Source organism: Pseudarthrobacter sulfonivorans (assembly GCF_001484605.1).
Classification (GTDB): domain Bacteria; phylum Actinomycetota; class Actinomycetes; order Actinomycetales; family Micrococcaceae; genus Arthrobacter; species Arthrobacter sulfonivorans_A.
This window is the reverse complement of record NZ_CP013747.1, coordinates 3492156-3549826: the sequence shown is the minus strand read 5'-3', so window position 1 is coordinate 3549826 and position 57671 is coordinate 3492156. Positions and strand designations below refer to the sequence as shown.

At 66.1% G+C, this 57671-nt stretch carries 48 protein-coding genes and 4 pseudogenes (2 of these 52 cut by a window edge); 19 read left to right on the top strand and 33 right to left on the bottom strand.

Annotated features, from left to right (window positions below):
- The 3 genes from AU252_RS16025 to AU252_RS16015 all read right to left on the bottom strand — a co-directional run.
- Positions 1-552: the 5' portion of a phosphoadenylyl-sulfate reductase gene (locus AU252_RS16025; protein ID WP_430929450.1), read on the bottom strand. Its footprint begins 222 nt before the window's first position; only the first 552 of its 774 coding nucleotides appear in the window; the start codon lies at positions 550-552; the stop codon falls past the left edge of the window.
- Entirely contained in the window at positions 549-2294 is a 1746-nt protein-coding gene (locus AU252_RS16020; RefSeq protein WP_058931585.1) for a nitrite/sulfite reductase, read from the bottom strand. The genes AU252_RS16025 and AU252_RS16020 overlap by 4 nt, the downstream gene beginning before the upstream one ends.
- A gap of 144 nt (positions 2295-2438) precedes the next feature.
- On the bottom strand, positions 2439-3173 hold the full coding sequence (locus AU252_RS16015; protein ID WP_058933000.1) for a sirohydrochlorin chelatase: 735 nt from the start codon (positions 3171-3173) through the stop codon (positions 2439-2441).
- Between the two features lie 61 nt (positions 3174-3234).
- Between AU252_RS16015 and AU252_RS16010 the strand changes: the two genes are divergently transcribed.
- Positions 3235-3900, top strand: a complete 666-nt coding sequence (locus AU252_RS16010) for a trimeric intracellular cation channel family protein (RefSeq protein ID WP_058931584.1) — start codon at positions 3235-3237, stop codon at positions 3898-3900.
- A 161-nt stretch (positions 3901-4061) separates the two neighbouring features.
- The gene (locus AU252_RS16005; protein ID WP_058931583.1) at positions 4062-4490 is read left to right on the top strand and encodes a hypothetical protein; all 429 of its coding nucleotides are present in this window, start codon (positions 4062-4064) and stop codon (positions 4488-4490) included.
- Positions 4491-4633: 143 nt separating this feature from the next.
- On the opposite strand, the gene AU252_RS24635 is transcribed toward AU252_RS16005, so the two are convergent.
- From AU252_RS24635 to AU252_RS15975, 7 genes and pseudogenes are all read right to left on the bottom strand, one after another.
- Positions 4634-5059: a DUF559 domain-containing protein gene (locus tag AU252_RS24635; RefSeq protein ID WP_240484206.1), complete on the bottom strand. Its 426-nt coding sequence runs from the start codon at positions 5057-5059 to the stop codon at positions 4634-4636.
- Between the two features lie 332 nt (positions 5060-5391).
- Positions 5392-5472: pseudogene (locus AU252_RS24630) on the bottom strand (hypothetical protein); the annotation flags it as partial.
- Positions 5473-5867: 395 nt separating this feature from the next.
- The gene (locus AU252_RS15995; protein WP_058931582.1) at positions 5868-6968 is read right to left on the bottom strand and encodes a polyprenyl synthetase family protein; all 1101 of its coding nucleotides are present in this window, start codon (positions 6966-6968) and stop codon (positions 5868-5870) included.
- Positions 6965-8296 carry a geranylgeranyl reductase family protein gene (locus tag AU252_RS15990; protein ID WP_058931581.1) on the bottom strand — a complete coding sequence of 444 codons (1332 nt, stop codon included), beginning with the start codon at positions 8294-8296 and terminating at the stop codon, positions 6965-6967. The genes AU252_RS15995 and AU252_RS15990 overlap by 4 nt, the downstream gene beginning before the upstream one ends.
- A 3-nt stretch (positions 8297-8299) precedes the next feature.
- On the bottom strand, positions 8300-9076 hold the full coding sequence (locus AU252_RS15985; protein ID WP_205630707.1) for a demethylmenaquinone methyltransferase: 777 nt from the start codon (positions 9074-9076) through the stop codon (positions 8300-8302).
- Between the two features lie 12 nt (positions 9077-9088).
- On the bottom strand, positions 9089-10105 hold the full coding sequence (locus tag AU252_RS15980) for an L-idonate 5-dehydrogenase (protein WP_058931580.1): 1017 nt from the start codon (positions 10103-10105) through the stop codon (positions 9089-9091).
- Positions 10102-11475, bottom strand: a complete 1374-nt coding sequence (locus AU252_RS15975) for an MFS transporter (RefSeq protein WP_058931579.1) — start codon at positions 11473-11475, stop codon at positions 10102-10104. Before AU252_RS15975 ends, AU252_RS15980 begins: the two co-directional genes overlap by 4 nt.
- A 199-nt stretch (positions 11476-11674) precedes the next feature.
- On the opposite strand from AU252_RS15975, the gene AU252_RS15970 reads away from it, so the two are divergent.
- The 5 genes from AU252_RS15970 to AU252_RS15950 all read left to right on the top strand — a co-directional run bounded on the left by AU252_RS15970 (position 11675) and on the right by AU252_RS15950 (position 16540).
- Positions 11675-12388: a GntR family transcriptional regulator gene (locus AU252_RS15970; protein ID WP_058931578.1), complete on the top strand. Its 714-nt coding sequence runs from the start codon at positions 11675-11677 to the stop codon at positions 12386-12388.
- 27 nt (positions 12389-12415) lie between these two features.
- Positions 12416-13759: an isochorismate synthase gene (locus tag AU252_RS15965; RefSeq protein WP_058931577.1), complete on the top strand. Its 1344-nt coding sequence runs from the start codon at positions 12416-12418 to the stop codon at positions 13757-13759.
- Positions 13760-14019: 260 nt separating this feature from the next.
- Positions 14020-14820, top strand: coding sequence for an ABC transporter substrate-binding protein (locus AU252_RS15960; RefSeq protein WP_058931576.1), 801 nt, complete (start codon positions 14020-14022; stop codon positions 14818-14820).
- 113 nt (positions 14821-14933) lie between these two features.
- Positions 14934-15725 carry an amino acid ABC transporter permease gene (locus tag AU252_RS15955; protein WP_058931575.1) on the top strand — a complete coding sequence of 264 codons (792 nt, stop codon included), beginning with the start codon at positions 14934-14936 and terminating at the stop codon, positions 15723-15725.
- Between the two features lie 11 nt (positions 15726-15736).
- Positions 15737-16540: an amino acid ABC transporter ATP-binding protein gene (locus AU252_RS15950; RefSeq protein ID WP_058931574.1), complete on the top strand. Its 804-nt coding sequence runs from the start codon at positions 15737-15739 to the stop codon at positions 16538-16540.
- Positions 16541-16663: 123 nt separating this feature from the next.
- On the opposite strand, the gene menD is transcribed toward AU252_RS15950, so the two are convergent.
- The 3 genes from menD to AU252_RS15935 form a co-directional block, all read right to left on the bottom strand.
- A complete protein-coding gene (gene menD, locus AU252_RS15945; RefSeq protein WP_058931573.1) occupies positions 16664-18358 on the bottom strand; it encodes a 2-succinyl-5-enolpyruvyl-6-hydroxy-3-cyclohexene-1-carboxylic-acid synthase in 1695 nt (564 codons plus the stop codon).
- Between the two features lie 227 nt (positions 18359-18585).
- Positions 18586-20658: a PhoX family protein gene (locus AU252_RS15940; protein ID WP_058931572.1), complete on the bottom strand. Its 2073-nt coding sequence runs from the start codon at positions 20656-20658 to the stop codon at positions 18586-18588.
- 184 nt (positions 20659-20842) lie between these two features.
- Positions 20843-21868 (bottom strand): o-succinylbenzoate synthase, encoded by a 1026-nt coding sequence (locus tag AU252_RS15935; RefSeq protein ID WP_058931571.1) that lies wholly within the window; start codon positions 21866-21868, stop codon positions 20843-20845.
- Positions 21869-22018: 150 nt separating this feature from the next.
- On the opposite strand from AU252_RS15935, the gene AU252_RS15930 reads away from it, so the two are divergent.
- Positions 22019-23728, top strand: a complete 1710-nt coding sequence (locus AU252_RS15930; RefSeq protein ID WP_058931570.1) for a multicopper oxidase family protein — start codon at positions 22019-22021, stop codon at positions 23726-23728.
- 1 nt (position 23729) lies between these two features.
- Entirely contained in the window at positions 23730-24503 is a 774-nt protein-coding gene (locus tag AU252_RS15925; protein WP_058931569.1) for a hypothetical protein, read from the top strand.
- 297 nt (positions 24504-24800) lie between these two features.
- Here the strand turns inward: AU252_RS15925 and AU252_RS15920 are convergent, their stop codons facing one another.
- Entirely contained in the window at positions 24801-30119 is a 5319-nt protein-coding gene (locus AU252_RS15920) for a peroxidase family protein (RefSeq protein WP_240484205.1), read from the bottom strand.
- Between the two features lie 214 nt (positions 30120-30333).
- On the opposite strand from AU252_RS15920, the gene AU252_RS15915 reads away from it, so the two are divergent.
- The gene (locus AU252_RS15915; RefSeq protein ID WP_167349840.1) at positions 30334-31560 is read left to right on the top strand and encodes a BTAD domain-containing putative transcriptional regulator; all 1227 of its coding nucleotides are present in this window, start codon (positions 30334-30336) and stop codon (positions 31558-31560) included.
- A 125-nt stretch (positions 31561-31685) separates the two neighbouring features.
- Here the strand turns inward: AU252_RS15915 and AU252_RS15910 are convergent, their stop codons facing one another.
- Positions 31686-32099: an Hpt domain-containing protein gene (locus tag AU252_RS15910; protein WP_058931566.1), complete on the bottom strand. Its 414-nt coding sequence runs from the start codon at positions 32097-32099 to the stop codon at positions 31686-31688.
- A 189-nt stretch (positions 32100-32288) separates the two neighbouring features.
- Between AU252_RS15910 and AU252_RS15905 the strand changes: the two genes are divergently transcribed.
- The 4 genes and pseudogenes from AU252_RS15905 to AU252_RS15890 all read left to right on the top strand — a co-directional run bounded on the left by AU252_RS15905 (position 32289) and on the right by AU252_RS15890 (position 35526).
- A complete protein-coding gene (locus tag AU252_RS15905) occupies positions 32289-32621 on the top strand; it encodes an ArsR/SmtB family transcription factor (protein ID WP_058931565.1) in 333 nt (110 codons plus the stop codon).
- 14 nt (positions 32622-32635) lie between these two features.
- A complete protein-coding gene (locus tag AU252_RS15900; protein WP_058931564.1) occupies positions 32636-33142 on the top strand; it encodes an SRPBCC family protein in 507 nt (168 codons plus the stop codon).
- Between the two features lie 73 nt (positions 33143-33215).
- Positions 33216-34398, top strand: a pseudogene (locus AU252_RS15895) (MFS transporter).
- A 36-nt stretch (positions 34399-34434) separates the two neighbouring features.
- A complete protein-coding gene (locus tag AU252_RS15890) occupies positions 34435-35526 on the top strand; it encodes a LacI family DNA-binding transcriptional regulator (protein ID WP_058931563.1) in 1092 nt (363 codons plus the stop codon).
- A gap of 289 nt (positions 35527-35815) precedes the next feature.
- On the opposite strand, the gene AU252_RS15885 is transcribed toward AU252_RS15890, so the two are convergent.
- The 7 genes from AU252_RS15885 to AU252_RS15855 form a co-directional block, all read right to left on the bottom strand.
- Positions 35816-36163 (bottom strand): DUF6510 family protein, encoded by a 348-nt coding sequence (locus tag AU252_RS15885; protein WP_240484204.1) that lies wholly within the window; start codon positions 36161-36163, stop codon positions 35816-35818.
- A complete protein-coding gene (locus tag AU252_RS15880; protein WP_058931562.1) occupies positions 36160-36897 on the bottom strand; it encodes an FAD-binding oxidoreductase in 738 nt (245 codons plus the stop codon). The genes AU252_RS15885 and AU252_RS15880 overlap by 4 nt, the downstream gene beginning before the upstream one ends.
- A gap of 10 nt (positions 36898-36907) precedes the next feature.
- The gene (locus AU252_RS15875) at positions 36908-37411 is read right to left on the bottom strand and encodes a molybdopterin-dependent oxidoreductase (RefSeq protein ID WP_430929449.1); all 504 of its coding nucleotides are present in this window, start codon (positions 37409-37411) and stop codon (positions 36908-36910) included.
- Positions 37412-37773: 362 nt separating this feature from the next.
- Positions 37774-39276, bottom strand: a complete 1503-nt coding sequence (locus tag AU252_RS15870) for a glycoside hydrolase family 32 protein (RefSeq protein WP_058931560.1) — start codon at positions 39274-39276, stop codon at positions 37774-37776.
- Between the two features lie 26 nt (positions 39277-39302).
- On the bottom strand, positions 39303-40184 hold the full coding sequence (locus AU252_RS15865) for a carbohydrate ABC transporter permease (RefSeq protein WP_058931559.1): 882 nt from the start codon (positions 40182-40184) through the stop codon (positions 39303-39305).
- A gap of 8 nt (positions 40185-40192) precedes the next feature.
- A complete protein-coding gene (locus AU252_RS15860) occupies positions 40193-41158 on the bottom strand; it encodes a carbohydrate ABC transporter permease (protein WP_058931558.1) in 966 nt (321 codons plus the stop codon).
- The gene (locus AU252_RS15855) at positions 41155-42576 is read right to left on the bottom strand and encodes an extracellular solute-binding protein (RefSeq protein WP_058931557.1); all 1422 of its coding nucleotides are present in this window, start codon (positions 42574-42576) and stop codon (positions 41155-41157) included. The genes AU252_RS15860 and AU252_RS15855 overlap by 4 nt, the downstream gene beginning before the upstream one ends.
- Before the next feature lie 191 nt (positions 42577-42767).
- On the opposite strand from AU252_RS15855, the gene AU252_RS15850 reads away from it, so the two are divergent.
- Positions 42768-43676: a phosphatase PAP2 family protein gene (locus AU252_RS15850; RefSeq protein ID WP_058931556.1), complete on the top strand. Its 909-nt coding sequence runs from the start codon at positions 42768-42770 to the stop codon at positions 43674-43676.
- A 51-nt stretch (positions 43677-43727) separates the two neighbouring features.
- On the opposite strand, the gene AU252_RS15845 is transcribed toward AU252_RS15850, so the two are convergent.
- From AU252_RS15845 to AU252_RS23920, 10 genes and pseudogenes are all read right to left on the bottom strand, one after another.
- Entirely contained in the window at positions 43728-44492 is a 765-nt protein-coding gene (locus AU252_RS15845; protein WP_058931555.1) for an ABC transporter permease, read from the bottom strand.
- Positions 44489-45283, bottom strand: a complete 795-nt coding sequence (locus AU252_RS15840; protein ID WP_058931554.1) for an ABC transporter ATP-binding protein — start codon at positions 45281-45283, stop codon at positions 44489-44491. The genes AU252_RS15845 and AU252_RS15840 overlap by 4 nt, the downstream gene beginning before the upstream one ends.
- Positions 45280-45645, bottom strand: a complete 366-nt coding sequence (locus tag AU252_RS15835; RefSeq protein WP_058931553.1) for a DUF1048 domain-containing protein — start codon at positions 45643-45645, stop codon at positions 45280-45282. Before AU252_RS15835 ends, AU252_RS15840 begins: the two co-directional genes overlap by 4 nt.
- A 1-nt stretch (position 45646) precedes the next feature.
- Positions 45647-45976 carry a PadR family transcriptional regulator gene (locus tag AU252_RS15830; protein WP_058931552.1) on the bottom strand — a complete coding sequence of 110 codons (330 nt, stop codon included), beginning with the start codon at positions 45974-45976 and terminating at the stop codon, positions 45647-45649.
- Between the two features lie 105 nt (positions 45977-46081).
- Positions 46082-46506 (bottom strand): annotated as a pseudogene (locus AU252_RS15825) (response regulator); the annotation flags it as partial.
- Positions 46507-46546: 40 nt separating this feature from the next.
- On the bottom strand, positions 46547-46969 hold the full coding sequence (locus AU252_RS15820; RefSeq protein WP_058931550.1) for an ATP-binding protein: 423 nt from the start codon (positions 46967-46969) through the stop codon (positions 46547-46549).
- Positions 46966-48918 (bottom strand): glycosyltransferase, encoded by a 1953-nt coding sequence (locus AU252_RS15815; protein WP_058931549.1) that lies wholly within the window; start codon positions 48916-48918, stop codon positions 46966-46968. The genes AU252_RS15820 and AU252_RS15815 overlap by 4 nt, the downstream gene beginning before the upstream one ends.
- A gap of 103 nt (positions 48919-49021) precedes the next feature.
- Positions 49022-50263, bottom strand: a complete 1242-nt coding sequence (locus tag AU252_RS15810; RefSeq protein ID WP_346425556.1) for a glycosyl hydrolase — start codon at positions 50261-50263, stop codon at positions 49022-49024.
- 622 nt (positions 50264-50885) lie between these two features.
- Positions 50886-51167, bottom strand: a complete 282-nt coding sequence (locus AU252_RS15805) for an STAS domain-containing protein (RefSeq protein ID WP_058931548.1) — start codon at positions 51165-51167, stop codon at positions 50886-50888.
- A 333-nt stretch (positions 51168-51500) separates the two neighbouring features.
- Positions 51501-51956 (bottom strand): hypothetical protein, encoded by a 456-nt coding sequence (locus AU252_RS23920; RefSeq protein WP_157769004.1) that lies wholly within the window; start codon positions 51954-51956, stop codon positions 51501-51503.
- A gap of 5 nt (positions 51957-51961) precedes the next feature.
- On the opposite strand from AU252_RS23920, the pseudogene AU252_RS24625 reads away from it, so the two are divergent.
- The 3 genes and pseudogenes from AU252_RS24625 to AU252_RS15785 all read left to right on the top strand — a co-directional run.
- Positions 51962-52265 (top strand): annotated as a pseudogene (locus AU252_RS24625) (hypothetical protein); the annotation flags it as partial.
- A 97-nt stretch (positions 52266-52362) separates the two neighbouring features.
- Positions 52363-54345, top strand: coding sequence for an APC family permease (locus AU252_RS15790; RefSeq protein WP_058931545.1), 1983 nt, complete (start codon positions 52363-52365; stop codon positions 54343-54345).
- A gap of 11 nt (positions 54346-54356) precedes the next feature.
- Positions 54357-55808 carry a TrkH family potassium uptake protein gene (locus AU252_RS15785; RefSeq protein WP_083510441.1) on the top strand — a complete coding sequence of 484 codons (1452 nt, stop codon included), beginning with the start codon at positions 54357-54359 and terminating at the stop codon, positions 55806-55808.
- Between the two features lie 3 nt (positions 55809-55811).
- Here AU252_RS15785 and AU252_RS15780 read toward each other — a convergent pair whose 3' ends face one another.
- Positions 55812-57284 carry an APC family permease gene (locus tag AU252_RS15780; protein WP_058931544.1) on the bottom strand — a complete coding sequence of 491 codons (1473 nt, stop codon included), beginning with the start codon at positions 57282-57284 and terminating at the stop codon, positions 55812-55814.
- A gap of 176 nt (positions 57285-57460) precedes the next feature.
- Here AU252_RS15780 and AU252_RS15775 point away from each other — a divergent pair, with 176 nt between their 5' ends.
- Positions 57461-57671, top strand: partial view of a carboxymuconolactone decarboxylase family protein gene (locus AU252_RS15775; RefSeq protein WP_058931543.1) — the start only. The gene runs 374 nt beyond the window's last position; 211 of the gene's 585 nt are visible here — the first part of the coding sequence; its start codon is at positions 57461-57463; its stop codon lies beyond the right edge, outside the window.

Genomic DNA, 57671 nt, shown 5'->3' with positions numbered 1-57671 from the left:
GTCCCAGGTCACCAGCGGGGTGTTGGTCCGGGTGGGGGCCTCGTCGCGGCGGACGCCGGTGAACCACAGTTCGTAGCCGGCCAGGGTGCGGCGCAGCGGGGCCACCTTGCGGAGGGCGCAGCACTGGGCGGCGTCGCGGGCAAAAAGATCCTTGCCCAGGAGCCGGTCCTGCTGTTCCACGGTGCTCTCGGGCAGCACGTCCACCACGTTGACGCGGAGGTTCGCGGCCACCTCGTCACGCGTGGCGTAGGTTTCCGGGAAGTGGTAGCCGGTCTCCAGGAACAGGACGTCGACGCCGGGCATCTGGTCCGCGACCAGGGCCGGCAGGACGGCGTCGGCCATGGAGCACGCGACGGCCACCGCGGACAGGTCGAAGTTGCGCTCCACCCAGGCGATGACGTCACGGGCGGGGGCGTCCCAGCCGAGCTCGGCCGCGCCGGATTCGGCGATGACCTTCAGTTCGTCGTGGGTGCGGAGGTTAGCGGCAGGCGATGCCGCCGGGGTTTCGACAGGCTCAACCACGGGGTCAACTCCCAGTGCGTGCTTGCTCACTGGAGGGCCTCCTCGTCTGCTGCGTGGGCCCACTCGGCGAAGGTCTGGCCTTCGGCGCGCTGGGCCACGAACGTCCGGACGACGCGTTCCACGTAGTCCGGCAGGTCCTCGACGTATACTTTCAGGCCGCGGACAGTGCGTCCCAAACCTGCCTCTTCGCGGCTGTTGGAAGCCAGCCCGCCGCCCAGGTGGACCTGGAAACCCGGGGAGGGGTCGCCGTCGGGCGTTGGCAGCATCATGCCCTTCAGGCCGATGTCCGCGGTCTGGATGCGGGCGCAGGAGTTGGGGCAGCCGTTGATGTGCAGGGACAGCGCGTGCGGCAGTTCGCCGGACTCCGCGAGGTCCGCCAGGCGGCGTTCCAGGTCAGCGACGGCGGTGGCGGCCGTGACCTTGGTTTCCACGATGGCCAGCTTGCAGTATTCGATGCCGGTGCAGGCGATGGTGCCGCGGCGGAACACGGACGGGCGTGCGGAGAGGCCCAGGGCGTCCAGCTCGGCAACCAGCGGTTCCACGTGGTCCTTGGCAACGTCCAGCACTACGAGTTTCTGGTGCGGGGTGGTGCGCAGGCGGTAGGAGCCGCGGGCCTCGAGGGTGTCCGCGAGCTTGATCAACTGAGCGCCGGACAGGCGGCCGGCCAGCGGGGTGGCGCCGATGAAGAACTTGCCGTCCTTCTGCTCGTGCACACCGATGTGGTCGCCCGGAGTGGTGGGCTTGGGCGCGGCGGGCCCGTCGGCCAGCTTGTAGCCGAGGTATTCGTCCTCAAGGATCTGGCGGAATTTCGCCGGTCCCCAATCAGCCATCAGGAACTTCAGGCGGGCCTTGGTGCGCATGCGCCGGTAGCCGTAGTCGCGGAAGATGCTGGTGACGCCGAGCCACACTTCGGCGGCTTCCTCGGGCTTCACGAAGGCGCCGAGCCGCTTGCCGAGCATCGGGTTGGTGGACAGCGCGCCCCCCGCCCAGAGGTCGTAGCCGACGCCGAGTTCGGGGTGGCGGACGCCCACCAGGGCGAAGTCGTTGATCTCGTGCACCACGTCCTGGCTGGGGTGGCCGGTGATGGCGGTCTTGTACTTGCGCGGCAGGTTGGACAGCAGCGGGTTGCCGATGAAACGCTCGCCCAGCTCCGCGATGAGCGGCGTGGGGTCGATGATCTCATCCTTGGCGATGCCGGCCACGGGCGAGCCCAGGATGACACGGGGCACGTCGCCGCAGGCCTCGGTGGTTGACAGGCCAACGCCCTCAAGCCGGTTCCAGATCTCGGGGATGTCCTCCACGCGGATCCAGTGCAGCTGGATGTTCTGGCGGTCCGTGAGGTCGGCGGAATCCCGGCCGAAATCAACGGAAATCTGGCCGATGACGCGCAGCTGCTCGGTGGTCAGCGCCCCGCCGTCGATCCTGACCCGGAGCATGAAGTACTTGTCTTCGAGCTCGTGCGGCTCGAGCGTGGCGGTCTTGCCGCCGTCGATCCCGGGCTTGCGCTGGGTGTACAGGCCCCACCAGCGGAAGCGGCCGTGGAGGTCCTGGCTGGGGATGGCGTCGAAGCCGTCCTTGGAGTAGATGGTCTCGATACGCTCGCGCACGTTGAGGCCGTCGTCTTCCTGTTTCCAGGTTTCGTTGGCGTTCAGCGGGGTTTTGCCGTCCACTTTCCACTGCCCGTGCGGCTTTGCAGCGGGGCGGGAGGCGCGCGCGGGGCGCTTGGCGGCGGCGGGGTCCACGGACGCTCCGGCTAGAGCTGTATCAGTCATGCATCGACTGTAGGTGCCCGCCGAAGCGCGTCACAAAGGTCCGGAAACGGGAGGTCACCTAGGGAAACAATTCGTCACGAACCGCCGAAGAGCCTTGAAGATGCCCGCCCGCTGTGCTTGGTTCCAGGTTCCCGGGCGGGGCGGCTATTGACCGCGTACGACGGCGGCGTCGAACCGTTCCAGCGCGATCTCGGCGAGCACCGGCGACGGCAGCAGTGGTTCCGTCACGAGATCGGCACCGGCTTTGGCCAGCTGGTCGTGGAAGAACCCCGGCGCGAGCAGGTAGGAGGCAATCACCACGCGGCCGCCGTCGTCCACGGCCCCCGCGGACTCCCCCGCCCCGGCGCCTCCGGCCAGTTCCAGCCGAAGGATGGCGACGGCGTCGGGCACGGACGGCTTCGCAGAGGCACCGTAGGCCGGCAGAATCCGGTTGCGCCGCAGCGCCCTGAGCTGGTCGGCAAGCTCTTCCACGCTGACGGCGGCGTTGGGATTGGAGGACCCGGCGGCGGCGAGGACAATCGCGTCGCGGTCCGTGACGCCGGCCTCCCGGAGGCGCTGGTCCAACAGGGCAGCGAGCCGCGGGTCCGGGCCGAGCGGCGCTGCGGCGAGGCTGCCCGGCCGGCTCTTCACAGCCCGGGCGATGTCCACTTTGACGTGATATCCGACGCTCAGCAGCAGAGGGACAACGACGGCCTTGTCCTCTTCGGGCAGGCCTTCCACCACGTCCACGAGGTCCGGCTGCTGGACGTCCACGTAGGCCTCGCGAACGACAAGGCCCGGGCGCAGGGCAGCGATGGCTGCTCGCAGGGCGTTGACCTCCGCGGCGCCTTGAGTGCTGGACGTCCCGTGGGCGCAGGCGATCATGATCGGGTTGTTCATAGGGGCTAGCGTAACGTTGGAGCCGCCCTGTCCGCCCACCATGAAACCGCCGGGACGCCACATGACTTTGCCGTTCGACACTTTGCCGTTCGACATCGACCTGGTGTGGCTGGACCTGGCCGGAGTCTTCTTCTTCGCCGTCTCCGGGTCCTTGTTGGCGGCACGGAAACAGTTCGACCTGGTGGGTTCCCTGCTGCTGGCATCCCTGGTCTCCCTCGGCGGCGGCGTCATCCGCGACATCATCCTCAACACCACACCGGCTGCGTTCTCCAACCCCGCCTACTTGGTTCCCCCGGTGCTGGCCACCGTCCTGGTGTATTTCCTGTACTCCAGCGTGCAGCGGTACACCTCGCTGCTGGTGCTGTTCGACGCCGGCGGGCTAGCCCTCTTCTGCATCACCGGAACGCTGAAGGCCCTGGCCCTGGGGATGAATCCGGTGGCCGCCATGCTGCTCGGCGTGACCACGGCGGTGGGCGGCGGCCTGCTGCGGGACATCACCGCCAACGAGGTGCCCCAACTGTTCAACCCCCGCGACCTTTACGCGCTGCCGGCCTTCAGCGGGGCAGCGTTGACAGCGCTGCTGTGGGTCACCGGGGCCTTCAACGTGCTGACGGCGTGCGCAGTGGCGGCCGTGGTGTTCGCTTTCCGCGTGGTTGCCTGGCGCCGGTCCTGGTATGTCCCTCTCGCCGTACATGGCTTGCACCGGCGGGGCTCTGGTGGGAGCTAAGGCGGGGGCTCCGGCGGCGGGCTCCGGCCGCGGCTCCGGCGGGAGCTCCGGCGGCGGGGACGGGGCTGGGGGCTTTGGCGGCCCGCGCGGCTTTGGGGGCGGTGGGGCTGATGGGGCTGGCAGCGGCTCGGGAGCACGCCGCAGTTAGCTAGGATATGAGCATGACTGACATGTTCCTCGAGAAGTTCCGCGCGCTTGTTCCGACCTATCTCGAGGACGAATGGCAGGAAGAGGATGGCCTGCCCACGGACGAACTGGACTCAGCTCTCGCCGAACACCAGTTCCAGGTTCCCCTGGTCCTCCGCGAGTTTTACCGGGCGGTGGGCGGCTGCGAGGACATCATGGAGGCGTACCACTACTTCTGGGATCCCGAAGAGCTGGAAGTGGATGACGAAGGCTTCCTGATGTTCCTCGAGGATGAGGAGGAACAGTTCACCTGGGGCTTCCGCGTAGGCGACCTCGGCATCCCGGACCCCATCGTGTACCGCCGCAACAACGCCCGCGGCCAGTGGAAGAGCGAAGAAGGGACCTTCTCCGAGTTCGTCTTCGACATGTTCGAGTGGGCCTTCAACGACGAAGAAGAAAACTAGGGTCCTCCTCCTGCCGGCTTGTCTTTCCACCGCCCGCCTTCTGTGGTTTGCTCAGCCAAAACGGGGCACTTCGACACGAACGCGCCGTGCACCGAGCATGTTTCGCCGGTCAGGTCCCCCAAAGTGGCCCACGACGGCGCGACTTAGCTCCCGCCGAAGGCTCCCTGTCGGCACAGCTCCAGTACCGCCAACACTTGGCTCACCATCCGCTCAGGGTGATGGACAACGTCGTCATAGCCGAATCTGAGGCCAAGCCGTCCGCCGATGACTGTGGCATTGTTGCGCTTTCGGTCCTTTTTTACTTGCCGTGGTTCCAAATGCGTAACGCCGTCGGTTTCCACCACGAGCCACTCCTCAATAAGGAAGTCCACTTCTCCCACTCCCGGAAGCTCTACATGCCTTCGGACATGGAGGCCCGCTCGCCGGAAATGGTAGTTGGCCAGCACCTCCAGGATGGAATCCGCCCTGGGGACCACGCTGTCGAGGACGGACCTGGCGCGGGCGTTCCGGTTTCCGCGGAGCTTCCGCCGCAGGAAGTCCATGCTGATGTCGCCCGCTGTGCTGCGCACTGAAGCATGACCAGCGATTCCACGTCGGGCAGGCACCGCAACGCATGAATCAGGACGTCGGCCAAGCCTGCCACTGGCAGCCACGGATGGTGCGGGTGGGGGCATCGGCCATGGGTCAGCGTCCCCGGCGGTGTCTTCTTGTGCCCTGGACTCAGGTGCACGGAACTTGGTTCATAAAGCGTCCACAGCCGGTACGTGGGGGCGGCCGACAAGCACGTCAGCAGCGCGTTGTGCTGAAGCGCCAGGGCTGACGCGCCTGCCTCACGCGGCATGCTGTAGATGCCTCGTCGAATCCGCACAATTCGCCCGGCCGCCAGTGCTTTGTCGAGGGAAGTTCGGGAGAATCCGGCCTCTCGGAGCGTCGAGGCCCGGGCTACGCCTGCCCGCGCGCCGAGAAAAGTCTCAATATCCATTACTCCACGGTGCACGTGGACCACAGCAAAGGGCAGACCCAAGATGCCGCATGTGGACAACCGGGCCGTCGTGGGGCACTGCGACTCGGACTCGCCGTCTCTGCAGCCCGGAAGGCCCCTCGGATGCCGCAATGTGCCCCACGAAGGAGATGGAGCAGGACGGGAGGCCTGTGACACGCGCAGTAACAGCAGGCTTGCGTCCTGTGACAAACCTGTCATAGACTGTTCACGGATCCGCTAAACGCCTCCGGCGGGTCTGATGCGAACGGAGATATAGCCCCGGTTCGACGCAACGTGTGACTCGTATCGTTGCTGAGAACCGGGGCTATTGCATTTAACGAGCGAGGGCCCCGGCCAGGTTCACCCCGCCAAGGCCCTGCTCCAAAAGAAGAGAATCAGCTGGCGCGGTCCACCACGGCCAGGGCGAAGTTGGACAGCGAGGACTTCACAACACCCTCAGGAAGCGGCGCCAGTGCGGCAATGGCTTCGTCGGCCCAGCGGCGGGCAACCACCCAGGACTCAGCGGTGACGGGGTGCTCGCGGAGCCCGGCCACGGCGGCAGCCAAGGCAGCGTCGGAGGTCAGGTCCCCATCAATGAGCTTCAAGAGTTCGACGGCGGACTGGTCACCGGCCGCAGCATCGCGCCGCAGGAACAGAACGGGCAGCGTGGGCACACCCTCGCGGAGATCCGTGCCCGGTGACTTGCCGGACTTCACCTTGACGCCGGTGACATCAATGACGTCGTCGGCGAGCTGGAAGGCCACGCCCACCTTCTCGCCGTACTCCACCAGGAGGTCCTCGTAGGCCTCGTCGGCGCCGGCGAAGATGGCACCGAGCTGGCCGGAGGCGGCTACCAGGGAACCGGTCTTGTCCGCGATGACGGACAGGTAGTGCTCCACCGGATCCTCGTCCGGACGCGGGCCTACAGTCTCGTGCAGCTGGCCCAGGCACAGCCGCTCGAACGTCCGGGCCTGGATGCCCAGCGCCCGGGAACCAAGCTCGGACACCAGGATGGACGCGCGGGCAAAGATGAGGTCGCCGGTGAGGACAGCCACGGAGTTTCCCCATACCTCGTGGGCCGTGGGGGCGCCGCGACGGAACGGCGCGGAATCCATGACGTCGTCGTGGTACAGCGTTGCCAGGTGGGTCAGCTCGACCACCACGGCCGCCTGCACCACGGCGGGAAGCGAGGCGTCGCCAAGGTGGGCGCACAGCAGCGTCAGCAGCGGCCGGATGCGCTTGCCGCCGGCTTCCACGAGGTGACGCGACGTTGCGTCAGCCAGGGGGTCCGAGTTGGCAATGGCTTCGCGCAGCTTCTTTTCCACCCGCGCCAGGTTGTTGGTGATGGCGGGGCCCAGTTCGGCGTCCTCCGCGATCGCCGCGAAGCCTGCGGGCAGCTGGAGTCCCGTGGCAATGGCGGTGGTGTTGAGGCTGGGTTCGGAGTCCGGCAGGCCGTGCCCGGCGTGCGTCCAGCTGTGGTCTGCGGAGTTAGTCACTGGTTAACCCTAACTTTTTGTTGCGGATACCGCTGGTTCGATGCCGGTGGGGTGTTGGAGGTGGCCGGAACCAGCGACTCCAGGACGCGGATGGCCCGGTCCTCGAAGCCTTTCGCGGCCGGGTCGGTCAGGTTTGCGAGCAGCCGCACCACAAAGCGCATCAGCACGGGAATGGGCATCCCGGTCCGCAGCGCGAGCTTCATGACGGCGGGTTTGCCGATCAGCGCGGCAAATGCCCGGCCCAGCGTGAAGTGCGATCCCCACTGGCCCCGCACATAGTCCGCGTACCCCGCGAGGTGCGCGTCGGCGTCGTGCGTTGCCCCCGCAGCAGAGGAACGGGCGGACGCGTCGATGATGAACTCCGCCGCGAACCGGGCCGATTCCATCGCGTAGGAGATGCCCTCGCCGTTGAACGGGGAGACCATGCCGCCAGCGTCGCCCAGGAGCAGGAGGCCGGGCGAGTAGTGCGGGGTGCGGTTGAAGCCCATGGGCAGCGCGGCGCCGCGGATTTCGCCCACCTGGTTGTCCGGGGTGAAACCCCACTCGGCGGGCATGGCGGCGGTCCATTCGCGCAGGACCTGCTTGTAATCGAGCTTGCCAAATTCCTTGGACGAGTTCAGGATGCCAAGGCCCACGTTGGACGTGCCGTCGCCGACGCCGAACACCCAGCCGTAGCCGGGGAGCAGTTTTCCGTCGCGGCCGGGGAGCTCCAGCCAGCCTTCCATCCAGTCGTCATCGTGCCGGGGGGACGTGAAGTAGGTGCGGACGGCGACGCCGAGGGGGCGGTCGTCGCGCTTGTGGATGCCCAGCGACACGGCGGTTCGCGTGGAATTGCCGTCTGCGGCGAGTACGACGTCGGCGCTGAAGTCGCGTGACTCCCCCGTCTTGCGTCCGGACTCGTCCAGGAGCGCTGCGCGGACACCGGTCACGCGGCCGTCTTCAGCCCGGAGAGCTTCGGTGACGCTGTGCCGCTCGAGGATTTCGGCGCCGGCAGCCTCGGCGTGGCGGGCCAGTTCCTCGTCGAAGCCCAGACGCGTACGGATGAGGCCGTACTGCGGAAAGTCGGACACCTCGGGCCAAGGCAGCTCAATGGTGCGGCCGCCCGCGATCAGGCGCAGGCCCTTGTTCCGGCGCCAGCCGTCGGTTTCAGAGTGCGGCAGGCCGAGCTTCTGGATTTCGCGGACGGCGCGCGGGGTGAGGCCGTCGCCGCAGACCTTCTCGCGCGGGAAGCTGGTTTTCTCCAGGACGGTCACACTGATGCCGGCCTTGGCAAGGTAGTACGCGGCGGTGGAGCCGGCTGGCCCCGCGCCGACAATCAGGACATTCACTGGTCAGCGCTGGATGTTCCGGCGGAGCTTGGCCACGGGGCCTTTGTGCGCGGCGATTGCCTCCGCTGCGCCCTCCGGCGTGTGTTCCAGCGGCTTGGTGGCACGGTGCACGGCCACGATCCCGCCGGTCAGGTTGCGGTACGTGACCTTTTCCCAGCCGGATTCCTGCAGCCAGGCGGCCAGGTGGTCCTGGTCCGGCCAGGCGCGGATGGACTCGGCGAGGTAGACGTAGGCGTCCGGGTTGGAGGCCACCTTCACGGCGATGGCCGGCAGCGCACGCATGAGATATTCCGTATACATGGTGCGCCACAGCGGCACCACGGGCTGGGAGAACTCGGCGATGACCAGCTTGCCGCCGGGCTTGGTGACGCGGAGCATCTCAGCCAGCGCCTTCTTGGGCTCGTTGACATTGCGCAGCCCGAACGAAATGGTGCTGGCGTCGAAGCTGTTGTCCGCGAACGGCAGGTTGGTGGCGTCGCCGGCAACAAAGTTGATGTCCGGGCGGCGGCGCTTGCCCACCTTGAGCATGCCGAGGGAGAAATCGCAGGCGATGACATCTATGCCTGCATCGGCATATGGCTCGCTGGAGGTGCCGGTTCCCGCGGCCAGGTCCAGCACCCGCTGGCCCCGTTTCATGTCCATGGCGTCCACCACGATCCTGCGCCAGCGGCGGGTTTGCCCCATGGAGAGGACATCGTTGACGACGTCGTACTTAGGTGCGACGTCGTCAAACATCGTGGCTACTTCGTCCGGACGCTTTTCCAAGGATGCTCGGTTCACCATGCAATTGTCTCAGACAAACTTGAGAAGGACTTTCGACGAGCCCGTCCGGCGGTCCGAAGCCACGGCAAACGCCTCGGCCACGTCACCGGCGTCGAACGTGTGCGTCAGCAGCGGCTCAACGTCCAGCCCGTCCGCCAGGTACGCGAGGGCGTCATCCAGCTCGTCCGCGAAACGGAAGGTCCCACGGTAATCAATCTCCCGGAAAACGAGTGCGGCGAGCTCGGCCGTCACGGGCCCGGCCGGCAGGTTGCCCACCTGGACCACGACGCCGCCGCGGCGCACGGCCGCGAGGACACCGCCCAGGGCGCGGGCAGCGCCGGAGGCCTCGAACGCAACATCCACGTCGGGAAGCTGCGCGCCGGAACCCACCAGCACAACGCCGTCGGCTCCCATCCGCTTGGCGATCGCCAGCGAAGTCTCCGAGAGGTCACTGGCGACGACGCTGGCCGCGCCGGCGCGCCGGGCGGCGGCCACCAGCAGCGCGCCGATGGGCCCGGCGCCGTTGACCAGAACGTCCTTGCCGGCGAGGCTGCCGGCCCGGCCGACGGCGTGGATCGCCACAGCGAGCGGCTCGGCGACGGCGGCCTGCCGGGTGGTGACGCCTGCGGGCAGGCGCCGGAGCTGGCCCGCCGGGACGGCCTTGCGGGAGGCGAAGGCGCCGTCCGTGTGCGGCCGGTGCGCGGCGCTGCCGTAGTAGGTGACCTGCGGGCAGAGGTTGGTGCGACCGGCGAGACAGTCGGTGCAGTCGCCGCAGTACACGGCCGGGTGGACGGTCACGGCGTCGCCCACCGCGAAGCCCTCCACGCCATCACCCAGAAGGGAGATCCGGCCGGCCACCTCATGGCCCAGGACCATAGGGTCGGCCAGGAGGCTCAACCCGGAGGCGCCGTGGGCGACGTAGTGCAGGTCCGAGCCGCAGATCCCGCCATATTCGACGTCGACGATCACCGAGCCGGCCGGGCAGTCCGGGTCCGGACGGTCCTCGAAACGCAGGTCTCCGGCGGAATGGACAACTACGGCTTTCAAACTGCATCCTCCACGAGGGTCAGGTCGCGTCCCTTGGTTTCAGGGGCGAAGAACGTGGCCACAAAAGCGATGGCGGAGTAAAGGACCATCATTCCGGCCACCGGCCACCAGGAATTGGTGAACAGGGCCAGCAGGCCGGCGGCGATGATGGGGGCCAGGCCGCCGGAGAGCACACCGCCGATTTCCTTGGCCATGGCCAGCTGGGTGTAGCGGTTGCGGGAGCCGAAGAGTTCGTTCACGTAGGCGGACTGGACCGAGAACATGCCCAGCACGGAGACGGACAGGCCGATGATCAGGACCAGCGAGACGAGGAACGGGTCGCGGGACTGCATCATCAGCAGGGCCGGGATGGCGAAGCACATCTGGAAGCCGGACAGGGCGCGGTACATGCTGCGGCGACCGAACTTGTCGGAGAGCCAGCCGGCCAGCGGAACGGTGGCAAAGCCGAGGAACGAGCCGATCAGCAGCGCGAAGGTGCCCACGCTCTTGTCCATGCTCAGGCCGGTGACGATGTAGCCGATGAGGAAGGTCTGGATCATGGCCGAGTTGCCGGATTCGCCGATCCGCAGGGCCATCGCCAGGAAGAAGGCCTTGCCCTTGCGCTTGGTTTTGGCGGCCGGGGCGGACTGCCCGACGGCGGTGCCGGACTCAGCGGTGAAGGCGGCGGCAGCAGCGGCGTCGGCGATTTCCTGCGCACGGGCGGCCTCGAAAACGGGGCTTTCCTTCAGGTTGCGGCGCATCCAGAGGGCGTAAAGCGTGATGCCGATGCTGGCGATGAACGGCAGGCGCCAGCCCCAGCTCATGAGTGCTTCTTCGGGCAGGAGCGTCAGCAGGACCCACAGGCCGGAGGCCAGCAGTGTGCCGGAGTTCGTGCCGAGGCAGACAAAGGAGGCGATCAGGCCGCGCTTCTTGGGCGGAGCGTATTCGGCCAGCATGACCGAAGCGCCGGAGAGCTCAGCACCGGCGCCGAAGCCCTGGGCGAGGCGGAGGAGCACGAGGATGATCGGCGCGGCAAGGCCAATCTGGGCGTAGCCCGGCAGGAAGCCGATGAGCATCGTGGACACGCCCATCATCATGATGGTGATAACCAGGACCTTCTTGCGGCCCACGCGGTCACCCATGCGGCCGAAGAACCAGGCGCCCACCGGGCGGGCCAGGAAGCCCACGCCGTAGGTCATGAAGGCGATCAGCAGGCCCACTACGGGGTCGAAGTTGGGGAAGAAGATTTTGGGGAAGATGATGGCGGCGGCCAGCGAATAGAGCTGGAAGTCCATGTATTCCATGGCAGTTCCGAGCCAGCCGGATACTGCAGTCCTGATCAGGTCCTTGGATGAGCGCTTGGTGGCGCCTACCTGGATTGTTGCCGTCATGAACCCCTCTGTTCTACGGGTCCGGCCGGATGCACAGCTTCAATGATGCGGCATGGCCAGACGTCTTGGTCTTGTCCCTTCATCGGGACAACGACTGCCATTCAAGCACTGCCATACCAGTGTGTCAATAGATGACGCAGCTCCGCACTTGCTCCCTGGGCACGGCGCCTTGGCAGGGTGGCGCGGCTACTGTGGAAGCATGGCCGCCCCCGACACCACCCCGCGCATCTCTGCCCGGATGATGGCGTATGCGCAGATCCGTGAGCGCATCATCTCCGGCGAGGACGCGCCCGGGACCCTCCTCTCCGAGAACGAGCTGGCGCACCACCTGGGCACCAGCCGCCAGCCCATCCGCGAGGCACTGATGCTCATCGCGCAGGAAGGGCTCGTGGAGATCCGCCCGCAGAGCGGCACCTACGTGACCTACCTCGACCCGGATATCGTGGCGCAGGCACAGTTCATCCGCGAGGCCATCGAGGTTGCGTCGCTGGCTGACTGCGCCCGCAACATCACCCCTGAAAACGCAGCCGCGCTCTACGAACTCCTGGACCGGCAGGACGCCTGCACCACCCGTGAGGAGTTCTACCCGCTGGACGAGGACTTCCACCGGACCCTGCTGGCCATCGCCGGCCACGAAACAGCCTGGGCCACCGTTTCCAACGCCAAAGGCCACCTGGACCGCGCCCGCTACCTGGGGCTCAGCGGCTACCGCGGCATCACGGAGTACGCCGCCGACCACCGCCACGTGCTGGACGCGATCCTCGCCGGTGACCTGTCGGCTGCGGAAGACGGGCTGCGCAGCCACCTGCGCTTCATCCTGGACGACGTCGCGAGCATGCGCGCCGCACGGCCGGACCTGTTCTCCGCCCCTGCCGGGCCGGAGCGACGCACAGGGCGGCCGGCCCGGGTCTGACACGCGCGGGAGTAGTGTTGTCTCATCATGACGAGCACGTTCCGCACCCTCACAGTCCCCCTGGATGGCAACGCATCTGCCGGCGGACTGCCGCAGTTCCTGGTCCGGGACGACGCCCTCTGCTGGACCCGCCGCGAAGCCGGCCTGGTGGGCTTCGGCGAGATCGCCCGCTTCACCGCCACCGGCCCTGAGCGTTTCCTTGAGGCCGACATCTGGTGGCGCCACCTGGTCCTCGAAGCGGACATCACCGACTCCGTGGAGCTGCCCGGCACCGGTCCCGTGGCTTTCGGCTCCTTCGCGTTTTCCAAGAAGTCCACCCACGTATCACGCCTGATTGTGCCGGAGATCGTGGTGGGCGTCCGCGACGGCCGGTACTGGCTCACCCAGTTGACGGTCGACGACGGCGAACTCACCGAAGCGGGCGCCCTCGCCGCCCTGGCCGGCTGGCTGAGCGATGGCAGCACCTCCGGTGACGTCCCCGCCGAACCGGCCGGCGCCGTCGTGCGTCCTTTGCCTTCCGCCGACGGGGCCACCCTGCACACCGGTTCGCTCAGCGAGGAGGACTGGATGGCCGCCGTCGCCGCCGGCGTGGCGGAGATCCGGACCGGTGCGCTGGAGAAACTGGTGCTGGCGCGGGACATTGTGGCCACGGTGCCGTCGGGCGTGAACGCCGCGCAGGTGTTGCGCGAGCTCGCCGTGCGGTATCGCGAATGCTGGACGTATGGCGTGGACGGGCTCGTGGGCGCCACCCCGGAGATGCTGATCCAGGTGGAAGGCCGCACCGCCCAGGCGCGCGTGCTGGCCGGGACGCTGGACCGCCGCGATGCGCACGGCGAGTCCGAGATTCCCATGGATTACGCCGAACGGGTGCTGGCCGGATCCGAGAAGCAGCGGCACGAGCACGAGATCGCGATCCAGTCACTCACGTCGCAGCTGGCACCGTTTTCCGAGGCCATGAACGCGCACGACGAGCCGTTCATCCTGGAGCTGCCGAACGTGTGGCACCTGGCGTCGGACGTCAAGGCGGAGCTCGCCGAGGTGGAGGGCCATGTGCCCACGTGCCTCGCGCTGATCAATGCGCTGCATCCCACGGCCGCGGTCTGCGGCACGCCCACACTGGTGGCCGGCGCCCTGATCCGCAAGCTTGAACACCTGGACCGCGGCCCATATGCGGGGCCGGTGGGCTGGCTCGACGCTGCCGGAAATGGCGAATGGGGCATCGCCCTGCGCGGCGCCGTGATCGAGGATCCGCATACTGTGCGGTTATATGCCGGTTGCGGCATAGTGGATGGCTCCCAGCCGGAGGCCGAGTTGGCGGAGACGTGGGCGAAGTTCCGGCCGATGCTGGAGTCGCTGGGGATTTCCAACTAGGGCCACCGTCCCACCCACCTGACTGGCACTTAAACGTCATGAAACCGTGTCGTGAAACGGCGTTTTCACGACGCTGTCTGCGAGCTAGATTTGTAGTGTGTCCGGAATTCCAGACACAGGCCGCCTCCCGGGTCTTGATTTAGCCTGTGATTTAGTTATCCAATAGTGAAACTAAGTTTCATGTGATGCAAATCTCTCGTTCGGCGATACACTATGAACCGATTTAGTACCGCACACCCCTGCAACAAAAGGTAAAGAACATGCAGCTCAAGTCCCTGGCCCAGGCCAAGATCGCCGCCAAGGCAGCCGCAATCCTGGCCGCCGGCGCGCTCACCCTTACCGCCTGTGGCGGCAGCACCACCCCGGCTGCGACCGAGGGCGGCATCCAGCTCATCAACGCCGGCAAGCTCACTGTCTGCTCCGATGTCCCCTACGAGCCCTTCGAATTCCAGAAGGACGGCCAGATCGTTGGCTTCGATATCGACATCGCCAATGAAGTAGCCAAGGACCTCGGCGCCGAACTGAGCATCGTGGACAGCTCCTTCGAGGCCATCGAGACCGGAACCGCCCTCACCGGCTGCGACGTCTCCATCTCCTCGATTTCCATCACGGATGTCCGCAAGGCCGTTATGGACTTCTCCAACCCGTACATGGACGATGACCTCACCCTCGTGGCCACTACGGCGTCCGGGATCACGGACATCAACAGCGCCAAGGGCAAGAAGGTGGGTGTCCAGCAGGCCACCACCGGCGCAAAGTACGCGGCGGAGAACGGCATCGACGCCCAGCAGTTCGAGGACAGCGGCCTCCTGGTCCAGGCTCTCCAGGCCGGCACCATCGACGCTGCCCTGGGCAACCAGTCAATCCTGGCCTACGCCATCAAGGATGACGCCAAGTTCGAGCGTGTGGATGACTACGCCACGGGCGAGAAGCTGGGCATCTCCATCAAGAAGGGCAACACCGCCATGGCCGAGAAGGTCAACGGAACCCTGAAGCGCCTGACCGACGATGGCAGCCTGAAGAAGTTCGAAACCACCTGGTTCGGCGAGACCGCCAAGTAGCCGGCACCCCGGACTGACCTTCACAGCCCTGAGAACCACGCCGCTGGGGCCCCGCACGGACTGCGCTGCAGCCCGTCCGGGGCCTCAGCCACGCAAATGAATGTGAGCACCCCATGGCAATGACCGCACGTCAACGGGCCAAAGTGAGCCTGTATGTCCAGATCGGCATCTTCGTCGTGGCAGTGGCCGCGCTGGTCCTGGCCACCGACTGGAAGACAATCGGCAACAGCGTCTTCAACTTCGCCAAGATCGGCCCGATGTTCCCGGACATCTTCCTGGTTGGCCTTAAGAACACCCTGGTTTATACGTTCCTCGGCTTCGTGGTGGGCCTTTCCGGCGGCCTCCTGCTGGCCCTGATGAAGCTCTCCACATTCCCGCTGTACCGCTGGATCGCCACCGGCTACATCGAGTTCTTCCGCGGAGTTCCGGCGCTGCTGGTGTTCATCGCGTTCGGCTACGGTGTCCCGCTCGCGTTTGGAGTTCAGTGGAACGTTACCCTTATCGTCATGATCTCGCTGGGTATGGTGGCCTCGGCATATATCGCCGAAACCCTGCGCGCCGGCCTGCAGGCTGTGCCCAAGGGACAGCTCGAAGCCGCACGGTCGCTGGGCATGCCGCAGTGGCGGGCCATGGTGTCCATCGTCATTCCGCAGGCGTTCAAGATTGTGCTCCCGCCGCTGACCAACGAGGTCATTCTGCTGACCAAGGACTCCTCGCTGATCTACGTCCTGGGCCTCACGGCGTCGCAGTACGAGCTCACCAAGTTCGGCCGCGACGGCATCTCCAGCCTGGGCGCAGGCCTGACACCGCTCCTCGTAGCCGGCGCCTTCTACCTGGTCATCACCATCCCGCTGAGCCTCCTGGCCCGGAAGTTCGAAAGCCGCTCCGCGCGGACCAAGCGATAGGCAGGGAAGCCATGAACGACGTCGTAAATTCCTCCGCCGGCAACACCGGCACCATCAACGCGGCCGGAGTGTCCATCAAGGATCTCCGCAAGTCCTACGGCAGCAACGAGGTCCTCAAGGGCATCAGCCTGGACGTTGCCCCCGGCGAAGTGGTGTGCCTGATCGGCCCGTCCGGCTCCGGCAAATCCACCCTCCTGCGCTGCGTCAACCTCCTCGAGCAGCCCAACAAGGGCGCCATCCATGTGGGCGGCTTCGAAGCTACAGACCCCGACGTGGACATCGACAAAATGCGCCGCAAGGTGGGCATGGTTTTCCAGCAGTTCAACCTGTTCCCGCACCTGGACGCCAAGCGGAACTGCACCATCGCGCAGACGAAGGTCCTGAAGCGGTCCCAGGAAGAGGCCGACAAGGTGGCCCAGCACAACCTGGACCGCGTGGGCCTGGGGCACCTGTCCGACCGTTTCCCGGACCAGCTTTCGGGCGGCCAGCAGCAGCGTGTTGCGATCGCCCGGGCGCTGAGCATGAACCCCGAACTGATGCTCTTTGACGAGCCCACCTCCGCGCTGGACCCCGAGACCGTGGGCGATGTCCTCTCGGTCATGCGGAACCTCGCCAAGGAGGGCATGACCATGCTGGTGGTGACCCACGAGATGGGCTTCGCCCGCGAGGTAGCCGACCGCGTGGTGTTTATGGACGGCGGCGTGGTGGTGGAGGAAGGCGTGGCCGAGCAGGTCATTTCCGCACCCACCCAGGCCCGCACCAAGGAGTTCCTGCGCCGGGTCCTGGACCCGACGCACATCGAGATCGAGGAGTAGCCGCTTTCGACGCGGTGCCTGCCTGCCGACGCGCATATGCCCTGTCGCTATCGGAATTCGGTAGCGGCAGGGCATATGCGCGTCATAGGGTCTTTCGCGCGTCAGGCAGCCGCGAGCGCGATCCTACGCTCCGACGGCGGACACTGCGGCGGCCACGGCGGCCTTGATGCGCGTGTGGAGGGCGCGGAGGCCAACACGGTCCGTGCGGACTTCGATGATGCTGCGCCCCGTCAGCGGTGCGGCGAGCGCTTCGGCGAGTCCCGCCGTCGTACTTACCGAGCAGTGCCCGACGCCGTACGCTGCGGCGAGTGCCGCGATGTCCACGCTGTGGGGGGTGCCGAAGAGCCGCTCGACGGCGTCCGTGTAGCGTCCGGATTCACGCACAGCCCCGTGCTCCAGCAGATCAAAGATGGCCCCGCCGGCGTCGTTCAGCACCACGATCCGCAGGTCCGGCGAAGGTTCGCCGGACCCCAGGAGCAGGCTGCCGGCGTCATGCAGGAAGGTGACGTCGCCCAGCAGCAGCGTGGTGTACTGGCGGCCGCCGATGGCAATCCCGGTGGCAGTGGAGATGGTGCCGTCGATCCCGGCGAGGCCGCGGTTGGCGTAGACAGTGGCGGCTGGCTCGGCGGCGGGCAGGCCAGCCAGGTCAACATCGCGGATGCCGTTGGAGGATCCCAGCATCAACTGGCCTCGGGCGTGCTGCCAGACCTGGGCGCCCACGGAGGGTCCTGAAGCGGCGGGCTCTGCGGCCAGGACGCCGTCGAGGGCGTGCTGTGCGGCGGCCCCGGCCAGCAGCCAGGTATCCAGCCAGTCGGACGGGCCTCGGCCGGCGAAATCGGCGAGATCGGCCAGGTTCTCCAGCGGAAGTTCCGTGCGCCGGCCCGGCTGGTACCAGGCCACGGGAACCGGCTGGTACAGCGCGGACGGCACTTCGGCACGCTCCAACAGCGCGGCAACCGGACGGGACAGCGTGGGCCGGCCGAACATCACCACCCGTTCGATAGGCAGCGCGGACGACGCTCCGAAGTGTTCCAGCAGAAGCCGGTACGGACCCACGGCGTTGGGGCCGAAGCGGGCGTTTGAGGATGGTTCCGCGAGCAGCGGCAGGCCGTGTGCGCGGGCGAACGCTTCGGCGACCGGCCCGGCGTCGTGCCCTGCCAGCACCACGGTGCGCCTTTCCTCCAGCGAGGCAGGGGCGGGCGGCAGGTTCATGGTGAGCGGGTCGGTGCCGATCCGGAACCTGGGATGCCCGGCCGCCGTCGGAAGCCCCTCCTCCGGCCCGGGAACCAGCGGGTCGCGGAACGCCAGGTTGAGCTGGACAGGCCCGGGTGCGAGGTCGGAAAACGCTCCGGTGGCCGCGGCCAGCGCCGTTTCCACCGCGCGCAGCGGGTTGCTGCCGGCCGGGACGTCGGCGGCGAAACGCACGTGCTCGCCGAACAGGTCCAGCTGGATGGTGGTCTGGTTGGCGCCGGTCCCCTGCAGTTCCTCGGGCCGGTCGGCGGACACCACCACCAGCGGAACGGCGGCGTGGTTGGCCTCCATCACGGCGGGCATAAGATTCCCGACGGCGGTGCCTGAGGTGGTGAGGACGGCCGCCGGGGAGCCGGTGGACAGGGCCAGGCCAAGGGCCGTGAAGCCGGCGGAGCGTTCGTCGATGCGGACCAGCAGGTCCACGCGGCCGGCCGCTTCGGCCTCGGCCAGGGCGTAGGCCATGGGGGCGGAACGCGATCCGGGCGAGACCACCACGTACTGGACGCCACCGTCGATCAGGGCATCGACGGCGATCCGCGCGGCGGCGAGGGAGTTCAGGGAAGTCACCGAACCAGTTTGCCATCCTGAGGACGCCTGCCTGTCCCGGGACTCCCGCGCAACTTCATCCAGGGCGAAGTGGAGGCGGTCATCAGGCCGCTCATCGCCGAAGAGGAGTTCGGCGCCGGCCTGATCGGCTAGGACGCTCTCTCCCCCCTGCGTTGCTCTATCACTTACAGTCCCTTCCGAAGCCGGATAGGGACTGCAAGTGATAGAGCAACGTGGTGGGAGGGGTGTTAGGCGTCCGTGCGGAACACCTGGATCACGGACGGACGGGGTGCGCGCGCCTCGCCGCGGGCCGGCGTCGCGCCTTCCTTTACGTAGTCCGGGAAGAACGAGCTCTGCTTCTCGAACGAGCCTTCCTCACCCGGGTGCTGCACGGCCACGAAAACGGTGCGCTCGTCGTCGTGGATGATCGGTCCGCAGGTCTCGCCTTCCTTCGGCACGGCCAGGAACTGCTCCACCTTGCCACGTTCGGCACCTTCGAGGGTGACCTTGAAGAGGCCGTCGGCCTTGCCGATTCCGGCGGGGGCGCCGTCGGTGGAGATCCAGAGGTTGCCCACGGAGTCGAACGCGAGGTTGTCCGGGCAGGAGATGGGCGAGACCTTGTCCACCGGGAAGCCGGAGAAGTAGGTGAACTTGTCGGTGGCGGGATCGCCGCAGACCATGAGCAGGTTCCACGTAAAGGCAGTGGAGGTCTGGTCGCCGGTTTCGGTGATTTCCACGATGTGGCCGTCGCGGTTTTCGTTGCGCGGGTTGACCTCGTTGGCGGCTTCGTTCGAGCCGACGCCGCGGTTGGAGTTGTTGGTGCAGGCCACGTAGACCTTGCCGGTGTGCAGGCTGGGCTCAACGTCCTCGGCACGGTCCATCTTGGTGGGGCCAACCTTGTCGGCGGCAACGCGGGTGTAGACCAGAACTTGTTCAACAGTCATTTCCGGTACTGCAGAGACTCCGTTCTCCACCAGCGCGAGCCACTCGCCCGTGCCGTCGAACGCACCGTCTGCCGGCACTTCGCTGGCCTTGAAATCGGCTGAGTTTCCGGTGAACCGAGCCACGTAGAGGTTGCCGGCGGAGAGGAGCGTCATGTTGTGCTGGCGGTTGCCCTCGATGTACTTGTCCTTGGACACGAACTTGTAGAGGTAGTCGAAGCGCTCGTCGTCGCCGGAGTAAGCCACCACGTGCCCGGATTCGGCGATGATGACGTTGGCGCCCTCGTGCTTGAAGCGGCCCAACGAGGAGTGCTTCTTGGGGGTGGAGGTCGGATCGAACGGGTCAACCTCAACAATGTAGCCGAAGCGGTTGGCCTCGTTCTCGTAGCCGGGTTTGCGGGTGTCGAAGCGCTCGTCATCAATTTCCCACTGGCGGGCGGTGGCCTTGTCGGTGAGGCCGTAACGCTTGTCATAAGCGGAGGTACCCGGGGAGCGGAAGTAACCGTTAAAGTTTTCCTCGCCGGAGAGGATGGTGCCCCACGGGGTGGTGCCGCCGGCGCAGTTACCCAGCGTGCCCTTGATGAAGCGGCCGTCGCGGTCCTTCACCGTCTTGACTAGCTCCGAGCCGGCGGCGGGGCCGGTCAGTTCGTAGACTGTGTTGTTCAGGAGGCGGCGGTTCAGCGGCGCGCCCTTGACGTAGGTCCACGGCTTGTTCTTGTTCTTGCGCTCGAGCTCGACGACGGACAGGCCGTGTGCAGCCTGGCCCACTGCGCGGACGTCGGCAGCGGGCATGGACGGCGGGAACATGATGCCGTCGTTGGTGTATTCGTGGTTCGCGAACAGCACGGCCCGGCGGCCCTTGGTGTTCGGGATCTCCAGGATGTCCGTGTAGTCGCAGTTGTAGCCGAACTGCTTTTCCTGCGCGGCGGCTGTCTGGTTGTTCAGGTCGAAGTCCGGGGCGCCGTTGAAGATCGGGTCACCCCAGCGGATCACGGGCTGCCAGGTGAAGCCTTCCGGAACGGTGACGGCGTCGACGGCGGCATCCACCGGAGCGATCGGCGTGAACTTCAGCTTCGCCTTGGCGAAGCCTTCCTTAGCTGCCGGCGCCAGGCCGGGGCCGCCGGCAACTGCCGGTTCCGCTGAGGTAATGGCGCTGCCGAGTACGACGGCGAGCGCACCGGCGGCGCCGAAGCCCAGGGCGGCGCGGCGGGACATGGTGGCGGACGCGATGTCCCGGAAGTAGCTGTTGGAGCTCGTGTTGCAGACATCGCCGGAGCAGGCGTTGTCGCACTTCAAAGCGCAGGTGACGGCGCTTCGCTTGCCCTTGGTGTGGCCAAGCATGGGCAGCAGGGTGAACTTGCGGGCTGTCGTTTCAGACAAGGGGTGCCTCCAAATTTACGATCGGGTCCCGGCCACCCTTTCAGCCGCTTCCGACGCCCAGCCGTCAGCCGGGTGAAGTTCCGGTTAACCGGCGGTGACCTGCAGGGATGTGAGAGAGCGTTGCCCAAAAAACCGCGTTAAGCGAGAGAGCGTTCGTAAGAAACCTGCAGGAAGTGAGAGAGGGTCAGGGGGCGAGGAGGGCGTGGACCCTGGCGAGGCGGGCCAGCCACCAGTTGCGGCGTTCCGGGGAAGCCGCATACTGCTCCAGCAGCCCGGCGTCGGCGGCGACATCGCGGAGGCGGATGGCGCCGTCGTCGGCCACCAACGGATCCAGCGTGATATCCGAGGTGAACAGCGACACCGTCCCCAGCCCGCACGCATACGGCAGTTCGGGCAGGGCAGCGGCCAGAGCCAGCCCGGCGCGGATGCCCACGGAGGTGTCCAGTGCGGAGCTGACGACGGCGGGGAGCCCGGCCTGCGCCACGATGTCCAGCGCGCGCCGCACTCCCCCGAGCGGCGCGACCTTGACAACCAGCAGATCCGCCGCGCCGGCCCGTGCCACCCTAAGGGGGTCGGATTCCTTGCGCACGCTTTCGTCGGCGGCGATCAGGACCGGCGTCCCGGCGGCGCGCAGCTGCCGCCGCACCTCGGCGAGCCCCTCGATGGTGGGCACCGGCTGCTCGGCATATTCAAGTCCGACGGCGGCGAGCCGGGTGAGTGCCGACACTGCAAAGGGCACGTCCCAGCCGCCGTTGGCGTCGACGCGGATGGCGGCGCCCGGCAATGCGGAACGGACGGCGGCCACCCGGGCGGCGTCGTCGTCGAGCGTCTGCCCGCGCTCGGCCACCTTGACCTTGACGGCGTCCACCCGGCCGAACCGGGTCAGGACCTCCGGCACCCGGTCCGCGGAAACGGCAGGCACGGTGGCGTTAACGGGGATCAACGAACGGACTGGCGAAGGGAAACCGTGCCAGCCGGCCTCGATGGCGGCGGCGAGCCAGCGGGAAGCCTCGGCGTCGGCATATTCGGGGAACGGGCAAAACTCGCCCCACCCGTGCGGCCCTCGCAGCAGCAGCGTTTCGCGTTCCATGATGCCGCGGAACTTCACCCGCATGGGCAGGCTCACCACGTGGGCAGTGGCGAGCAGTTCGTCCAGGGAAGGGAGGTCCGGGAACGCGTTCCGGGGCTGGCGTGCGCGGTCGTCGGGCATGGTTTCACTTTACCGGCAGCCTCCGACGTTGATGCGGCCAACCACTCCCTTGGCAGGGGCCTCCGGGGGTGGCCGCTCCAGCCTTTTTACAAGTTGCGCGGCGCATGATCTGAGCAGGGTTGAGCAGCCACTCACCATTGAGGAGAGGTCATGACATCTCGCAGGGAAGTTCTAAAACTGGGCGGAGCGCTTGGAGCATTCAGCCTCGTGGGCATGAAGGGGACCCCGCTCACCGTTCCTTCGTCCACCACGCCGCCCACCACGCCGCCCATCACGACCAGCCAGCTCGCGCCCCAAAACACCCCCGTTCCGTACGCGGGCGTGTTCCGGCGGCCACCAGTGCTGGAGCCTTACGAAACCGGCTTCGACGACGGGGACCGCAACCGCCCGTATGCCAAGTACGCGCTGACGCAGAAGCTTGGACAAGCCCAGTTTTTGCCGGGGCTCACCACCACGCTCGCCGGGTACAACGGTATTTTCCCCGCCCCTACTATCCGGGCCCTCCAGGGGACCCGGACCGAGGTGCGGATCCGTAATGACTTCCCGGCGCTGGGCCTGCTGCATCCCATGGCCTTCCATACCGTTACCCACCTCCACGGCTCGGCGTCGCTGCCGCAATACGACGGGTACGCCAATGACACCACTCCACCGGGATACGTCAAGAACTACCACTACCCCAACTGGCAAACGGGGCGGACGCTCTGGTACCACGACCACAAGCATCACGTGACGGCCGAGAATGTGTACTCCGGGCTGGCCGGCTTCTACGCACTGTCCGATGAGTTCGAGCGTGACCAGCTGCCGCAGGGTGAGTTCGATGTGCCGCTGATGATCTCGGATGCCCTGTTCAATGCTGACGGCTCGTTCGGCTACAACGACAACGACCACGACGGCTTGTGGGGCGACATCATCATGGTCAACGGGGTGCCGTGGCCAACCATGAAGGTGAAGCCGCGCATTTACCGTTTCCGGGTCCTCGTGGCCTCGATTACCCGTTCGTACCGGCCCACCCTCTCCACCGGAGAGCCGGTTTACATCGTCGGCACCGACGGCGGTATGACGCCCAAGGTCCAGGCGGTGCAGTCGTGGCGGCAGGGCACCGCGGAACGCTACGAGATCCTCATCGACTTCCGGAAGTACAAAGTGGGGCAAAAGATTCAGTTGCGGAACCTCAGCAACAAGAACAACGAGGATTTTGCCAATACGGACAAAATCATGCAGTTCGAGGTAGTGCGCAACTCCGGCTCGGGGAAGGGAGGCATCTCCTCGATTCCCAAGACGCTCGACGAGGGCGGGTCGCCGAACGCCGCCCACGGCGGCCTGCACACCATGAGCCTGACGCCGGAGATGGCTGTGGCCAAGCGGGAGCTCAGGGTGGAGCGGGAGAACGGGGAATGGACCATCAACGGGGTTACGTGGGCCGATGTGGAAAGTTCAGGGTTCACTAAGCTGTTCGGCAATCCGCAGCCTTTTGACGTTGAGCAGTGGACCATCACCAACGGATCCGGCGGCTGGTTCCACCCTGTCCACATCCATCTGGTCGATGCCAAGATCATCGCCCGCAACACCAACGGCGGGAAACCGTTCGCGTGGGAGGGGGGTCCCAAGGATGTCTTCTATGCGGGTGAGAACGAGTCCGTCACCTTCCTCACGCAGTTCGACACCGGAGCCCAGGCGGGCGGACGCTACATGGTGCACTGCCATAACCTGGTGCACGAGGACCACGACATGATGGTGCAGTTCTCCGTGGGCGATCCGCGGAACAACGATCCCATCACCTCCGACCCCTCCGTCCCGGACACCCTGCCAGCGAACTATTTCATCCCGCGCTACCAGCCGGGTTACCCGGCGGGTACGTGAGATGAAGGCGGCTGCTGTTGCCGTCTCGGTGGTTCTGGCCTCTTCGCTGTTGGCCGGCTGCACTGCCGGAGCGCCACCCGGTTCTCCTTCCGACCCGTCCGGCGTGGTCCTGACGTCCGGTTCGGGTTCCGAGCTGGGGAACGGCCGGCCCCAGGTGAGCTACGACGGGCTGATGGTCCGCCGCCGTATTGTGGTGGCCATCCACCCGGCCCCTAACGCGGATCTGGTTGCGCTCAGCGCAGCGCTCTCCTCGGCTGCGGGCAGCCAGGGGCTGGCCGTGTCCCCGATCTCACCGGATGTCCTTGACGCTAACGTGCTGCAACACACGGTGCCAGAGCTCATTGTTGCGTTGCCCAGTGATGCCACCATCGCTGATGGCGGCGAACTGGTTAACCTTGCATTCGGCCACGACCTGGCGTTTCCGGGACTGGACCACGTTCATGTGGCCCAGGTCCTGGTGCACGACCTCCGGTTCGCTGTCAGCTCGGCCAACCCCGGGGCCCTGGCCGAGGCAATCGCGCTGGAAGGCATCCTCGCCGATGGGCTGGGCAACTATGACACCCATGCCGGCGACGGTGAGCTGGAACTGGGCTACACGGGCCCGCTCCTGAGCGACAAGACGGTGGAGGCCGTCCGCCGCGGCGTTGCCCGCGCCGCAGGGAACACCGCCGACGACGTCAAGGTGGCTCCGCGCTCGGGGACGGGAACGGGCGTGGACATGGACAAGGAGCCCGCAGATGCGTCCGTTGCCCAGGAACCGGTACACGGCCATTGATCAGAACAGCACCGCTGCTCGCTAACTAACGACGACGGGCCAGGCCGGCTGAGACTGTATCTCAGCCAGCCTGGCCCCTCTTCCATGCCTGGATAAAGATGCCCCCCCCGTTACCTCCCCCACCGAGGGAACTGCAGGCAGGGGTGTGCCGGCACAGGGGGGGGCGGCGCAGCAGAGGGAGCTCGGCACAGTGGTGGTGTGCCCCCACAGGCAGCTCCGCACGCACAGCAAAGGGGGTGGCCGCGGGGCCACCCCCTTCACTTGCCAGCTGCAGGTGCTAGCTGCGCTGTGCCTTCCCTATCGTGCCACCACGCTGTTCGAGCGGGCGGACTCCGGGCTGGTCCCTACTGCGGTGATGGCCACTACAACGAACCGGTAGTTGTTGTTGGTAAGGGTCATCTCCAGGGACCTCGCCGTAGCCGGCAGAACGGCGGAGTCCGTCCGTGAGATCACCGTAGCGTTGGCTGCGGCTGAACTCATCCGCAGGGCCGTCACCTTGTAACCGGTTATCGGTGAACCTCCCGTCGCCGCCGGCGGCGTCCAGTCGATGCTGGCCGTCACCGGTCCACGGTTGGCTCCTTGCCGTGCCCGTCCAATCACCGGAGCGCCGGCCGTATTCGGTGTGGTCACCGCACTCGACGGTGCCGAACCCAGGCTGGTTCCGGCCGCGTTCACCGCCCGGACCACGAACGTGTACGCGGTCCCGTTTGCCAGGCCCGTGACCACCTGGCTGGTGGCCGCGTCGGCGAAGGAGACGGTGGTGACCACCGTGGTTCCCGTGCGGACTTCGATCTGGGACCCCGTGATCGGGGACCCTCCGTCATTGGCCGGTGCCGTCCACGTCACGGTTGCCGAGGCGACACCCGCTGTCGCCGTGACTCCGGTCGGCGTGCCGGGTACCGAGGCCGCTGGCGTGATCGCGTTGGATTCCGCGGACAGCGGCCCTGCGCCGAACTGGTTCACCGCACGCACCTGGAGGGTGTACGAGGTGCCGTTGGTCAGTCCGGTGACCGTGGCACTGGTGGCTGAGGCCGCAATGCCGGTGACCGTCTGGACTGCCGCGCCGCCGGTGTTCACGACCACTTCGAAGCCTGTGATCGCCGAGGATCCGTTGGGCGCCGGGGCCGTAAATGTCACCGTTGCGGAACTGTTGCCTGCGGTCGCCGAGCCGATGGCCGGCGCATCAGGCACCTGCACTGTGACCACCTGATCGGTGAACTGCAGCCGCTCGATGTTCCGCAGCGTGTCGATCCCGTCGCTGACCTTCTGGCCAACCACGTTGGCACCGGTCTGGGTGACCGTCACCTTGGCCAGCTCGGTCGCCGTTGCGGGGGTGGAAACGACGGTGTAGTTCGACAGCGGTCCGGAGAAGACCGCGGTGTCAGTACCGCCGGTGCCCGCCAGGATCTCGCGGACTGCCACGATGTTGCCCGGGTTCACGGTTCCCGCGAACACGGCTTCCTGGAGGGTGGCACCGGTGAGGTTACCGTTTCCGTCCCGCAGGTACTGCGTGGTCATGCCGGCGGCGCTGCCAACCTCGCTGAGCGGGTTGTTCGCGTCCGTGCGGACGCTGAGCCGGACGCTGAGGTACCTGTCGCCGTCGATGATGTCATCGGCGCCGCGTCCCTCGATCAGGTCGCTGCCACCGCCGCCGAGGAGGATGTTGCCATCGCCCCAGACGTTGCTGCCGGGGACCAGCAGCGGGCAGTCCCTGGATGCCGACGCCCCGATGACGGTGTTCGCCGGAGTGCTGAGCGCCGGTACCAGCGGGTCAAGGCCCGCGATGCGGTCAAGGCCCGCCTGGTCCAGCACGTCGCATCCGATGAATCCGGCGCCGCCGACGGCGCTGGGAACCACGTCGTCGCCCCGCAGGATGTCATCGAGGTTCGCGCCTGAGAGTGCCTCCACCTCGTTGAACTTGTCCCGGACTCCCACCTGCAGGATGTCCAGCGGCGGGATCGGGAGGTTCAGGTCGGCATCCTGTGCCTGTGGATCCTGAAGACCGATCTCCCAGTCGTATCCCGAGGCTCCGGCGACCTTCTCGACGCCGGGTCCTGCGAGGCCGACGTCGTCGCCGCCTTCCATGTCGTAGTCGTCGTCGCCGCCCTGGCCGATCAGGATGTCGTGTCCTGGCTTCTGGGAGTCGTCCAGGAAGAACAGGTTGCTGCTGTCCCCGATCATGAGGTCAGGTTGGTCCCCGCCCTCTTCCCAGTCGTCGCCGCTGTCACCGAACGCGGCATCGATGCCTTGACCAAGCATGATGAAGTCGTCACCGATTCCACCGAAGGTCTCGTTGGCATTGGCTCCACCGTTCGTGAAGTCCTTGCCGTCTCCACCCATAATGATGTCCAGGCCCGGGCCGGCGTCGATCGCGTCGTTTCCGGGACCGCCCTTGTGCACGTCGTCGCCGGCGAGGTCGGTGATGATGTCCTCGCCTTCGCCACCGAGTGCGACGTCGGCTCCGTCACCACCTTCGATGATGTCGTTGCTGGCACCACCCCAGAAGGTGTCGCTGTCGTTTCCACCGAAGATGCGGTCCACGCCGGCAGTGCCGTTGTAGACGCTCTGTCCGTTGATCCCGGAGGGGTCGACGGTGTTCCTCGCGCGGTACTTGATCGTACCGTCGGGCATGCGGATCAGCAGGGCGGCCTCATCGCAGTCTGAGTCCGGGTCATTCGCTACGGTGTTGCCGGAGGCTGCAAAGCCGGCGGTGGTGCCTGCCAGCTTCTTCAGTTCAAACTTGCAGTCCGCCGTGGCGAACGAATCGGCCTTCAGGCTGCTCACGTTCGTGTTGCGCATCATCAGTTCGGCGAAGGAGTTGCCCTCCAGCGCACTGCGCAGGTTCATGCCCGGCGTGCGCGCCAGGTAGTACAGGCGGTCGCCGTTCTGCAGGTCCGTCAGCTGGTTCTCGAAGACGTAGTTGAACGTGCTTCCAAGCAGGCCACCGAACACAACGGTCTGCTCCGCGAGACCGCCGACCCAGAGGTCCACGTTGTCCAGACCCGTGATCGACTGGGTGCCGTTGTTCGCCCAGGCGTCCGTGCTGTTCATGAACGCAGCAGCATCAGTAGGAGCAACGTCCCCGGTGTTGGGCCTGACGATCAGCCGTGCAGCCTCCCGTTTGCCCGCCAGCGTCGTAGCGCCGGTGATGGACGGGTGCTGGCCGTAGGCCGCGACGAAGTTGACGAGCGACTCCGGGTGCTTGAGGTTCTCTCCGAAGTCGATCCAGTTGATGTAGGGCTTCAGCTGGCCGTCATTCGTTGCGCTGAACAGGTCCCGGCGAAGGACGTTCAACCGCGGAATTCCTTCGGAGCGGGCCCGTGTCATGTTGATCGTCGGTAGGTCCAGAGGCAGACCCAGCAGGTTGTTGCGGAGCGTGTCCGTCACGAACTCATCGAGCTCGTTACCGGCCTGGTCCGACATACCCATGATGATGCTGCCCGCAGCCTCCTCGGAGGTGAGCGAACCGGCAGCGCCGCCATTGGTGTACTCCGGCGGGTTGAGGAACCCCTTGAGCAAGGAGATGTCGTTCTGACTCCCCAAGATGTCGTCAGAGGTGCCGAACTGGTTGTCGGGACCGGGGCTGTCCTCGTTCCTGCGGGAGATTGTCTCGGTCAGCATGGAGTGGCCGAAGCGGTACACGGCGTGGGCGAATTCAGCCTTGACCGCGGGGTTGAGCTCCGTCTGAGTGAACGCAAACGGCTCGAAGGGGTTGATCGCAGGTTGAATCTTGCGGGCGAACTCCTCGAAGACCAGGTGCTGGTACTCCATTTCGGTGATGAACCGTGCCGCCTGGAAGAGTCGCTCGCCGTTCCAGCCGTTGGCGCCGGCGGCCGCCTGCCATTCGGCCAGGGCCGCCGTGCCGCTCGCGGAAGTATCGGTGGTCAGCACGTTCTTGATGTCGCCGACGAGCCGGTCGTGTTCCGAGTGGAAGATCTGGTGGATGGCGGTCAGTCCGATATTCTCGTTGACCCGCCCATCGCCGGCGACGAAGTGCGCGTTGAGCATCTCGTCGTCGTACGTACCAAGCGGCTGGCTGGCGAAATCGGCAGATGCCACGTTGTCAGCATCCGGGGCCGGCGCGACCGGGGCCGTGCCCGGGTTGTGGTCCGTGTCCTGAGGGCTCGGGTCCGCGTTGTGCGCGATGTCGGTCAGGAACGGCGTGTCGAAGTACTTCACATCCGCCGGAACCGGCACGGGGTTGGCTTTGTCACCCTCGATCAGGCCCGCACCCGTCACGTACTGCGGCAGTCCGCGGAGGGGGCCGGGGAGGAACTTGCCGTACGGGTCCGCGGCGATCATCGGGATGTTCGTGGCGTCCTTGTCTTCGAGCTTGAGACCCAGCAAGGTCTCCGCCTGGGACTTGGTCGTGGCCCAGGTAGCCATGCCGCCCGCCGTTGGACCAGCCGGACCGCCGAGGAGCTTGCCCGTTGAGACCGGCTTGCCGTCGGCGTTGTTGACGTACTCGCGCACGAATACCTGGTGCGACGAGTGCGAGGTGTAGGTCTGGCTCTGGTCAACCCAGGGCGAGTCCGTGTTGGTCGCATTCTGGATATCGTCAGCACTTTCGTCGGCAGGAGTCGCGGGGTTGTCGCCTGTGGTGCCGTCCGGACCGGGCTGGTTCTTACCCCGGGTCAGCACCATGAACTGCAGGTGCGGCGGCAGGTCGTCCCCGTTGCCCAGGATGTGGTCCGGGCCCGCGATCAGTGGATCGTCGTCCTTCAGCGGCACAAACACCGTGCCTCCGCCCTTGACGGTCTGGTCCACGCCATGATCGAAGAACTGACCGAACAGGGTGAACATCGAATTGTAGGGCGGCGAGAGGCCGACGTCCGTGGTCACGTTCGGGATGAAAAGGGTCTGGTGCGACGGCACGCAGCCCGCAGGATCTTCGACGACCGGCGGCGTGGCCGAGGGATCTGGATCCGTCGTGCACGGGACGATGCCATCGTTGCCCTGCGACCTGACCGGGTTACCGGCCGCTGCCACCGCGGCCGGGTTGGTTGAGGTCTGGTCCACGATCAGGTTGCTGATTACGCGGGGCTCGGAGTCGAAAACGGAGCCCTGCTTCTGCGCGTACGAGGTCGGCTGGGAAGGGCCGAACGCGGGAGGTGATTCCTCGGCACTCTTGAATACCGGCGTGGTCAGGCGTGGGAACGTCTGGTCGGCTGCGCCGAACGTCTCCTGGCCGGGCACAAGGTTGTTGCATGACCCGTCGATCGTCCGCAGCCCCTGGGAAACGAGCGGGCTCGCGATCTGATCGGGACCGGTGCCGATCATGGTGTCACACGGGTGCTCCGGCGACAGCGTTGCAGCGTGCGCCTCGGCGATCTTGATCTGCTTCAGGATGAACGCCAGGTCGGCGGGAGTCACGGTGAACCCCTGGCCAACCGGAGCCGTGACGGCGTTGGCTGCAACGATGGGCAATCCCATGCCGACAGGCATGACCAGTGCCGCGATGGCTGCGATCATCCGGACCCGTGCAGGCCGGACTCTTATAGAGCGGTCGGCGGCGTGCCGGCCCTGTCTGGAGGGGAACGCGCTGTGTTCAATGCCTGGGGACGCCGGCGCCTTGCCGTCGGCCAGGCCCAAGGGCATCCAACTAAGAGGTCTCATGACATGCCTGCCGTTAGGAGGGATGGAATGATGTCATCCTGAACCGGGCACCTTGCAACAACCTTGTTGGCGGCAATGACACCGGACTCCACATCCATTCGCCGGACAAACAAGTAGCGGCTACCAACCCCAAACGAGTAGTAACTACTCGTGTACCCGGCCAGCAATACAGACACACTTGAGCAAAAGTCGCAGCCGAATGGCAGGTTCACGAATGATTTCAGTAGATCTGGCAATATCAAGCCGCGCGATGCCACGCGTACTCAGCGGGCCGGGTCCCCGCCGGCTCGATGCGAGAATCATCGGTCCCCTCCGGATCCAGCGCGGGGATGCAGTCCTCGGATACGGGGAGCTGGGCGGCCCCAAGCCCCGGCAAATCCTCGAACTCCTTTTGTTGAACCTTGGCGCACCCGTTTCCAAGGACCGCCTAATCGACATCCTCTGGGCCGGGCAGGCCCCGCCGGAGGCGCTCCCCACCCTGGAAAGTTATGTCAGTGTGCTGCGGCGTCATCTGCAGCCCGGGATGGGCAAGGACGGCCCTCTGCGGACGGTATCCGGCGGCTACATGCTGGACAGGTCGCTGGTGGACCTGGATCTGGACCGCTTCGAGACCCTGGTGCGCAGGGCCGAATCCGCAGTGCCGCGGCGCGCGATTGTGCTGCTCCAGGAGGCTCTTGGCCTGGCTTCGGCTCCACTACTGGGCGATGAACTGTTGCCATCCTGGGCCGAGGGCGAGCGAACCCGCCATGCGGCCCGCGTCTTCCATGCCCGGATTCTGGCGGCGGAGTCTGCCCTGGCCGTGGGAAGAACCCGGCTGGCCGCTGCCTGGGCCAGGGAGGCCGTCTCGGATGACCCCCTCAGCGAGCAGGCCTGGACGGCTCTTGTCCTCGGCCTGGAGCAAGGTGGCCAGCCCACGGAGGCCTTGCGTGCCTACGAACAGTGCAGGCGGACCATGGACCGGGAAATGGGCTGTGCGCCTGGTCCCGTCTTGAGGTCCATTTACGCCAGGCTTCTTGAGTCCACGGCCAACACCGCCATGCCCGTGTCAGCGTCCACCCCCGACTCACAAAAGATTCGCGTCATGACCATCAACCGTCACCGGACGTTCAGCGAGCTGCTTGCCGTCGCCCTGGACCGGGAACCGGACATGCTCAGTGTGGGAACTGCTGACTCGGCGCAATCGGGCGTTGACCTGGTCCGGGAGCTGGCGCCCGACGTCGTCATCGTTGACAACCTCCTGCGCGACGACGACGGCATGGCTGCCGCGCTCAGCATCCGTGCTGCTGCGCCCCGCACCCGCATCGTGATGCTGGCTCCGACTCCGGGGGTGCAACGGCAGGCAGCCGCTGCGGGCATCTACGCGTTGCTGCCTCAGGACGGCTCACTGGCCATGTTGTTGAACGCCGTCCGGCGAAAGACCAGTGATGTCCAGGGACGCTGATTGACCAGTCCGGCATAAAAGCTCCATGGCCGTCCACCACGGCGGCCATGGAGTTGCGAATCAGTCCAGTTGTCGCTTGATGTCGCTACCAGCGCCGATTGGCCCGTCAGTCGAACGCAGCGGTGTCACTTCCCGCCCGGCTTGGAATGAAGATATCTCTGCAGCAGATACCTGGTCTGCCGGGCGCAGCGAATGATCTGGCGCAGGCGGTCCGCTGCCAGCCGGGGCAGGACCCGGGCGGGCTCATTGTCGATGCCCTCGTGGCGCAGGGCCCGTTCCAGCTCCATGGCAAGTCCGGCCAGGCGCTCCGCGCCCACCATCTGGCTGGAGGTCTTGAGGCTGAGGACCGCGTCCATCGCACCGGCCAGGTCGCCGGTGGTCAGGGTCAGACGCAGCTTTTCAGTCCTGTGGGGCAGGTGTTCGATGAAGTTCTGCACGAAGACTATCCACACGCCGTCATCGTCCTCGAGCTCTGTCCGCAGTCTGTCCAGGACATCCGGATCCAGGAGGGGAAGGGCATTGCCCTCGTCCGGCGCCATTGCTGTCCTTCCTGCCCCCAGAAGCGGTGTACCGATAGACGTCTCGCAGGTCCCCCATACGACGCTATGCGGCCGGGGATGCCGAAAGCATCAGTAGTAGGTACTCGACTTTTCAGCTCATCGGCACTGCGTGGCAGATGCGCTGCCCGTCCCTTCCAATGCATATCCATATGGGTATACAATTGCGGTATGGCACGGGCAGCAACAACGGCAGATACGTTCAATGCGGTGGCTGAGCCCCGCCGTCGGGAAATCCTGGACGCCCTCACTCAAGGCGAGCGCCCGGTCAACGAGCTGGTGACCCTTTTGGGCCTGGCGCAGCCGCACGTGTCACGGCACTTGCGGGTGCTGCGCGAGGTGGGCGCCGTCGTCGTGCGTGACGAAGGCCGGCAGCGGCTCTACCGGCTCAATCCGCAAGCCCTCAAGCCCATCCACGACTGGGTGGCCAGCTACCAGCACCTCTGGGAGGAGCGCTTCGATCTGCTCGAGGACGTGCTGGAGGATCTCAAAGAAGAGCACTGAAAAGGAGCAGGACAATGGCACAGGCAAGCAGCAGCACCATGGATGTGACGTTCCCCAGCGACACGGAAATCCTGATCACGCGGACCCTCAACGCACCCCCGCACCTCGTTTACCGGGCCTGGACCACGCCGGAACTCGTCAGGAAATGGTGGCCGGGCCGGCGCGGTGAGATGACTGTGGCGGCGATGGACTTCCGCGTCGGCGGCGCGTGGCGGTACGTCATGGTGGCGCACGGCGAATTCCAGGTGGCCTTCCACGGCACGTACCGCGAGATTGTGCCCAACGAGCGGATTGTCCACACGGAAGTCATGGAGATGCCGGGCACCGCGCCGGACAGCGAGGAGGGCGCCGTGCTTAATACGGTCACCTTTGACAGGGCCGACGGCGGCGCCACCACCGTGCGGATCCGCACCGATGCGGGGAGCAAGGAAGTCCGGGACACGATTGCGCAGTCCGGCATGGAAGGCGGCGTGCGCGAGCAGTTCGAGATCATCGAGGAGCTGGCGGCGTCCCTGGCCTGAGGCTCGCCTGGGCTGTTGCTACGCTTTGCGGTGTGATTTCCCTAAAGCAGGCGCCCTGTCTCGAAGTTCACGCGTGAGCGCCCCGGCACAGGTGGTCAACGCCCGGGCGTCCACCGTCCCCCTGTACGCGGCCGGCTTCGTTACCGCGTTCGGTGCCCACAGCATCGCCGCCGGAATGGGCGCACAGAGCGAGAACATCGGCCTGACGCTGCTCAACCTGGGCATCCTGCTGGCCCTCTATGACGTTTCCGAGGTCTTCCTCAAGCAGGTCTTCGGCGCCCTGAGCGACCGGATCGGAACCAAGCCCGTCATCGTCGGCGGCCTCCTGGCCTTCGCGGTGCTGTCGCTGATCGGTCTCTGGGCGGCGAATCCGCTGATGCTTGGACTCGCGCGGCTGGGGCAGGGCGCAGCGGCTTCGGCGTTCTCGCCGGCGTCGTCCGCGATGGTTGCGCGGCTGGCGGGAGGCAAGAAGGCCGGGACCTACTTCGGCCGGTACGGTTCGTGGAAGAGCCTGGGGGTACGTCATCGGTCCACTGCTGGGGGCCGGGCTGATTCTCGCGGGCGGGTTTGCCCTGCTGTTCGGGGCCCTGTCGGTGCTGGCGGCGGCCACGGCCGTGTGGGTGCTGGTGTCCGTTCCGCACCTGCCACCGCTCCCCCGGCAGCGTTACACCGTGCTCGATCTCGCCCGCCAGGTCACCGAGCGGCGTTTCCTGGTGCCGACGCTGGTGCTGGCGGCCTCGACCGGGGCGCTCGGCGCGGCGATCGGATTCATTCCCGCCCTCGCCACGCGGCACGGCCTTGGCCCGGTTGCCGGCACGGCCGCGGTCAGTGTCCTGGCCATCACGTCGGTGCTCACGCAGCCCTGGATCGGCAGGCTGCGGGACGCGCACCGCATCAGCGATAACAAAGGGACGACGGCGGGACTCCTCCTTACCGCCGCGGGCGTCGCACTCATCGCCCTCACCCCGGGTCCGGTCACGCTGTTCATTGCCGCGGCAGCCATTGGCGCGGGCGTCGGCCTGGCCACGCCGCTCGGCTTCGCGCATCTGGCCGACACCACGCCGCCGGAGCGGATGGGCCGGACCATGGGTTCGGCGGAACTCGGCCGGGAACTCGGCGACGCCGGCGGGCCGCTGCTGGTGGGAGGCATCGCCACCCTCACCGCCCTGCCCTTTGGCCTCGGGGCCCTGGCACTGCTGGTCGCGGCGGCCAGCCTGCCGCGCCTGACTGAAGCGCACCTCACACGCGTTAGGTAGACTGCAGGAAATACCGCACGCGGGAGGAAACCCAGTATGAACCGCAAAGCTACAGCGCTGGACGTCGCCAAGCTCGCCGGAGTTTCCCGCAGCGCGGTGTCGCTGGTCCTGAACGGGCGCGGCGACGGGAATGTGGCCAAGGAGAGCCAGGTCCGGATCCGTGAAGCGGCGGCCACGCTGAACTACACGCCCAACGCCATCGCCGTGAGCCTGCGGAACCGCCGGTCGCGGATCATCGGGATCGTCTCGGACCAGGTGGTCACCAGCCCGTTCGACGGCAATATCATCGCCGGCGCTGACGCCGTGGCCCGGTCCCAGGGTTTTGTCACCGTGGTGATGGATACGGAGCTGGACGAGACCCGTGACGAAAGTGCGGTAGCCACGCTGCTGGACCGCCAGGTGGACGGGCTGATGTATGTCACCGTGGGCCTGCGCCCCCTGCACGTCCCGCTCAACATGCTGCGCGTGCCGTCGGTGCTGGCCAACTGCTTCGATGACCGACCCGAGGCAGGCGTTCCCGCCGTCATTCCGGATGAGGTCCGCGGCGGCCGGGAGGCGGCAATGCACCTCCTTGAGCTTGGCCACCGGGACATCGCGGTCCTTGCCGGTGACGGCGTCACACCCGCCGCGCCGCGCCGGATCCAGGGCCATCGGGATGCCTTTGAGGCCGCCGGGTTGCCGGTGCGGCCAGGCCGGATCCTTGAAGCGGGCTGGGACATCGATGCCGGGTTCCATGGCGCCATGAAGCTCCTGGACGGCGTGGCTGCGCCGGACCGGCCCACCGCGATCGTGTGCGCGAACGACCGCCTGGCCATCGGCGTGGTGCTCGCGGCCAACCGGCTGGGCCTGGCCATCCCGCAGGACCTCTCGATCATGGGGTACGACGACGAATTCCGCATCGCATCCACCATGGTCCCGGCGCTCACCACCATGGCCCTGCCGCTGCGGGAGATGGGCGCCGCCGCCATGACCGGGCTCCTCCGGGAACTGTCGGAGGAGCCGGAGGATAACGAGGATTACGGCGACGGCGGCGTCCCCGCTGAGCACGGACGGCCCGCCCAGACGATGGTCCCGTGCCGGCTCGTGGTGCGCGAGTCAACCGGCCCGGTCCCCGCCGGCCAGGCCTGACCCCGCACCGACCCAGCCAGACGAACAGTGTGAATCGCAGCGATAAATAGCGGCGTCTTCGCACAGATAAATGTCGCCCCTGCTGCCCGCTAGCCGATGGCTTATCTCTGACCGTCGATTTCGTTGGGCGGATAGATTGCAGCCGAGTACTGGCTGGGCTGCAGCCTGCAACGAAGTCGAAAGGTGTGGCGGTTCCTTGATGGGAGGGAACCGAGCGTGGAGACGAGCCGGATTCTTGATCCGGACGCGACATCAGGACGACTCTCGGGAAGCCTCCAAGGCGTACGCGCTAGCCCTCCCGGTCGATCTCCAGGTAGCTGAGTCCGCTGACGTCGAGCCAGAATTTGGTGGGAGTCTCGACAAGACGCAGGAGTACACCCCCGCAGGAACTGCAGCGTACGACGACTCCCGGGGCGTCGGAATACACTGCGGCTTCCCCGAAGACCCTGACAGCGCCACAGTTCTTGCATCGACCGATCGCTGCGATGATGTCAATGCGGAACAGTTCCCACAGCGGTCCTGCCGCCGCGTTCCCGTCAAGATGAGGTATGGGATTGTCCGTGGTTCCGGCGATGTCCCGGTCCTCGAAGCGCGGATCCTCAGCGCCAGGCGAAGCGGAGCCGTTCTTGGCAGTCACCGGATTCCTCCCGTTCCGCCGAAGCGTTCGGTTTTGATCGAGGCGGCCGGATAGCCCGCCTGCACCAGCCACTCTGTGATCGTTTCGACAAACATCGTCTGACCACAGATGAAGATGTCTGGAGAATCGTGCACCGGCAGGATGTTTGCCAGCAGGGTTTCGGCGGAGAGTCGCTTCGGGGCGCTGGGCCAGCCCTCCGGCACTTTGCGTGTGTAGACATAGTCGACCGCGAGCCTGGGGGATTCCCGGCTCAAGGTGAGCAGCTCCTCCCGATAGAACCCCGACTCCGGCGACTTAAGTGAGTACAGCAGCCGGAACTGTGAAGGATTCTCGGACGCCTCGTGGGCGCGGATCATTGCCATGAGCGGGACGATGCCGGATCCTCCGGCGATCAGCTGAACCGGGTTCGGGTTAGTCGGACGCCAGACGAACCAGCCGCCGACGGGACCCCGGATCTCCAACCGGTCTCCGACTATCAGGTCTCTGACCAGATAGGGGGAGACCTCCCCGTTGGCCAGTTCATCGACCGTGATCTCCAATATTTCGTCCATGCCGGCTGTGGCCACGGAGTAGGACCGTACTGCCGTGTAGCCGTCGTCGGCCGTGAGTCGGATATCGATGTGCTGGCCGGCAAGGTTGCCGTTCAGGCCGTCCACGCGCAGCCCGATGGTCCTGGACGAATCCGTTTCGGGATCGGCGCTGACGACGTCGGCGACCCGCCACAGGCTACTCATTGGGCGTGCCTCATGAGTAACGCTCCTCGCGCCAGGGGTCGCCGTAGATGTGGTAGCCGTTGGATTCCCAGAAACCCGGAACATCGTGCGGCGTCAGCTCGATGCCATTGACCCACTTCGCGCTCTTCCAAAAGTACAGATGGGGTACCAGCAGGCGGGCAGGTCCGCCGTGGGCGCGTTCCAGCGGCTCACCGCCGAATTCCCAGGCCACCCACGCCTGGCCGTCCAGCAGGTCCCGCAGCGGCACGTTGGTCGTATAACCGCCGTAGGAGTGGGTGGTGGTGAACTCGGACGTTGTTTCCATGTCGTCGAACAGGGTGTCCAGGGACACCCCGCGCCACGATGTGCCCAGCTTGGACCAGCTGGTCACACAGTGAATGTCGGTCCGGATATCCACCTGAGGCAGCGCCATGAACTCATCCCAGGACCAGGCGCGACGCTGCCCCGTCTCGGTTGTAATGAAGAATTCCCAGTCCGCCCGAGCGATGTACGGTGCAGGACCCGCCGTCAGCACGGGAAAGCTTTCCGTCTCGTATTGACCCGGTGGTAACGCTGGATTTCCGGTGCGCCGTTTTCCATGAAAACCAGACGAGATGATTCCCAACTTGTACCTCCGATGCGGAGCCCCGCCGGTCGAATGTAATCCGTGCCCCAACGATAGGCCAACAGCAGCACAGAGACCAGACCTACAAACACTCTCAGACCCGTCAACCGGCTGCGCCCACCCCGCCATCAAATCAGGGTGACGAAACACGTCCTCGGAAACGGCTCGCAGCCAGCGATTGCCGGTGCGTGCGAACGGACACTTGAGGCCCCCGGCTAGTGGGGCCTCAAGTGTCCGTTCGCGCTTGGTTGAGTCCTTGCGAGCCCGCCGTACTAGGGCTGTGCCAGCTGCCAGACGTCCGCGGCCGCGCCCTCGGGAAGCCGCAGCACCCACCGCTCGCCGGGCGCGGGATAGGCGCGCAGCGTGGTGGCCACCGAACCGCTCCGGTACACCTCCACCAGCGACGCGTCCACAAACACACGCAGCTCCTCCCCCGCAGCCAGCGTCCCGCTGAACACCACTTGCCCAGCCTCCTGCGAACCATCGGCCACCAGGGAAAGTTCGACGACGGCGTCCGCGGCCAGCGCCGCCGGCCCACCGGAGCGGGCGGTCACCACAGCTTCGGCATACGCCGGCAGCTCAACGCTCCCGGCAGCCTGCGCAGCCAGCTGCGCGCCACGGTAGGCATCCACCTCCGGCGCGGGTGCCACGGCCAGGGCACCGTCCACCACGGACAGCAGGCGCGGATGGGTGAGCACTCCGGCCCAACCCGCGGCGTCGATCTCGGCCTGGCTGCGGCCGCGGCGGCCGTCCCGCCCCGGTCCTTCATTGGCCCAGCCCCACAGCAGCGCCTTGGGTTCCGCGAGAGCGGCAAGAGCAGAGGAAGAAGCAGGAACACCGGGAGTACCGGCGCCGGCACCGTCCTGCAGCTGCATGATCTGCGGCGCGTAGAAGTCGCGGCCCAGGTCGGACTTGCCGCCGGTCTCCGGGGAGAATACCGGCAGCCCGGTGGCGGGGTCCTCGGCCAGGGAGCCGATGAGGTGGCCTACGCCGTTGGCGTGCTCGTGGTCGTCGCCTGAGAGCCACAGGGAGAACATCATGACCCACGCGTCGCCGGAAGAAGCGTCGTCCCCGGACAGGGATTCAGCGGAGGAAACGGCCGGCACCCGCACCAGCTGCGGGCACTCCCAGATCTCGGCCGGCGTCCGGGTAGCAGCAACCGGGTTCTCGGACGTGAGCCAGATGCCCTGGTACTTCCAGTCAGCCAGGTCCTCCACGGTGTAGAGCAGGAGCGCCGCGTGGCCGGAGGCCAGACCGGCGCCCTGCATGGCGTAGCGCTTGCCGTTGAAGCGGAAGATGAAGGGGTCGCGGACGGCCGTGACCATGGGATCGGCCGGCATGGACGCCGCGACGTGCCCATCCTGGATCCAGGAAACAAGGTCCGTCGAACCGCGGGAGATGACCACCTGGGAGTGGCCGCCGTCGCCCCGGACACCGGAGTACGCGGCGGTGGGGACGCCGCCGTCGTCCGTCACCACACCGGTCCAGCAGCCGTACTCGTCCGGCCCGCCGTCCTGCGGCCTCAAAGCCACCGGGTGTTCCTCCCAGCGGACCAGGTCCGCGGAGCTGAGGTGGCCCCACGCGATCTTGTGGTGCCGGGCGGACGCAGGGTTGTACTGGAAGAAGACGTGGTAGCGGCCGTTGACGTGGCTGACGCCGTTCGGGTCATTGATCCAGCCCTGGGCGGGGCGGGGGTGGAAGTGCGGGAACGCGGCGTCGGGGTGCGCGGCGGCCAGGCGGGCGAAGTCGGCGGCGGCGAGGTCCGGGGATGACATGGAAGTAAGCCTTTCAGAGGTGTGGGCTATTTGCCGCTGCCGGCGGTGAGGCCGTCCTGCAGCGCGCGCTGGCCGAAGAAGAAGACCACCAGGGCGGGGATCATGGACAGGACCACGCCGGCCAGCACCACGGAGATGCTGCCCGTGCCCAGGTTGCCCTGCAGGGAGACGAGGCCCAGCGGCAGGGTGAAGTTCTGTTCCGAGATGGTCATGATGAGCGGACGGAAAAACTCGTTCCAGTGGAAATTGAAGGCGAGGATGCCCACGATCGCCATCCCCGGAACAGCCAGCGGGGCGTACACCGAACGGAAGGTCCGCCAGGGTGAGGCGCCGTCGATCGACGCCGCTTCCGCTAGGTCGGTGGGCAGCCCCATGAAGTACTGCCGCATCAGGAAGGTGCCGAACGCCGTCGGGATGGCCGGCAGGATCAGTGCCAGCAAGGTGTCCGAAAGTCCCATGCCGCGGATCAGCATAAACACGGGCACGATGGTCACCTGCACCGGCACCATCATGGTGGCCAGCACGATGGAGAACAGGGCGCCGCGGCCGCGGAACTTCAGGTTGGCAAAGGCGTAGCCGGCCATCGCGGCGGTCACCATCTGCCCGACGGCGATGACCCCGGTGACCAGGGCGCTGTTCAGCACCAGGAGGACAATGTCCAACTGCCGGAAGACCTGCGCGTAGGACGTGAAGTCCGGGTTCCAGGGGAAGAACGACGGCGGCAGCTTGAACGATTCCGACGGCGACCGCAGCGAGGTGGACAGGGTCCACATCACCGGGCCCAGGGTCAGGACGGCCGCGATCAGCAGCAGGACAATGCGGAGGACCAGGTTCCAGTTCGGCTTCCGCCGGGACCGGGCAGGCACGGCAGGGGTGCGGGTGGAGACACGCTCTGTAGTGGTAGTCATGGCTGGCCTTACTGGTAGAAGACGAATCGTTTGCTGAGCCGGAACTGCGCGGCGGTGATGGCCATGATGATCAGGGTCAGGATCACGCCGATGGCCGAGGCCTCACCGAATTCGAGGCGCTGGAACGCGGATTCGAAGATCACCATCACGGCGGTGCGGGTGGAGTCCCCGGGCCCGCCGCGGGTCAGGACGTACGGCTGGTCGAACACCTGGAGCGCGCTGATGATGGCCATCACGGACGCCAGCAGGGTGGTGGGGCTGAGCAGCGGCAGGGTGACGTAGACGTGTTTGCGCCAGCCGGTGGCGCCGTCCAGCGCGGCGGCCTCGTAGGTTTCCACGGGGATCGACGCCAGCCCGCCGATGAACAGCAGGAAGGAGAACCCGAAGTTCTGCCAGACATAAACCAGGATGACGACGGCGGCGGACCCGCCGGGGGTGGTCAGCCACGGCACCGCGGGGATGCCGGCGAGGGACAGGAACCAGTTGACCACGCCGAACTGCTCGTTGAAGAGGTACCGCATAAAGATCGACACCGAGGCGGCGGAGAGGATCAGCGGGAAGAAGAACGCTGAGCGGAAGAAGGTCCGCAGCCAGGCCGGCATCTTCTCCTGCACCATCACGGCGAGCGCTAGGGCCAGGCCGAGCTGGAGGGCCACCGCCACAATCACAAACGCAATGGTGTTCAGGAAGGACACCCGGACCGTGGGGTCCTGGACCACTTCGGCGAAGTTGTCGAAGCCCACGAATGTCGGGGCGGAGATGATGTCCCAGCGGAAGAACGCCAGGACCACCGATGCCGCGATGGGCACCAGGGTGAACAGGCCCATGCCCAGGATGGTGGGGGCGAGGAAGATCCAGGCAAGCCAGCGCTGGCTCTGCCGGCCGGACGCGGTCTGGGAAGTGGCGGGTGTTCCGGGCTTGACGGCCTTGGCAGGCTGCTTCGGCCGCTCCAGGCGAGGGATGGTGGTGCTCATGACTGCCTCCTGAGGGCCAGTTCAAGATCGCGCTGCATGGACTCGAGGGCCTGCTTGAGCTGGCGCTCATCGCCGCTGACGGCCAGCGAGACGTTCTTCATCAGGGCCGTTTCGACGGCGGCCTGCTGGGGCGGCGCCGGGATGGGGCCGGTGGTGGGGTACTTGTCCAGCGTGTCGTAGAAGACCTTCCAGTGCGCCGGGCCTTTGCCCGAGTACAGCGCCTCGTTGACCATGGAGCGGCGCGCCGGGGTGGTCACCGGGTTGGGGAAGATCAGCTCCATGGCTTCACGGCTGGCACTGAACTTGATCCATTCCCAGGCGGCGTCCTTGTCCTTGGCGGTTTTCATGATGGCGTAGCCGGCCGTGCCGAACTGGTGCCGCTGGCTCCGCCACTTGGGGAAGAACGCGACGTCGTAGTCGTTTTCCTTCATGCCGGCCTCGTGCAGGCCCTGGACCCAGTAGCCGCCGGCCGGGGTGGTGCCGATCCGGTTGGAGGCGAAGAGCCCCACCAGGGAACTGCCGCCGCCTTCTTCGGGCCGGACGCCGAGGCCGTCCTTGACCAGGCCGCGGAGGTAGTCGAAAGTCTCGAAGACGCGCGGGTCATCGGCGTTGGGTTCCAGCCACTGGTACCCGCCGGAGCGCAGGTTGCGGGAGGGATCGTTGGCGTAGAAGGAGTCCCAGAGCCAGTCCCCGCCGGTGGACCGGGTTTCCTTCAGGAAGCTGGTGTCGTTGGCGTAGAGCCAGGGCACCACGCCGCCGAAGAGCCGGTTGGTCCAGTAATACGGGGTGAAGTCCGACGGCCGGGCCTTGCGCATCGCGGCGAGGCTGTTGCGGAAGTCCACGTGCGTCCAGTCGTCCGCCGGGCGCTCCAAACCTGCCTGTGCGAAGGCGGTGGTGTTGTAGTACATGTTGGCGGCGTTCCAGTCCATGGGGAGCTGGAAGAGGCTGCCCTTGTACATAAAGGCCTCCACCAGGCTGGGGTGGACGTCGTCGAAGAACTCGGCCATGTCCGCGGCGTCGCGGCGCAGGTATTCGTCCAGCGGGTGGGCCAGCTTGTCCGCGAAGAGCTGCGCGCCCTCGGTGGCAACGTAGACGACGTCGGGCGGTGTGCCGGCGGCCACCATGGTGAGGATCTTGGTGAAGAAGTCTTTCCAGTCCACGGCCTGGATGGCCTGGACCTTGACCCGGATGTCCGGGTGGAGGCGGGTGAACGCGTCGATGGCGCGCTGGCGCGCGGCGGCATCGGCGGCTGTACCCATGATGGCAATGCTGAGGCTGTTGTCGCCCCGCCCGGGAATATCGGTTCCGGAGAGCCGGGGCCACGACGCCACCGTTGCTCCCACAATTCCTACTCCCAAGGCACCCAGGGCGGTCCGGCGCGAGAATTCACGCAGGCGGCCAGTTGTGGCACCGGTCATGTCAATTTCCTTCCTAACACGTGTGAGGTAGCTTATGGCGCCGACCTAACACGTGTCAAGTGTCACATTCGGGTTGCTGGCGTCGTCGCTGGCCAGCCCTCGGCGCCCGCCCAGAAGTTACGCAATCCGGTCAGCCCGGGCCACGAGTCAACCGTGCGAGTCCTCCCAGTTTTCTGTGACACCCTTAACCGATGACCATTCCACGCCAGGCACCACCGCGGACCCCGGCCCGACCCTCCCCGGGCTCCGGCTTTATGTTCGCGTTCGCCTGGCTCGCCTGCGTCGTCGGTCTGATCGCCACGTACTACTACTTCGTCCAGACCACCACGGGCCAGTTCATCGATGAATCCGCGCTGGTTGAAGCCGTGGACATCCACGGGCCCGCGGGCAAGGCAGCCACCGAGTTCCTGGACTGGCTGCCCACCATCTCGCTGGTGGTGGCCGCCGTCGTGGTTCTGTTTGTCACGGTGATCCGACGGCGGTGGTCGGCCGCCGGGATCGCAGTCACCGCGTGCATCGGTGCGAATATCGCCACGCAGGTCCTGAAGGAAGTGCTGCCCGCCCGCCCGGACAGGGGTGTGGTGACGCTGGAGCTGAACTCGCTGCCGTCCGGGCATACCACGCTGGCGGCGTCGGCTGCGGCGGCGGTGTTCCTGATGGCCTCGCCGCGGTGGCGTCCGCTGGCCGGTTTTGTGGGCGGCACCTTCGCCATCGCCTCGGGAGTCTCCACCCTGATCAACCAGTGGCACCGCCCGGCCGACGTCGTCGCAGCCTTCCTCCTGGTGGGCGCGTTTATGATCCCCGCCGGGTGGCTGATCATCCGGAACGGCGCGGCGTGGAACGTGTGGGACGGCTTCGACAGGCACGTGGGCTCGGCAAAGATCTGGCTCACGCTGCCGGTGGTGATCGGGCTGGCTTCCGCGGGGGTGGCCGTGTATTCGCTGGCCAAGATCGCCCCGGGGCCGCTCCAGGATGACAGCACCACCAACTACTTCTGGGCCGGGATCTCGCTCATCGTGATCGCCGGGTACCTGGCCACCGTGGCCACCACGTCGCTGTTCGCATATGCCGCACGACGGCGGGACGCACCAACGCGCTGAGCGCACCAGCCGCCGTCGTCGGCTACCGGACGGGAGCTTGCCTGACGCGCCTTAGGTGATCTTGCGCCGGTAGGCGGCCATGGCGAACACGTAGGCGATAACGAGGATGCCGACGCACCAGGCCAGTGCGATCCAGATATCGCTCCCAACCGGCTGCTGCGCGAACAGCGCGCGGATAGAGTTCACGATCGAGGTCACCGGCTGGTTCTCAGCGAACCAGGCCACCGGGCCCGGCATTGTCGCCGTCGGAACGAACGCCGAGCTGATGAACGGCAGGAAGATCAGCGGGTAGCTGAACGCGCTGGCGCCGTCGACGGTCTTCGCGGAGAGCCCCGCGATCACGGCCAGCCAGGTCAGGGCGAGCGTGAACAGGACCAGGATGCCGGCGATTGCAAGCCATGCGCCCACGGATGCTCCGGTGCGGAACCCCATGAGGAGGGCCACGCCGACGACGACCGCGACCGAGACGAGGTTGGCCACCAGTGAGGTGAGCACGTGCGCCCAGAGCACGCTCGACCGCGCGATCGGCATGGACTGGAAGCGCTCGAAGATGCCGCCCTGCATGTCGAGGAACAGGCGGTAGGCGGTGTAGGCGATGCCGGAGGCAATCGTGATCAGCAGGATGCCGGGGAGCATGTAGTTGACGTACGACTCGTCGGATCCGGTATTGATCGCGCCGCCAAGCACATACACGAACAGCAGCATCAGCGCGATCGGCGTGACCGCGGTGGTGATGATCGTGTCCGGGCTGCGCAGGATGTGGCGCAGCGAGCGGCCGGTGAGGACGCCGGTATCGCTGAGGACGTGGGTGCTCATCGGGATGCCTCCTTCTCTTCTTGTTCTTCAGCCGTCTCACCGACGAGCGCCAGGAAGACGTCTTCGAGTGAGGGCTGCTTCTCGACGTACTCGATCTCGGCCGGCGGCAACAGCCGCTTGAGCTCGTCGAGCGTGCCGTTCTGGATGATCGTGCCCTTGTGCAGGATCGCGATGCGGTCGGCGAGATGCTCGGCCTCGTCGAGGTATTGGGTGGTGAGCAGCACTGTCGTGCCGTTCTGGGCGAGATCCTTGACGGTCTGCCACACGTCGATGCGCGCCTGCGGGTCGAGCCCGGTGGTCGGCTCGTCGAGGAAGATCACCTTCGGCTCGCCGATCAGGCTCATCGCGATGTCGAGCCGGCGGCGCATGCCGCCCGAGTATTCGGCTGCCTTGCGGCCGCTGGCCTCGGTGAGCGAGAAGCGCCCGAGCAACTCGTCCGCGATCGCCCCCGGGTTCTTCAGGTGCCGGAGCTTCGCGACCAGCACGAGGTTCTCCCGGCCCGTGAGCACTTCGTCAACGGCGGCGAACTGCCCGGTCAGGCTGATCGACTCGCGCACATCGCCGGGGTTAGCGGCGACGTCGAAGCCGTGCACCGTCGCTGTTCCCGCGTCGGCCTTCAGCAGTGTCGAGAGGATGCGCACGAGAGTGGTCTTCCCCGCCCCGTTCGAGCCGAGGAGCGCGAAGATGCTGCCAGCCGCCACCTCGAAGTCCACACCGCGCAGGACGTGCAGATCCTTGTAGGACTTCTCCATGTTCTGCACACGGATTGCGGGTTCGCCGGTCCTGGTCATGACTCCATCCCCTTCGCCTTGTCGACCGCCTCGTTGAGACGGGCCCGTTCCTTGTCGATCCACCGCTTTCCGCCGTATGCCTGAGCGAAGCTCTCGGCGAATTCGATGGGATCTTCGCCCACGATCTCGCCCACAGGCGTGCCGTCGATGGCGGCGCGTTCCCACAGGTCCGCGAGGTCCGAGAACATCTGCACCATCGTGTCCCCCTCGGTGACCCCGCCGTAGTACATGAAGTACCGGTTGAAGGCCTTCGCCACGGTGAGGTAGGGCTCAGGCAGGTCATCCAGCCGCGCCTTGGCCTGCTTGTACTGCTTCTTCTGCTCGAGCGAGCCGGTCACCAGCTCGATCCATTTCGCTGCCATATCACTTTCCTCCCTTGCGGAGCTCTTCAAGCCGTTCGGACAGGAAGCTCCATGTGTTCCAGAATTCGTCCAGTTCCTTCGTGCCCTGAGCGTTGAGCGTGTACACCTTGCGGGGCGGGCCCTTCTCGGACGGCCGCTTCTCGACGTCCACCAGGCCCTTCTGCTCGATCCTGACGAGCAGCGCGTACACGGTGCCCTCAGCGATGTCGGGGAACCCCTGCGCCCGGAGCAGCGTGGTGATTTCGTACCCGTACGCCGGGTTCCCGGTCAGGAGGGCAAGAACGATGCCCTCCAGTGTTCCTTTGAGCATCTCCGTCATCTGTTTGCCCATCGGACACCTCCTCCACTACTCAGTGTTACTAGCTACTAGTACATAGTAGCGCTAAGTAGTGGAAGCGCAAGCCCCTTATGTATGGCGTTCAATAGGTTCGGTGTACACGTGCAGTCCTTCGGGCGTGGAGTACCAGTCGTAGAAATCTCCGCCGACGCTTCCGGAGGGCTGGAACCGTCCCGCTGCCTCGAAGTCGGCCCGCAGAACAGGGGCGCGGGGCAGGAGGCTTCTCTGGACTTCGCTGGCGCGAGCCAGTTCATCGCGGGCGCCGTAGTCCGTTGTGGCGGTCCCGGCCCGGCGGAACAGGGCGTTGATCCGGGACTGGAGTTCCCGTGGACTGAACGGCTTGCTGATGTAGTCGTCTGCGCCGATGTCCAGTCCGGTGAGCCGATCGGGTTCGTCGGTTCTGACCGTCACCATGATGATGAAGGCGTCGGAGAATTCCCGGAGTTCCCGCAGGCTTCCACACCGTCGATATCCGGCAGATTCAAGTCCAGCGTGACAAGGTCTGCATGCACGGCCCGGACGGCACGAGAAGGCATCAATTTCCGGTGGACCGGGCCCGTTTCGTTAGCAGACAGTTCGCGTCCGGCTGAGTGTCCAATAGTTGGCTTCGTTGTGCCTTTCGTAGGTGAGGACGTCGACGGCGGCCTTTGCCATGGCGAGGCCGCGGCCGCTTTCTGCAAAAGAGTCCGGCATCGCGGCTGCGTCGATGTTCACGTGGGCGATGCGGCCGTCGTCCCTGAAGTGGGCGTCGAGGCGGTTTGGATAGACCTCGAGGACGAGGTTGCAGAGGGTGCGGCCTTCGTCGGAGCCGTGCCGGACGATGTTGGCTGCGATTTCGATGACGGCGGTTTCGAACATGGCCCGGTCCAGCTCGGAAACTTCCGGCGATTCGCCCCACATTTCGGCCAGCAGGTCGTGGACCTTGCCCAGGCATTCGGGGTCCGCGCAGGCGTGGAGTTCATGGACTTGGAGGCGTTCATCTCTCATCGTGTGGTTCCATCTTTCTCAACTTCTTCCGTGGGGGTGTATCCCTTGTAGAGGGAGGCTCGGATGATCACGCTGAGGATCAGCAGATCGAAGACGACCCAGGCGACGTTGACCAGCGTTCCCGCGGGTGCGCCCACGCCCGTGAACATCCGGATGAGTCCGGTGATGGCTGCGACGACCAGGGCTGTTATGGCCACGAGCTGCGGGCGGATCAGGGACCAGGGCGGGCCGTCGCCCTGGCGGGTTTTGGGGGTTACCGCGAATCCGAGGTCACGGCCGAACAGGACGTTCCCTGCCGCGGTCGTGCAGGCTTTGATCCAGATGGGGAAGAGCGCCACGCTGTATTGCTGCCCGCGCCAGGTTTTCCTGCCGCGGGCGGCGACGAAGAACAGCAACTGGTTCACCACCAGGAACGGGATGAGCCTGGCGAAGAAGTCGATGCTGAATGCATCCACCGGCATGGTTCCAAAGCAGAGGAAGATGATGGGCGCGGCGATGTAGACCACCGCGGCGAAACCTGAGAGGTAGCTCCACATCGTGGAGAAGTACATCAGGCGCTGGCCCCAGGCGAGTCCGCTCTGGAGGAGGGGATTTTCGCGGAGGAACACCTGCATGGTTCCCTGCGCCCAGCGCAGCCGCTGGGTCAGCATGGTCCGGAGGTCCTCGGGGGCCAGTCCTTTGGCCAGGATCTCGTGGTGGTAGACGCTCTCCCAGCCCTGGGCGTGGAGCCGCATGCAGGTGGCCATGTCCTCGGTGACTGAGTTCGTGGCCATGGGCATGACAGGGAGGGCCTCGTCGGAGCGGTCCACGTCCAGGGCCTGGACCATTTTGCGTACTGATCTGATGGCGCCGATGGGTGACCAGTCGCGGCGGGCCAGGCGGTCGATGGCGGCGTCGTCGATGAAGCCGACGGTCCTGCCATCTCCGGAGAGGCGGGCGATTTCGTCCAGGTCCGCCTGGATGGCGGCGATATCCGCACTAACGATGCTGCGTGCGGCCACGTCAACGGTTCGCTGGAAGTTATAGGTGACGGCCGCGACGGGCCTGTTGTGCTCGAGTTCTTGGCGTGCGGTGCGGACCGCCGAGCTGATGTTCCTCAATGCCCGGTCCACCTGCCGGCCGGCGCTGCCGTGGTCGGTGCGTGCCCTGGTGATGACCTTGTCGGCGGCCTTCAGCGTCTGCTGGACGCTGTTCCGCACGCCTTCGACGTAGCCGGTGATCCCGATCTGCATGAGTGCCTCGCGCCGGATCATGGCGTTGGAGCCGCAGAAGAACGCGGCGTTCCAGCCGTCCTTGCCTTGCTGGATGGGGCCATAGAACAAGGGTGCCTGGCTTCCCAGGATGTCGTCGTCGGTGACATTGTGGAACCACTGCGGGGTCTGCACCAGTGCGACTTTTTCATTGGTGAAGTGGCCCAGCATACTGTCCACGATTCCAGGTTCCGGAATCTGGTCAGCATCCAGGATGAGGAGGAATTCGCCCTGCGTAGCGGCCAGGGCGTTGTTGAGGTTTCCGGCCTTCGCGTGCCGGCGGTGGTTTTCCCAGTCGGGTGAGCGTGTGATGTAGCCGATGCCGGCCTCCTGGGCCGCCCGTTTCATGGCGGGCCGCGCGCCGTCGTCGAGGATCCAGGTCTTGTGCGAATAGCTGATGCGGCTGGCCGCGACGGCGGTGGTCATGACCAGATCGATGGGCTCGTTGTAGGTGGTGATGAAGACGTCCACCGTCAGGCCCTCCGGCGGGGACGGCGGGACCTCGCGGACACGCAGCTTCCACATGGTCAGTCCGAAGAGAAAGGCATCGATCAGGCTGTAGGTTTCGACCATGACCAGCGGCACGCTGATCCAGGCCGCGGACCAGTTCACCGAAAACAGCCACCGCCACACTATGTAATTCACGCCCAGGATCAGGGTCAGCGACGTAAGGACCCGGACAACGAATTGATGGTTCAAGGAGCGGCCTTTCCAGCCTCAGTTCCGGTTCGCCACCTCGCACCCGCTGCGGCGTTACAGCAGCGGGTGCGAGGTGACGTCGGTTATGTCTCGATCGCTGGGGTCAGGAATTCCGGGCGGCCAGAGCCGTGGCGAGGGCGTTCGCCGAGGAGGTGGAGCTGTTGATCCGCCAGTCGACTTCCTTGTTGTGGTGGAACCAGACGAAGGCGGTGACGTCGGACTGGGCTGCGAGGTAGGAGACGAGGGCCGTGTTCCAGTCCGCCTTGGACCCTCCAGCCTCGGCGGAGCCTGTCTCGGAGATAATGATCGGCTTGCCGGGCGCGAGGCTGCGGAGCGCTGTCAGGCCGTCGCCGAAGAGGGCCGACGGCGATGTCCAGGAACTCCACGATGCGGCGGTTCCCCAGTTGTAGCCGTCCAGGCCAACAACGTCGACGTAGCCGGCGCCGGGGTAGAGTCCGGAGAGCGGGGTGGAGCCCCAGTACGGGACGTTCGGGCTCCAGAGCCACTGCACGTTGGTGGCTCCGGTCGCCGCCACGACGTCGTGGACGTGGCGCCATGCCGCGACGTAGTCCCCGGCCTGGTTGCCGTTGGCGGATTCAGCCCAGGGGTACCAGTTGCCGTTCATTTCGTGGGCGAACCGCAGCATGACGGGCTTGTCCCATGCTGCCAGGGCGGTACCCCACTGGGTGATGTAGGTGTCGAAGTCTCCGGCAGTGATGCGGTCCAGGGCGTAGGCGGGCTGGTTGGCGCCGTTTCCGCTCCAGAGCCAGGGCTCCCAGGTGATGAGGCTGGTGGCGCCCCGGGCGTCGACGGCGTTCAGGTCCGCGATCGGCGCAGCCTGGCTGAAGTCCTTGTAGGACATGACGATGGACGGGTTTTCGTTGACCAAGGTTGCGACGGCGTCGAGCTCGCTGGTGGCCAGCGGACCGCCGGGCGTCGAGACTCCGAACCTCAGCGGGTCAGAGCTGATCGGAAGGTTGACGGTTGTTGTGGACATCTGCGCCGGGGCCGCCATCGTGATTGGGGCAGAACTGGCCATGGCCGCGCTGTCACGGCCGGCCGATGTGGAGGCCGGGCTATACGTGACGGAGTAGGGCGCGGACGCCGAGGTCTTTCCCGACTTGGCCGTCACCACAACAGTCGCTGCGGTTGAAGCCGGTATGGTCACGTCCGCTGCGAAGGAACCGTTGGCCCCGGTGGTGAACGGGATGGTGGATGAACCGGCTGTCAGCGTTCCGGAAGACTGACGCGCAAAGCCGGTGCCGGTCACCGTGACGGACGCTCCGGCCGGCCCTGCGGAGGTGCTCAGGGCAACCCCTGCCCGCCCTGCAGCCTCCGATGGCACTGCGATTCCTAAGACGACAGCCAGTGGCAGCACCAAGCCGGCCACCAGAAACCGAACCAATCGATTTTTACGCACGTACACTCCCCAGCATCAGTGAACTATGAAGCCCCGGTGGCGGGGCGAAGAAACTCGGCCTCGGTGACCCTAATCGGGGACGCGCGGTGACACGCGTTAACTAAAGCCGAACCCAGACACTTCCCTTCCAAAGCCTTATCAACTGCTTGAAAGGGATCCCGAGACAATGTTCGCAAACATCAGTGGCCGCACCGGGATCCGGAAGGAATCCTTAGTAAACCCTGTGCCGGAGGTAGCGAAGCTTGGACAATCCTAAGCAAACCCTGTGCCGCCGGCCCGAGTCGCAGGGAAGTGTCTCCCCGGGCAGAACGGACGGGTCAGCACGATTCAGGAAGCGCCGCCGCCTGCTGCCATGTGGAGCGGTAGGAAACTCATTCTTCGTTCAGCCTGGCAATGTACTCGGCCATGCCCGGAACCGTGATGGACACCCCGCCCGTGCCATCCGCGTTCAGGGTCCCCGTCGTCACGCTAACGGTCGCTTCCGGCCACAGTTGCCGTCGCCGTGGCATATCCATCGCGGGCGTTGGACGCGGCCAGGGTGTTCGCTTTAGCGGTCGTGTCCCCCGCAGGTACCCCCGGCGCAGGCCTGGGCGATGCGCAAGTCGCCCCCGGCCAGCCTGGTGGTCTTCAACCCGGAGATCAGCGCGCCGAGGCCGGTGGAGTCCATGAAGTCCGTGCCGGCCAGGTCCACCACGATGCGGGTTCGGCCCTCCTGGTCGACGATGCGTGTCACAAGTTCCCGAAAGAGAGGTGCCGCGATCATGTTCAGCCGCCCGGAGAGGCGGATGACGGCTCCGTCGCCGCCCGTTGGTTCAACCTCAAACTGCATTTTCCTCAGCTTCTCCAATCTTGGTGGACCTAGGCCCTGCAGGGCAGCCGGAGCGGCGTGTTCATTCAATGTTCACAGAGGGAATGGCTCGATCTGAGATTCCCGAGAAAATCCTTGGCCAAGCCTGTGGAACGGCCCGAAAAACCCGCGCAATCCTTGGGAAACACTGTTCTTTGACCCATAGTGGGGGAGGTGTTCCTGCGCGTGGGCGGCCGTGCGGCGAAGCGCATGCCGGCGTGTCAGAGAAACGGCTACTGTGACCGGCCGTACCGTCACAGAGAAAACGTGAGCGGTTGACCCGGGACCTGGCAACCCGTGCCGGGCCGCCGGTACTTATGGTTTGATGTTGAATTCCGAGCTGACCGCTCTTAAGGAGCCGGAGCCTGCGGTCAGGGTGTAGTGCGTGCCCTTCTTGTCGACTCTGCAGCCGGTGAAGGTGGCAACGCCCGAGACGGCGTTTTGCGGATTCGCCGTGCAGGTGAGGGCCGCGCCTGCGGGTGTTGTGATGCTCAGGGTGATCGGGGCGGCGCTGCTGGTGACGGTGTTTCCGTCGGCGTCCTGCACGGCCACAACAGGCTGGGTTGCGAAGGGGATCCCGCCGGTGGAGCCCACCGGCTGGGTGGTGAACGCGAGCTGGGCGGCCGCCCGCCCGTTTTGTTGAAGCTTGTGCTGACGGCGGACGAAAGGCCGCCGGAGCTCGCCGTCAGGGTGTACGTCCCGGTCGTGTTGATTCTGCAGCAGGCAAAGGCGGAGACGCCCGAGACGGCGTTTCGGGGGTTCGTCGTGCAACACTACTGCGCGGACGGGGAATCAAAGTCATCATCCCGGAACCCTCCGACCAGATCGGACACCGCCAACGCCGCGGTTCACGCGGCGGGCGGCCCGTGAACTTCGACTCCGAAACCTACTAAGGCCGCAACACCCGTCGAAAGATCCTTCAGCCTCTTCAAACAATGGCGCGGCATCACCACCCGCTACGACAAACTCGCACTGACTTACCGTGCCCGGCGTCGTCCTCTAAGCGGTCGTCATCTGGCTACGCCAATAAGGAGACACGGCACTAGCGGTGCCGCCCCGGAGGCGTTAAGGATGCGTTAAGATCCCGGGTTTTCCCGCAGAGGGCCCTCGGCCCGGTGCTACGCTCCGTTGGTTATTCACCCCAATCCCGCCTGCGCGGGGTACAGAAAGTAACCCGTTGACTGCACCCACCCGCTTTTCCATTCCCGCCAGCGTTCCCAACCCCGAACGCGACGGCGGACCCGGAAACCGGCTCACCCGGTGGCTGCTCGAACACACGGTGCACCAGCCGGTGGGCCCGGAAACTGCTGAGAACCAGGCCCCCACGCAGAGCTGGTGGAAGGTCATGTGCCTCACCGGGGTGGACTACTTTTCCACCCTTTCCTACCTGCCCGGCATCGCCGCCCTCGCCGCCGGGGCGCTCTCCCCGCTGGCCACCCTGCTGATTGTCGGCCTGACCCTGCTGGGCATGCTGCCGATGTACCGACGGGTGGCGCACGAAAGCCCGCACGGACAGGGATCGGTGGCCATGCTGGAAAAGCTCCTGCCGTTCTGGCGCGGCAAGATTTTCGTGCTGATCCTGCTCGGCTTCGTCGCCACGTCCTGGATCATCACCATCACCCTCTCCGCCGCCGACGCCACCGTCCACATGCTGGAGAACCCCTACCTGCCGCATTTCCTCGAAGGCCAGGCGGTTGTCATCACCGTGGTCCTCCTGCTCATTCTGGGTGGGGTGTTCCTGCTCGGCTTCTCCGAAGCGGTGGCCGTCGCCATTCCCCTCGTCGCCATCTTCCTTGTGCTGAATGCCGTCATCATCGGGGTGGGACTGTACGACGCCGTCACCCAGCCGGGTGCCATGGCTGACTGGACCGCGGCGCTCACCTCCGCCGGGACCGGCTTCGGCGATATCGCCGGACCCGCCCTGCTTGCCTTCCCGCTGCTGGTCCTGGGCCTGTCCGGTTTCGAGACCGGCGTCAGCATGATGCCACTGGTCGCGGCCAACGGCGCCACCGCCGAGGAACGCCTGGCCGCACGCGTCCGCAACACCCGGAAACTCCTCACCACCGCCGCGCTGATCATGAGCGTGTACCTCCTGGGCAGCAGTTTCGTGACGACGGTGCTGATCCCCGCCGAGGCCTTCCAGGCAGGCGGCGAGGCCAACGGCCGCGCCCTGGCCTACCTGGCCCACGAGCTGCTCGGCAACGGCTTCGGCTCCGTCTACGACGTCAGCAGCATCCTGATCCTGTGGTTCGCCGGCGCCTCGGCCATGGCCGGACTGATCAACATCGTTCCCCGCTACCTTCCGTCCTACGGCATGGCCCCGGACTGGTCCCGGGCCGTGCGCCCGGTGGTGCTGGTGTACACCGCCATCAGCATCCTGATCACCATCGGCTTCAATGCCGACGTCAACGCCCAGGCCGGCGCGTACGCCACCGGCATCCTGGCCATGATGGTTTCCGGCGCCGTTGCGGTCAGCATCTCCGCCGCCCGCAGCAAGAGGCGGCGCGCCGCCGTCGGCTTCACCATCCTGACCCTGATCCTGCTCTATGCGCTGGGGGCCAACGTCATCGCCAAGCCGGACGGCATTGCAATATCCGGCTTCTTTATCCTGGGCATCATCGTGGTTTCCCTCGTCTCCCGGGTCAGCCGCACCACCGAACTCCGGGTCCACAACATCAAATTCGACGACGAAGCCCGCCGCTTCATCACCGACACGCTCGACTTTGACGGGCGGATAAACCTGATCGCGAACCGCCCGCAGGCCCGCGACGCCGCAGAATACCGTGCGAAGGAAGCCGAGCAGCGGGAGAACAACCCCGTGCCCGGAACCGCCGATGTGATCTTCCTTGAAATCGACGTCACCGACCCCTCGGGATTCAGCGACGTCCTTGAGGTACGCGGAATCGAAGTGGACGGACACCGTGTGCTCCGCGCCGAAAGCCCGGCCGCACCCAACGCCATCGCCGCCATCCTGCTGGCCCTCCGCGACGCCACCGGTGTGAGGCCGCACGCGTACTTCGAGTGGGCTGAAGGCAACCCCTTGGCGCACCTCATGCGCTACCTGCTGCTGGGACGGGGCGACACCGCCCCCGTGGTCCGCGAAATCATCAGGGAAAACGAGCCCGATCCTGTCCGCCGCCCCGGCATCCACGTGGGCTGACGGGCAGTCCGATGACCGCACGGGGCGACACCGCCGGGGTGAAGGGTCCGGGCCCGGGGCCGGGGCGATGGACAGGCAAGGCAGGCAAGGCAGCCAAAACGGCCAGGGCCCGTAAGGAGAGCGCCATCCGGCGGGCGCTCTCGCACCCCGTCCGGTCGGTGCCCCTGGCGTTCCTGGCCGTCATCATCCTGGGAGCAGCCCTGCTGATGCTGCCGGTTGCCCGGACCGGCAGCGACCCCGGGGCCGACCCCCTGATGGCCGCCCTGTTCACGTCCGTGTCGGCTGTCTGCGTTACCGGGCTGATCACCGTGGACACGGCCACGTACTGGACCCCTTTCGGGCAGACCGTGGTTCTGGGACTGATCCAGGTGGGCGGGTTCGGCATCATGACGCTGGCGACGCTCCTGGCCCTGCTGGTCCGCAAAAGCATCGGCCTCCGCGGCCAGCTCGTGGCGCAGTCCGAAACGCACACACTCAACCTGGGCGACGTCAGCGCCGTGCTGCTCCGCGTGGCCCGGCTCATGGTGGGCATTGAAGCTGCCACCGCCGCGGTGCTGACCGGACGTTTCTGGCTGGCCTACGACCAGAACCCCGGCACGGCGCTGTGGCACGGTGTGTTCCACGCCATTTCGTCGTTCAACAACGCCGGGTTCGCGCTCTACAGCGACAGCCTCATCGGCTTCGCGGAGGATCCCTGGATCATCGTCCCCATCTGCCTGTCGATCATCGCAGGCGGCCTCGGATTCCCGGTGATCATCCAACTGCTCCGGGGAAACATCAAGGCCCGGAACTGGAGCGTCCACCTCCGCCTGACCATTTACGGCACGCTGGTGCTCCTGGTGCTTGGCATCACGCTTTTCGCCGCCTTCGAATGGAACCGGGACGAGACACTCGGCGGGCTGTCGCTGACCGGGAAGCTGCTGGGTTCCCTGGCCGGCGGCGTCTTCCCCCGCACTGCCGGCTTCAACAGCATCGACTACGGCGCGGCAGCACCGGAGACCCTCATGGTCACCAACATCCTGATGTTCATCGGCGGCGGCAGCGCCGGCACCGCAGGCGGCATCAAGATCACAACGTTCCTGGTACTCGGTTTCTCCATCTGGAACGAGGTCCGCGGCCGGGACGAGGTGACCATTGCCCACCGCTCCATCAGCTCCTCGTCCCAGCGCCAGGCCCTGTCCGTGGCGCTGCTCGGGGTGGCCGCGGTGGTGGTCGGCACGCTGGCGCTGCTGATGGTGACCGACTACAGCCTGGAGAAGGTGCTGTTCGAATCCATCTCCGCGTTCGCCACCGTCGGGATGAGCACCGGCATCACCTACAACCTCCCGCCGTCGGCGGAATGGGTGCTCATGGCCCTGATGTTCCTCGGCAGAATCGGCACCGTGACGGTCGCGTCCGCTCTCGCGTTGTCCTCCCGGCCCCGCCTTTACAGCCTGCCGGAGGAACGCCCCATCATCGGCTAGCGCCTAAGCGTCATCCTTGCCGATGTTCTGAGTCCCGACCGGCTCGCCTTCACTCCTGTTCGTCCGCCTGTTGATCAGCCAGGTGATAAACCAGAGCACCACCCCGATCGCCATCAGTCCCCCGGCGATCTGGTACTGGATGACGTTGCGGCCCACCCACGGCCCGGCGAGGAAGGCACAGAGCACGGCGGCGAGCAGCGGCAGCTGCCCGGGCGAGGTGAAGAACACCTTGCGGTTGGGGTCCCGCTTGCGGCGGAGGACCAGGCAGGCCACGTTCACCACGGTGAAGACGCACAGCAGCAGGAACGCCGTGGTGCCGGAGAGGTTGGCCACGATGTTGCTCCTGGGGTCGCTGGTGACGTACCAGATCAGTCCCAGCGCGAGGACGGTGGAGAACAGGATGCCGGCCCACGGGGTGCGGCGGCCTGGCAGGACCTTCCCCAGGGCGGGCGGCAGGACGTTCTGACGAGCCATGCCGTAGATCAGCCGGCTCGCCATCAGCATGTTGATCAGCGCGGTGTTGGCAACGGCGAACACCGCGAGGAACGGGAAGACCCTGTCGATGGGGAAGTCCGGCGAGCCCTTGTGCACTACCTCCAGCAGCGCGGCGCCTTCAGCCTCGCGGATGTTCTCCAGCTCGGTGGGCGACAGCACGCTGACCACGGAGACAGCCACCAGCATGTAGAGGAGCACGGCGATGCCCAGGCCGGTCAGCATGGTCCGCGGGAAAATCTTCTCGGGGTGCTTGGTCTCCTCCACCATGTTCACCGAATCCTCAAAGCCCACCATGGCGAAGAAGGCGATGGAGGTAGCGGCGGTGACAGCCAGGAACAGGCCCTTGTCCTGGTAATCGTTGAAGACGAAGATTTCGCCGACGTTCCCGGTGCCCTGCGTCATCACGTAGAAGCCGACGCCGATCACGATGGACAGCGCGATTACCTCCACCAGTGTGAGGACCACGTTGAACTTCACGCTCTCCCCCACCCCGCGCAGGTTGATCGCGGCCAGCAAGACCATGAAGCCCATGGCCACGGCGGTGATCACGCCCTGGGCGGGCATCTCCATCCAGCCGTTGATCCTCAGGCCGCCGAAGAAGTTCTGGGCGAGGACGTTCGCGGAGGTGGAGGCGCTGGTGACGCCGGAGCAGACCACGGCAAATGCCACCAGGAAGGTGACGAAGTGGATGCCGAACGCCTTGTGCGTGTAGAGCGCCGCCCCTGCCGCCTGCGGGTACTGCGTGACGAGCTCAAGGTAGGAAAACGCGGTCAGCGTCGCCACGACGAACGCCAGCAGGAACGGCAGCCAGACGATGCCGCCCACCGTCCCGGCCATGGTTCCGGTGACGGCGTACACGCCGGCGCCGAGGATGTCGCCAACGATGAACAGCAGGAGGAGCTTGGGGCCAAGGACCCGCTTGAGCTCGTGCGTCTCTGCCTCCGGTTTTGCCGGAAACAGGTCATCTGAAGTGGTGCTCATGGCTCTGACCTCCACACACTCTAAATATCAACGCGGCCTAATTCAGGGTGATCCTTTCGCGCCACTTTGGCAACAGGTCAGGTTGGGCGCTCGGCCGGCCGGATTTTCCCCTTGCGGCGCCTTTTGCGCAGGGCCACAATGGGCGGATCACCGTTGCGACGACGACCGGGGGAACCATGATCCTGAAGACCACACCGGAATCGGAAGCAGCGGGACTGACGGCGGAATTTTACGACGACGACACTCGCTCAGTGGGTTACGTCACCACTCAGACGAAGGCCATGGCGATCAACCCCGAAGCCTTCCACGCCTTCGAATCCATGCTGCACTTCATCACGGCTTCGATGGACCTGCGCCGCTATGAGCTCATCACACTTGCGGCGGCGC

Bases quoted from the DNA above. Each gene is read 5' to 3' on its own strand.
- AU252_RS16020 (WP_058931585.1), bottom strand. From the start codon at position 2,294: ATGACTGATACAGCTCTAGCCGGAGCGTCCGTGGACCCCGCCGCCGCC.
- AU252_RS15820 (WP_058931550.1), bottom strand. From the start codon at position 46,969: ATGAGAGATGAACGCCTCCAAGTCCATGAACTCCACGCCTGCGCGGAC.
- AU252_RS15900 (WP_058931564.1), top strand. From the start codon at position 32,636: ATGGCACAGGCAAGCAGCAGCACCATGGATGTGACGTTCCCCAGCGAC.
- AU252_RS15905 (WP_058931565.1), top strand. From the start codon at position 32,289: ATGGCACGGGCAGCAACAACGGCAGATACGTTCAATGCGGTGGCTGAG.
- AU252_RS15850 (WP_058931556.1), top strand. From the start codon at position 42,768: ATGACCATTCCACGCCAGGCACCACCGCGGACCCCGGCCCGACCCTCC.
- AU252_RS15785 (WP_083510441.1), top strand. From the start codon at position 54,357: ATGACCGCACGGGGCGACACCGCCGGGGTGAAGGGTCCGGGCCCGGGG.
- AU252_RS15845 (WP_058931555.1), bottom strand. From the start codon at position 44,492: ATGAGCACCCACGTCCTCAGCGATACCGGCGTCCTCACCGGCCGCTCG.
- AU252_RS15925 (WP_058931569.1), top strand. From the start codon at position 23,730: ATGAAGGCGGCTGCTGTTGCCGTCTCGGTGGTTCTGGCCTCTTCGCTG.
- AU252_RS15870 (WP_058931560.1), bottom strand. From the start codon at position 39,276: ATGTCATCCCCGGACCTCGCCGCCGCCGACTTCGCCCGCCTGGCCGCC.
- AU252_RS15960 (WP_058931576.1), top strand. From the start codon at position 14,020: ATGCAGCTCAAGTCCCTGGCCCAGGCCAAGATCGCCGCCAAGGCAGCC.
- AU252_RS15865 (WP_058931559.1), bottom strand. From the start codon at position 40,184: ATGACTACCACTACAGAGCGTGTCTCCACCCGCACCCCTGCCGTGCCT.
- AU252_RS15915 (WP_167349840.1), top strand. From the start codon at position 30,334: ATGATTTCAGTAGATCTGGCAATATCAAGCCGCGCGATGCCACGCGTA.
- AU252_RS15975 (WP_058931579.1), bottom strand. From the start codon at position 11,475: ATGACGGCAACAATCCAGGTAGGCGCCACCAAGCGCTCATCCAAGGAC.
- AU252_RS15950 (WP_058931574.1), top strand. From the start codon at position 15,737: ATGAACGACGTCGTAAATTCCTCCGCCGGCAACACCGGCACCATCAAC.
- AU252_RS16015 (WP_058933000.1), bottom strand. From the start codon at position 3,173: ATGAACAACCCGATCATGATCGCCTGCGCCCACGGGACGTCCAGCACT.
- AU252_RS16010 (WP_058931584.1), top strand. From the start codon at position 3,235: ATGACTTTGCCGTTCGACACTTTGCCGTTCGACATCGACCTGGTGTGG.
- AU252_RS16005 (WP_058931583.1), top strand. From the start codon at position 4,062: ATGACTGACATGTTCCTCGAGAAGTTCCGCGCGCTTGTTCCGACCTAT.
- AU252_RS15930 (WP_058931570.1), top strand. From the start codon at position 22,019: ATGACATCTCGCAGGGAAGTTCTAAAACTGGGCGGAGCGCTTGGAGCA.
- AU252_RS15970 (WP_058931578.1), top strand. From the start codon at position 11,675: ATGGCCGCCCCCGACACCACCCCGCGCATCTCTGCCCGGATGATGGCG.
- AU252_RS15855 (WP_058931557.1), bottom strand. From the start codon at position 42,576: ATGACCGGTGCCACAACTGGCCGCCTGCGTGAATTCTCGCGCCGGACC.
- AU252_RS15955 (WP_058931575.1), top strand. From the start codon at position 14,934: ATGGCAATGACCGCACGTCAACGGGCCAAAGTGAGCCTGTATGTCCAG.
- AU252_RS15805 (WP_058931548.1), bottom strand. From the start codon at position 51,167: ATGCAGTTTGAGGTTGAACCAACGGGCGGCGACGGAGCCGTCATCCGC.
- AU252_RS15780 (WP_058931544.1), bottom strand. From the start codon at position 57,284: ATGAGCACCACTTCAGATGACCTGTTTCCGGCAAAACCGGAGGCAGAG.
- AU252_RS15835 (WP_058931553.1), bottom strand. From the start codon at position 45,645: ATGGCAGCGAAATGGATCGAGCTGGTGACCGGCTCGCTCGAGCAGAAG.
- AU252_RS15840 (WP_058931554.1), bottom strand. From the start codon at position 45,283: ATGACCAGGACCGGCGAACCCGCAATCCGTGTGCAGAACATGGAGAAG.
- AU252_RS15935 (WP_058931571.1), bottom strand. From the start codon at position 21,868: ATGCCCGACGACCGCGCACGCCAGCCCCGGAACGCGTTCCCGGACCTC.
- AU252_RS15920 (WP_240484205.1), bottom strand. From the start codon at position 30,119: ATGAGACCTCTTAGTTGGATGCCCTTGGGCCTGGCCGACGGCAAGGCG.
- AU252_RS15880 (WP_058931562.1), bottom strand. From the start codon at position 36,897: ATGAGTAGCCTGTGGCGGGTCGCCGACGTCGTCAGCGCCGATCCCGAA.
- AU252_RS15830 (WP_058931552.1), bottom strand. From the start codon at position 45,976: ATGGGCAAACAGATGACGGAGATGCTCAAAGGAACACTGGAGGGCATC.
- AU252_RS15890 (WP_058931563.1), top strand. From the start codon at position 34,435: ATGAACCGCAAAGCTACAGCGCTGGACGTCGCCAAGCTCGCCGGAGTT.
- AU252_RS15860 (WP_058931558.1), bottom strand. From the start codon at position 41,158: ATGAGCACCACCATCCCTCGCCTGGAGCGGCCGAAGCAGCCTGCCAAG.
- AU252_RS15910 (WP_058931566.1), bottom strand. From the start codon at position 32,099: ATGGCGCCGGACGAGGGCAATGCCCTTCCCCTCCTGGATCCGGATGTC.
- AU252_RS15965 (WP_058931577.1), top strand. From the start codon at position 12,416: ATGACGAGCACGTTCCGCACCCTCACAGTCCCCCTGGATGGCAACGCA.